This window comes from Enterobacter sp. 148H3 (genome assembly GCF_034107425.1).
Lineage (GTDB): Bacteria > Pseudomonadota > Gammaproteobacteria > Enterobacterales > Enterobacteriaceae > Enterobacter > Enterobacter vonholyi.
This window is the reverse complement of record NZ_JAWNEI010000002.1, coordinates 339926-395574: the sequence shown is the minus strand read 5'-3', so window position 1 is coordinate 395574 and position 55649 is coordinate 339926. Positions and strand designations below refer to the sequence as shown.

Below are 55649 nucleotides of genomic sequence, written 5' to 3'. Positions count from 1 at the left end.
TGATCGGCGGCGACCACGGCAGAAAAATAGTGGCGCAGGCCAAGATGATTGAGCAAAGCTTCTGCAATCGCACTTTCGCTGCCTGTTCCTACCGACATCGGGCGACGCCCGTGCCACTCTTTTACCACATCAATCAGCGGCAGAGGGCGTACGGTATCTAAAAGCATGGCTTTTACTGCATCGGTTTTTTCGCGCGCGAGCAGGTGCGGGTCGAGATCGGCCTGATTCAGTTCAATCACGGCCTGTGCAATACGCCAGGTGGGAGATCCGTTGAGGGCAATCATCGCCTGAAGATCGAAACGCATACCGTAGCGGCCCAGGACGTCTGTCCAGGCTTGACGATGCGTGGGTTCGGTATCCAGGAGAGTGCCATCCATATCGAAGATCAAACCGTCATACTGTGCGTACATCGTGCTCTCGCTAAACGATTAACAAAGCATTACTTTATCGTAAATGGTGGTTTTTGTCGCTGACTGAGAGTGTGATTGCTGACGGAACGTCGAAGGAATAAACAAAGAAGGAGAAGATGGTGCATCCGGGAGGATTCGAACCTCCGACCGCTCGGTTCGTAGCCGAGTACTCTATCCAGCTGAGCTACGGATGCATCGGGAAATGCTTTCAGAAACAGTAAATGGTGCATCCGGGAGGATTACTCGGCTGCGCCTCGCCCTTTGGGCCGTTGCTAAAGCAACGTTATCCTCCCTGGTGCTTGCGATTAACCCGCAGACCTTGAAACAACAGCGTGGCTATTATCTCGGAGAATATGGTGCATCCGGGAGGATTCGAACCTCCGACCGCTCGGTTCGTAGCCGAGTACTCTATCCAGCTGAGCTACGGATGCATCGGGATTTACTACTGTACTGCTCGATATTCATATCACTTCTAAAGCAATATGAAGTAATAGATGGTGCATCCGGGAGGATTCGAACCTCCGACCGCTCGGTTCGTAGCCGAGTACTCTATCCAGCTGAGCTACGGATGCAAAATGGCGGTGAGGCGGGGATTCGAACCCCGGATGCAGCTTTTGACCGCATACTCCCTTAGCAGGGGAGCGCCTTCAGCCTCTCGGCCACCTCACCACACAACGCCTCTTTCGAGTGCTTCGAGCAACTCGTTAAGAGCTTCTCGTCGCTGCGTGGCGCATATATTACTTTCTGGGACTTATAAGTCAAACAATTTTCCAAAAGCTTTTATCGTTTGCACAAATCACACGCAATTCGCATGTAAAAGCCGCAAAGAGGGTGTTTTATAAGCGGATTTTGCAGGCTTCTTCACAGAAAACCTATGCAGAAAAGGCGGAGATAGGACGAGTTAAGGGTTATGGAGCGGTTAAAAAGAGAGCGATTGAAATTAAACGGTAACTTTGAGCAGGAAAAATGACAGGAGGGTTGCGTCTCGCCCGACAGCGAGACGCGACAATATCAGTAACTGGACTGCTGGGATTTTTCAGCCTGGATACGCTGGTAGATCTCTTCACGGTGGACAGATACTTCTTTAGGAGCGTTAACACCAATACGTACCTGGTTACCCTTTACCCCTAAAACTGTCACGGTGACCTCATCCCCAATCATGAGGGTCTCACCAACTCGACGAGTCAGAATCAGCATTCTTTGCTCCTTGAAAGATTAAAAGAGTCGGGTCTCTTGTATCCCGGCATTATCCATCATATAACGCCAAAAAGTAAGCGATGACAAACACGTAAAGTGTAAGCAGTCACGGCATCACATTCTGTTAAACGTAAGTTTAGCCGATATACACAAACTCAACCTGACTTTATCGTTATCGATAGCACAGTGAACAAGACGCCATAACGTTACCGCTATGGCGTCTGCTTGTGCTTTGTAGTTATTACAGTTTCGCGCTTACCCAGCTTTCAACGCTGGCCAATGCTGCAGGGAGTGCCGCCGCATCCGTACCACCGGCTTGCGCCATGTCCGGACGACCGCCACCCTTGCCGCCCACCTGCTGAGCGACCATACCAATCAGTTCCCCTGCTTTTACGCGGTCGGTCACATCCTTAGATACGCCCGCAATCAGAGAAACCTTACCTTCTGCCACTGTCGCCAGCACGATAACGGTAGAACCAAGCTGGTTCTTGAGATCGTCGACCATAGTACGCAGCATCTTAGGCTCAACGCCCGCCAGATCGCTGACCAGCAGTTTGACGCCCTTAATGTCTACAGCCTTGCTGGAGAGGTTTGCACTCTCCTGCGCCGCAGCCTGCTCTTTCAGCTGCTGCAGCTCTTTTTCCAGCTGACGCGTGCGATCCAGCGCAACGCGCACTTTCTCGCCCAGGTTCTGGCTATCGCCTTTCAGCAGCTGCGCGATATCGTGCAGTTGATCGCTCTGCGCATGCAGGCTGGCAATCGCACCTTCACCGGTCACCGCTTCAATACGACGCACGCCTGCCGCCGTACCCGACTCGGAAACAATACGGAACAGGCCGATGTCACCGGTGCGCGAGGCGTGTGTACCGCCGCACAGCTCGGTAGAGAAGTCGCCCATGCTCAGCACGCGAACACGTTCGTCGTATTTCTCGCCAAACAGCGCCATCGCACCTTTTTTCTTCGCGTCCTCGAGATCCATGATATGAGTCTCGATTGGCAGGTTACGACGGATCTGCGCGTTCACCAGATCTTCCACCGCACGGATTTCAGACGGCTTCATCGCTTCAAAATGAGAGAAGTCGAAGCGCAGCACTTTGTCGTTAACCAGAGAACCTTTCTGTGCAACGTGGGTACCGAGTACATCGCGCAGGGCAGCGTGCATCAGGTGGGTTGCCGAGTGGTTCAGACGAATGCGCGCGCGGCGAGCTTCATCAACGTTAGCCTGGACGCCCTCGCCCACTTTCAGAGAACCGGAAACCAGTTTGCCCTGGTGACCAATCGCCTGACCGTATTTTTGGGTGTCGCTGACGCTGAAGCTAAAGCCATTGCCCTTCAGTTCGCCCTTATCGCCAACCTGGCCGCCGGATTCGGCGTAGAACGGCGTTTTGTCCAGAATGACTACGGCTTCCTGGCCCGCGCTGATGCTGTCCACGGCTTTGCCGTCAACAAACAGGGCGGTCACTTTGCCGGTCAGTTCCAGCGCCTCATAACCTTTGAATTCAGACGCGCTATCAACGCGGATCATCGCGTTGTAGTCTGCACCGAAACCGCTGGACTCACGCGCACGACGGCGCTGCTCTTCCATCGCGGCTTCGAAGCCCGCTTCGTCAACTTTGATGTTGCGCTCGCGGCAAACGTCCGCCGTCAGGTCAACCGGGAAGCCATAGGTATCGTACAGGCGGAAAGCTGTTTCGCCATCCAGCGTGTCGCCCTTGAGTTTCGCCAGCTCTTCGTCCAGCAGCGCCAAACCGCGCTCCAGAGTACGGGCAAACTGCTCTTCTTCGGTTTTCAGAACCTGCTCAACCTGCGCCTGCTGGCGTTTCAGCTCGTCACCGGCTGAACCCATCACGCCGATCAGTGGCCCAACGAGTTTGTAGAAGAAGGTGTCCTTCGCGCCCAGCATGTTGCCGTGACGAATAGCACGACGAATGATACGACGCAGCACGTAGCCACGGTTTTCATTCGACGGGATAACGCCGTCTGCAATCAGGAACGCGCAGGAACGAATGTGGTCCGCGATAACGCGCAGCGATTTGTTGTTCAGATCGGTCGCGCCGGTGACTTCGGCAACGGCTTTGATCAGGGTGCTGAACAGGTCAATCTCATAGTTGGAGTTAACGTGCTGCAGAACCGCGGCAATACGCTCCAGCCCCATACCGGTATCAACGGAAGGCTTCGGCAGCGGCTCCATCGTACCGTCGGCCTGACGGTTGAACTGCATGAAGACGATGTTCCAGATCTCAATGTAGCGATCGCCGTCTTCTTCCGGGCTTCCCGGAGGGCCGCCCCAGATGTGGTCGCCGTGATCGTAGAAGATCTCGGTGCACGGACCGCAAGGACCGGTGTCACCCATCTGCCAGAAGTTGTCGGACGCGTAAGGCGCGCCTTTGTTATCGCCGATGCGAATAATACGCTCGCGCGGGATCCCGACTTCTTTTTCCCAGATTTCGTAGGCTTCGTCATCGGTTTCATAGACGGTAACCCACAGACGCTCTTTCGGCAGGTTGAACCAGTTTTCACCGGTCAGCAGTTCCCACGCATATTGAATGGCATCGTGTTTGAAGTAGTCGCCGAAGCTGAAGTTACCCAGCATTTCGAAGAAGGTGTGGTGACGCGCGGTGTAACCGACGTTTTCCAGGTCGTTGTGTTTACCGCCCGCACGCACGCAACGCTGTGAGGTTGTGGCGCGGGAATAATTACGCTTGTCGAGACCAAGGAACACATCCTTGAACTGGTTCATCCCGGCGTTGGTAAACAGCAGAGTCGGATCGTTGTTCGGTACCAGGGAGCTGCTGGCAACAACCTGGTGTCCCTTACTATGGAAAAAATCGAGAAACGCCTGACGGATCTCAGCGGTGCTCTTGCTCATAATTATCCTGAAATCAAGCTAACGAAATGTCGTAGCCAGCCTGTATCGGTAAACCGTTGGACAGACCAGCTACTGGAAAAAGTGGGAATAAGATAAGTTTTCTTTAGTGGGAAGTAAAATCCCGCATGCGTTCAATCGGCAAAATTACGCCAGATATCCTGAATATCTTCCATCAGAAAGCCGCGGTAGAGCAAAAAGCGCTGGATTTTGACTTTTTCTGAAAATTCACGCGGCAGCGGCTCGCCGTACTTGCGAATCGCCTGTTCTCTTGCCAGTTCGCACCAGTCAATATCGCATTCGCGCATCGCTTTTTCGATGGACTCCCTGGCTACCCCTTTCTGGTTTAGCTCCTGCCGGATGCGCGCGGGCCCGTATCCTTTACGGCCACGGCTGGCGAGAAACCGCGAGGCAAAACGCTCGTCATCAAGATAGCGATGCTCATAGCACCAGGCGATGACGCGGTCATAATCTTCCGCGGCGGCATCAATCTCTTCCGGGCCGTTTTTACTCATCACCGGCGCCGACAGTTTTCGCCGCAGCTCTTGTTCACTGTGGTCACGGACGGCCAGGATGCGCACCGCGCGATCCAGTAGGCGTGCATACGCGGGTCGACGTGTTGTCGGTTCACTCATAAAAAAACCTGCTGATTCAGAAATGCAAAAAGGGCCGCATCAGCAGCCCTTCATTGTTAAACGAGAGAATTAAAAGTCTTCGTTAGTTTCTTCAGCATCCGCGCTATCAACCGCGAAATCAGGTGTGGAGTCCTGGTTGTTCAGCAGAAGCTCACGCACTTTCTTCTCGATCTCTTTCGCCGCAGCCGGGTTCTCTTTCAGCCAGGAGATGGCATTCGCTTTACCCTGACCAATCTTGTCACCGTTGTAGCTGTACCAGGCGCCCGCTTTTTCAATCAGCTTCTCTTTCACGCCCAGGTCAACCAGCTCACCGAAGAAGTTAATACCTTCGCCGTAGAGGATCTGGAACTCAGCCTGCTTGAACGGCGCTGCGATTTTGTTCTTCACAACCTTGACGCGGGTTTCGCTACCGACGACGTTCTCCCCCTCTTTCACCGCGCCGATACGGCGGATATCCAGACGGACAGAGGCGTAGAATTTCAGGGCGTTCCCCCCGGTCGTGGTTTCCGGGTTACCGAACATCACGCCAATTTTCATACGGATCTGGTTGATGAAGATCAGCAGCGTGTTGGACTGCTTCAGGTTACCCGCCAGCTTACGCATCGCCTGGCTCATCATACGAGCCGCAAGGCCCATATGAGAGTCGCCGATTTCGCCTTCGATTTCGGCTTTTGGCGTCAGTGCAGCAACGGAGTCGACCACGATAACGTCAACAGCACCAGAACGCGCCAGCGCGTCACAAATTTCCAGTGCCTGCTCACCGGTATCCGGCTGAGAACACAGCAGGTTGTCGATATCGACGCCCAGCTTACGGGCATACACAGGGTCCAGCGCGTGCTCGGCATCGATAAACGCACAGGTTTTACCTTCGCGCTGTGCCGCGGCAATGACCTGCAGCGTCAGGGTGGTTTTACCAGAGGACTCTGGCCCGTAGATTTCTACGATACGGCCCATAGGCAGGCCGCCAGCGCCCAGCGCGATATCCAGAGAAAGCGAACCGGTGGAGATGGTTTCCACATCCATGGAACGGTCTTCACCCAGGCGCATGATGGAGCCTTTACCGAATTGCTTTTCGATCTGGCCCAGTGCTGCCGCCAACGCTTTCTGTTTGTTTTCGTCGATAGCCATTATTACTCCTGTCATGCCGGGAGAAGCGACTGTGCTTCACCGTGGATTTCTGTTCTGTTGGTGCAATTATACTGTATGGTCATACAGTATCAAGTGTTTTGTAGAAATTGTTGCCAGAGCGTTTTTAACGCATATTCCGTTGCCTGACGACGCACGCTTTCGCGATCGCCGCTGAAGCACTCCCGGCGGGTGATGCCTTCGCCTTTAGAAGTAGCAAACCCAAACCAGACTGTGCCGACAGGCTTCACGTCGCTGCCGCCGTCCGGGCCCGCAATGCCGCTAATGGAAATTGCGTAATCTGCGCGCGCCTCTTTGAGCGCACCAATGGCCATCTCGATCACCACCGGTTCGCTGACCGCGCCATGCTGTTCAAGCGTGGATTCGCGCACGCCAATCATCTGTGCTTTAGCTTCGTTACTGTAGGTCACAAATCCGCGTTCAAACCAGGCGGAACTGCCGGCAATATCGGTAATCGCTTTCGCCACCCAGCCGCCGGTGCAGGATTCCGCGGTGGTGATTGTCGCGCCACGCTGCTTCAGCGCAAGGCCAACAATCTCGCTAAGCTGCATCAATTCATGGTCAGTCATTCTCGCTCCAGGCATCAGAAAAACGTGCTGCACAAGATAGCACTTTCTCGTCAGATGTGGGGATGCACTTCAGGTTTTACGAGGGAGCTTCAGAAAAAAGCCGATGCGGGCGCACCGGCCGTGGAAATGTTATTTCATGCTGTCGGCGAGGGTGTTCACATTGTGGCGAAATGCCTTAACGTAGGTGTCTGCCACCCCGCCTTTTGCCGACAGCGCTTCCGGATACAGTTCGCCCCCCGGCTGTGCGCCCGTCGCCGACGCTATCTGCTTCACCAGACGCGGATCGAGCTGATTCTCCATAAACCAGGTTTTGACGCCGTCGGCTTTGATCTGATTGATAATCTCAGCAACCTGCGACGCGCTGGCCTCGCTCTCGGACGACAGTCCCTGAGGCGCCATAAACGTCACGCCGTAGGCGCGGCTGAAATAGCCGAATGCGTCATGGCTGGTCAACACGTTACGCTTCGCCTGCGGGATCTGGCTAAAGCGCGTTTTGGCCCAGCTATCCAGCTGGTTAAGCTGCGCGATATACGGTTTACCGGAGGCTTCCAGCGCGGCTTTGTCCTGCGGATCGGCTTTCACCAGCCCGTTCAGAATATTTTGTGCATACAGCGCCCCGTTCGCCGCGCTGTTCCACGCGTGCGGATCGGTCACGGTCTTTCCATCTTCCTCAAGCGTGTGAGTTTTCACCCCGGCTGAGGCGACGACCAGCTGTCCTTTGAACCCGGAGGCCTTCACCAGCCGATCGAGCCAGCCCTCCAGCCCCAGGCCGTTCACCACCACCACATCGGCCTTGCTCAGCGCCGCGCTGTCTTTCGGCGACGGTTCAAAGGTATGCGGATCGCCGTCCGGCCCCACCAGCGTCGTCACGTTCACATGGTCACCGCCCACCTCCTGCGTGATATCCCCCAGTATCGAAAAGCTGGTGACCACATTCAGCGTTTTCGCCATCACGCCGTGCGACATCATCCCCAGCGCGAGCGCCACTACTAATCCTGTTCGTTTCATCGTTTCCCCTTGCGTTAAAAAAGCGCGCGCAGGCTGCCAGCGAGCCTGCTTCGCGTGCCCAGTAAAATGGAAATAAAGAACAGCGCGCTGGCGGTGAGCACGATGGATGGCCCGGCAGGCAAACTCATTGCCCAGGAGAGGCTCAGCCCCAGCCATGCGCAGAAAATACCGCTGATGCCCGCCATCAGGAGTAACGCAGGCAGCGTGCGCACCCAGCAGCGGGCCGCCACGGCTGGCAGCATCATCAGCCCGACGGCCATCAGCGTGCCGAGCACCTGAAAACCAGCCACCAGGTTAAGAACCAGCAGCGCCAGAAACAGTCCGTGCAGCAGGCCGGGCAGCCAGCGGGCGTTCACCTGTAGCCAGGCGGTATCAAACGCTTCTGTGACCAGCCCGCGATAGAACAGCGCCAGCGTGATAAGGGTGAACATACACACGCCCGTAACAAACAGCGCGGCGTCGTTGTCCACGGCGAGGATGGAGCCAAACAGCAGATGCAGCAGATCGACATTCGACCCGCGCAGCGACACCAGCGTGACGCCCAGCGCCAGTGAGCCAAGGTAAAACCCCGCGAAGCTGGCATCTTCCTTAAGCGGCGTACGTCGGCTGACCAGACCGGCCAGCAGCGCCACGGTAATGCCCGCGATAAAACCGCCAATACTCATCGCCAGCAGCGACATGCCGCTGAGTAAATACCCCACGGCAACGCCCGGCAAAATGGCGTGAGAAAGAGCGTCGCCCATCAGGCTCATCCGACGCAGCTGAAGAAACACGCCGAGCGCGGTAGTGCTGACCGAGAGCGCAAGGCAAACCACCAGCGCGCGACGCATAAAGCCGTACTCAATAAACGGCTGAAAAAAGAGATGCCAGATCATGCCACCCTCACCCGCTCGGTTTTCCACTGGGGCACGTCAGCATCCAGCCGCAGCGTTTGCGGGAAATGGCGCGACACGCGCTCGCTGTCGTGCAGTACCGCGAGCAGCGTTTGCCCCTGCATATACATCTCCAGCATCACGTCCATCAGCACGTTGCAGGTGGCTTCATCGACGCCGGTAAAGGGCTCATCCAGCATCACCAGCGGCGCTTGCTGTACCAGGACGCGGGCAAACAGCATGCGCTGGAACTGCCCGCCGGAGAGCTCATCGATGGTGGATAACGCCATAGTTTCCAGCCCGACGCGCTCAAGAGCGCTGGCAAGGCGCAGCCGCGCTTCGCGACGAAACCCGGAAAACAGCGAAATGCCCGGCCAGCAGCCCATGCTTACCACGTCCTGTACGCTCAGCGGAAACTGCGCCTCCAGCGCGTGGCGCTGTGCCAGCCATCCGATTACCGGACGCTTCCCCTGCCAGCGAAAGCCGCCGCTGACGGGAGGAATAAACCCCGCCAGCGTTTTCAGCAGCGTGGATTTCCCGCAGCCGTTAGCGCCGATAATGGCGATCATGCTTCCGCGCTCAATCGTGCCCGAAAGGGGCCGCGTAATGGGCTGGCGTTCATAACCCGCGACCAGTTCATTCATCACAATCATGGCAATGCCACCGCCCAGCGCACGGCCAGCCCAATAAAGACAACCAGCACCAGCGCCAGCAAAAGCCGAACCGGAGCAGACAGAGAGAAAAGGGACGTTGACATCTCGACACCATATTAAACGTTATAACATAACAATAATCAAAGGTAGTTAAGATGTAAATGGCGGGTTTGCAGAAGGAGTGTGGCGAAATGTTTCTGCGGGAAATAGGTGCGCGCGGGTGCACTCACCCTAACCCTCTCCCAAAGGGAGAGGGGGAATAAGGTGACTTACTGACTAAACGGTGACGCCGCCGGTACGCGGGCCTGAGATACCGCCAGCCCGAGCTGCCATACGGCCATAGCATAGTGGGTGCTGTGGTTATAGCGGGTAATGGTGTAGAAGTTCGGCATGCCGTACCAGTACTGATAGCCCGTCCCGACATCCAGACGCAGCAGACTCACCTGATCGACATTGCCCAGCGGCTGGGTTGGCGTTAAGCCTGCCGCCGTCAGCTGTGCAACGCTGTATTTGGTTTTAAAGCCGTTTTCCAGCCCAAACGCCTCGCCGTTCGCCTGCACCGCAACTTGCCCGCCCGGCACCCAGCCGTGCGCTTTAAAGTAGTTCGCCACGCTGCCGATGGCATCCACCGGATCCCACAGGTTGATATGGCCATCTCCGTTAAAGTCGACGGCATACTGTTTATAGGACGACGGCATAAACTGGCCGTAGCCCATCGCGCCGGCAAACGACCCTTTCAGATCGAGCGGATCGTCCTGCTCGTTGCGCGCCATCAGCAGGAAGGTTTCCAGCTCGGAAGAGAAATACTCCGCGCGGCGCGGATAGTTAAAGGAGAGCGTCGCCAGCGCATCCAGAATGCGGGTTTTCCCCATCACGCGGCCCCAGCGGGTTTCCACGCCGATAATCCCGACGATGATTTCAGGCGGCACGCCGTACACCTGCCACGCGCGGTTAAGCGCATCTTCATACTGATTCCAGAACGCCACGCCGTTTTGCACGTTGTCCGGGGTAATGAACTGTTTGCGATAGCGCAGCCACGCCCCGTTTGGCCCGCTCGGCACCTGGGCCGTCGGCGCCTGTCTGTCCATCAGGCGCAGCACGTAGTCCAGACGCTTGGCCTGAGACAAAATTTCGTGCAGCTGCTGTCTGTCAAAGCCGTGCTTGCTCACCATTTTATCGATGAACTGCTCGGCCGCCGGGTTATTCGCGAAGTCGCCGCCCATCTGCATCATATTGTGCTGCGGCTCCAGCAGGAATCCTCCGGAAGGCGCGCCCGCCGTTTGCTGAACGGCTTCGGTCTTAGGTTTGCTACTACAGGCAGACAGCAGAATAAGCGCAGGCAACAGCGCTGCATAACGACGCTTGAACATGAGACATCCATTTAACGGGTTCGATAAGAACCCAGTATGGTAAAGCATCCGCAACACCTCAAGGAAGCGGTACGCACCTTCCCTACGCAAATCCGCGCTTTTTTCCATCGAAAATCATTAGCTCCACCAATAAACTTTCAAAATAATCCATTTTTCTTTCATTGTGAGATCTAACTAACACTTTAAAACCTTTCAAAGTGATTATTATTAGCCCAGCCAGACAAAAAAAAAAGCCTCACAGGAGAGAAGAATGATAGAAACCATCACCCACGGCGCCGAGTGGTTCATCGGGCTATTTCAAAAAGGCGGAGAAGTGTTCACTGGCATGGTGACCGGGATCCTGCCCCTGCTGATCAGCCTGCTGGTGATCATGAACGCGCTGATCAACTTTATCGGCCAGCAGCGCATTGAACGCTTCGCCCAGCGCTGCGCCGGAAACCCACTGTCCCGCTACCTGATACTACCCTTTATCGGCACCTTCGTGTTCTGCAACCCGATGACCTTAAGCCTCGGCCGCTTCATGCCGGAAAAGTACAAGCCGAGCTACTACGCCGCCGCCTCCTACAGCTGCCATTCGATGAACGGCCTGTTCCCGCACATCAACCCCGGCGAGCTGTTCGTTTATCTCGGGATCGCCAGCGGCCTTACTACGCTTGGCCTGCCGCTCGGCCCGCTGGCGGTGAGCTACCTGCTGGTCGGTCTGGTGACCAACTTCTTCCGCGGCTGGGTGACCGACCTCACCACCGCTATTTTCGAGAAAAAAATGGGCATCCAGCTTGAACAGAAGGTCCATCTTTCAGGAGCCACAGCATGAACCGGATCCGCATTGACAAAGGCACGGGCGGCTGGGGTGGCCCGCTGGAGTTCGACGCCACCGAAGGCAAAAAGATTGTTTACATCACCGCGGGTACCCGCCCGGCGATCGTCGACAGGCTGCGCGAGCTGACCGGCTGGGAAGCGGTCGACGGCTTCAAAGAAGGCGAGCCGCCGGAAGCGGAAATTGGCGTGGCGGTGATCGACTGCGGCGGCACGCTGCGCTGCGGTATCTATCCGAAGCGCCGTATTCCGACGGTAAATATTCACTCCACCGGAAAATCCGGCCCGCTGGCGCAGTACATCCTCGAAGACATTTATGTCTCGGGCGTAAAGGAGGACAACATTACTCTGGTGAATGGCACTGCCGCGCCGCAAAAAGCGGCCCCGCGCGAGTACGACACCAGCAAGAAGATCACCGAGCAGAGCGACGGCCTGCTGGCGAAGGTCGGGATGGGCATGGGTTCCGCCGTGGCGGTGCTTTTCCAGTCCGGGCGCGACACCATCGACACGGTGCTGAAAACCATTCTGCCGTTTATGGCGTTCGTCTCGGCGCTGATCGGCATCATCATGGCCTCCGGCCTGGGCGACTGGATTGCCCACGGCCTCGCCCCGCTCGCCAGCCACCCGCTCGGGCTGGTGACGCTGGCGCTGATCTGCTCCTTCCCGCTGCTGTCGCCGTTCCTCGGCCCGGGCGCGGTGATCGCTCAGGTCATCGGCGTGCTGATTGGCGTGCAGATTGGTCTGGGGAACATTCCCCCGCACCTCGCCCTGCCTGCCCTGTTTGCCATTAACGCCCAGGCGGCGTGCGACTTCATCCCCGTTGGGCTGTCGCTGGCCGAAGCGCGCCAGGACACCGTGCGCGTGGGCGTGCCGTCCGTGCTGGTGAGCCGCTTCCTGACGGGCGCCCCGACGGTGCTGATTGCCTGGTTTGTTTCCGGCTTTATTTATCAATAAGAGGTTCCTGCAATGACCGTGATTTACCAAACCACCATTACCCGCATCGGCCAGAGCGCGGCCGACGCGCTGAGCGACCAGATGCTGATCACCTTTCGCGAAGGGGCGCCTGCGGATATCGAAGAGTTTTGTTTTATCCACTGCCACGGCGAACTGAACGGTGAGCTGAAGGCCGGTAGCCAGCTTGAGCTGGGCGAGGCGCGCTATGCCGTGACCGCCGTCGGCGACGTGGCCGAACAAAACCTGCGCGAGCTGGGCCACATCACCCTGCGTTTCGACGGCCAGCCGCAGGCCGAGTATCCCGGTACGGTTCACGTGGCGGGCCCGGTTCCGCAGGCTGTCACCCCAGGCTGCACGTTAAAATTTGTTGCGTAATTAAGGAGATAGACATGAGTCAGGTTGCCGTTGTCATTGGTGGAGGACAAACCTTAGGCGAGTTCCTCTGCCGTGGGCTTGCCGCAGAGGGCTACCGCGTGGCGGTAGTGGATATTCAGAGTGAAAAAGCCGCCCGCGTGGCGGACACCATTAACACCGGGTTTGGCGAAGGAATGGCGTACGGGTTTGGCGCCGACGCCACCAGCGAGCAGAGCGTGATGGCGCTGGCCCGCGGCGTGGACGAGATTTTTGGGCGTACCGATCTGCTGGTCTACAGTGCGGGAATTGCGAAAGCGGCCTTTATCAGCGATTTCGAACTGGGGGATTTTGACCGCTCGCTGCAGGTCAATCTGGTGGGCTATTTCCTCTGTGCCCGTGAGTTTTCCCGTCTGATGATCCGCGACGGCATTCAGGGACGCATTATTCAGATCAACTCCAAATCAGGAAAAGTGGGCAGCAAGCACAACTCCGGCTACAGCGCGGCAAAGTTTGGCGGCGTGGGGCTAACGCAGTCTCTGGCGCTGGATCTGGCCGAGTACGGCATTACCGTGCACTCGCTGATGCTGGGCAACCTGCTGAAATCGCCGATGTTCCAGTCCCTGCTGCCGCAGTATGCCACCAAGCTCGGCATCAAGGCTGAGGAAGTGGAGCAGTACTACATCGATAAAGTGCCGCTGAAGCGCGGGTGCGATTATCAGGACGTGCTGAACATGCTGCTGTTTTACGCCAGCCCGAAAGCCTCGTACTGCACCGGGCAGTCGATTAACGTCACCGGCGGGCAGGTAATGTTCTGATCGAGCGGCCTGATGCCCTCACCCTAACCCTCTCCCGCCGGGAGAGGGTACACAATAAGGAGCCGATATGGTCACCGCACTCATCACCGTCGCCGCCCTCGCCTGGCTCTGCCAGATGGCGTTCGGCGGCTGGCAAATTTACCAGTTTAACCGCGCGTTTGATGCACTGTGCCAGAAAGGCCGCGTGGGCGTCGGGCGTTCCGGCGGACGCTTTAAACCGCGAGTCGTCGTGGCTATTGCGCTGGATGAAAACAATAACGTCTGCGATTCCCTCATCATGCGCGGCATGACCGTCTTTGCCCGTCCGGTGAAAATCCAGGCAATCAACGGCATTTCGCTGCAGGAATTGCAGCCTGATGTGATCTTTCCCCATGATCCACTCTGTCAGAATGCACTATCATTAGCGCTTAATCTGAAACATGGATAATTTCGTTGTGAAAGATATAGACTTGCGAAATTATCATTTCGCAACCTAAGGAACGAAGCGCCTATGAAACCTCGTCAGCGGCAGGCGGCCATTCTCGAGCATCTGCAAAAGCAGGGAAAATGTTCGGTAGAAGATCTGGCCCACTACTTTGACACCACCGGCACGACGATACGCAAGGATCTTGTATTGCTCGAAAACTCTGGCGCCGTCATTCGAACCTACGGCGGCGTGGTGCTCAATAAAGACGAAGCCGACCCGCCTATCGACCACAAAACGCTGATCAATACCCACCAGAAAGCGCTGATTGCCGAAGCCGCCGTAAAATTTATCCACGATGGCGACTCCATCATTCTGGATGCCGGCAGTACCGTCCTGCAGATGATCCCGCTGCTCAGCCGCTTTAATAACATCACGGTGATGACCAACAGCCTGCACATCGTCAACGCCCTGTCGGAGTTCGACAGCGAGCAGACCATCCTGATGCCCGGCGGCACCTTCCGCAAAAAATCCGCCTCATTTCACGGACAGCTGGCGGAGAACGCCTTCGACCACTTCAGCTTTGATAAACTGTTCATGGGCACCGACGGCATCGACCTGAATGCGGGCGTTACGACGTTCAACGAGGTATTCAGCGTCAGTAAAGCCATGTGCAACGCCGCGCGGGAAGTGATTCTGATGGCGGACTCGTCGAAGTTTGGCCGCAAAAGCCCCAACATTGTCTGTAGCCTTGAAAGCGTCGATAAGCTGATTACCGACGCGGGTATCGACCCGGCGTTCAAAAAAGCGCTGGAAGAGAAAGGAATCGACGTGATCGTAACCGGAGAGAGAGATGAGTGATTTTCTGTTAGAAACGGGCCGCCAGACGCTGATGCTGGAGCTGCAGGAAGCCAGCCGCCTGCCGGAACGTCTGGGCGAGGATTTTGTCCGCGCCGCCAACACCATTATCCACTGCGAAGGCAAAGTGATCGTGGCGGGCATCGGTAAATCCGGCCATATCGGCAAAAAGATTGCCGCGACGCTCGCCAGCACCGGCACCCCGGCCTTCTTCGTGCATCCGGCAGAGGCGCTGCACGGCGATCTGGGGATGATAGAAAGCCGCGACGTGATGCTGTTTATCTCCTACTCCGGTTCGGCCAAAGAGCTGGATCTCATTATTCCGCGCCTGCAGGAAAAATCCGTCGCCCTGCTGGCGATGACCGGGAAATCCCGCTCGCCGCTAGCGCTGGCCGCCAAAGCGACGCTGGATATTTCCGTTGAGCGTGAAGCCTGTCCGATGCACCTCGCTCCGACCTCCAGCACCGTGAATACCCTGATGATGGGCGACGCGCTGGCAATGGCGGTGATGCAGGCGCGCGGCTTTAACGAAGAAGATTTCGCTCGCTCGCATCCGGCAGGTGCGCTCGGGGCACGCCTGCTCAACAAGGTTCACCACCTGATGCGCACCGACGATGCTATTCCGCAGGTCAAACTCAATACCAGCGTCATGGACGCGATGCTGGAGCTCAGCCGCACCGGTCTGGGGCTGGTGGCGGTGTGCGATGACGACGGGTACGTCAAAGGCGTATTCACCGACGGCGACCTGCGCCGCTGGCTGGTGGGCGGCGGCAGGCTGGAAACCCAAGTGTCGGACGCCATGACCAAAGGGGGGCTGACGCTGAACGCCGAGAGCCGCGCCATTGAAGCCAAAGAGGTGCTGATGAAGCGCAAAATCACCGCCGCACCGGTGGTGGATGACACCGGCAGGCTGTGCGGCGCCATCAACCTTCAGGATTTCTATCAGGCCGGCATTATCTAACCCTTCAGTCCCAGACGCTTCGCCAGCCGGTGCAGGTTGGCGACGTCCATCTCCAGCGCCCGCGCGCACGCCGCCCAGCTGCGGTTATTCTGCTCCAGCGCGCGGGTAATCATCCGACGCTGGAATTCTTCCGTAGCCTCGCGCAGATTCTCGTTTGCGCTCTCAGGTGCGGCAGCCTTCACGGTCGGGGCAGTTTCCTCATGCAGTGCAAAATGCCGCGCATGAATTACCACCTCATCTCCCGAACGCGTCGCCCTCGCCAGCACCACCGCGCGGTGAATCGCATGCTCCAGCTCGCGCACGTTGCCCGGCCAGCCGTAGCTTAGCAGATGCGACCTCGCACCCGGGCTCAGCACCACGCGGGAAAGCCCCATCCTGAGACGGCACTGCTCGCAGAAAAAGCCCGCCAGCAGCACCACGTCGTCCCCGCGCTCGCGCAGCGGCGGCACGGTAAGCGGGAACACGCTCAGGCGATGGAACAGGTCGGCGCGGAACTGCCCGGCCAGCACCGCTTCACGCAGGTCACGGTTGGTGGCCGCCAGCACGCGAACGTCCACTCTGTGGCTGCGGTCATCCCCCACGCGCTGGATGTCGCCGTACTGCAGCACGCGCAGCAGCTTGGCCTGCAGCGACAGGGAGAGCTCGCCGATTTCGTCCAGAAACAGCGTGCCGTTATCGGCCATTTCGAACTTGCCGCTGCGGTTGCTGATGGCCCCGGTAAACGCCCCTTTAACGTGACCAAACAGCTCGCTTTCCGCCACGCTTTCCGGCAGCGCGGCGCAGTTGAGGTACACCAGCGGGTTCACCGCGCGCGGCGACGCTTCGTGAATGGACTTCGCCACCAGCTCCTTGCCAGTGCCGGTCTCCCCGAAGATCAGCACGTTCAAATCGGAAGCGGCAACGATCTCAATCTCTTTTTTGAGCTGCGCCATGCCCGGAGAGAGGCCAATCATCTCCGTATGCGTGACCTGCTCAAACGCCGCCGGGCTGCCGGGAAGGATATTCTGGCTCTCAAGCTGTTCAATCAGCAGCGCGTTGTTAAGCGCCCCGGCGGCCAGGGCGGCAATCAGGCGCAGCTCTTCGTCGCTAAAGGCATCGAACTGGTCCGGCGAAAGGCCGTCGAGGGTCAACGCGCCAATCAGATTTTGTCCGGCAAATAAAGGCAGGCCGATACAGGCGTGCACCTTCAGGCTCTCCTGGCCGGGAATAAGCCCATCGTACGGGTCGGGCAGATCGCTGTCCGCCGGAAAGCGCACCACGTCACCCGCGCGGGCGATAGTTTCCAGACGCGGATGGCCCTCAAGGGTAAAACGCCGTCCGAGCACGTCCTTCGCCAGCCCGTCGATAGCCAGCGGAATAAACTGCCGCCCCTCGTAGCGCAGCAGTGCGGACGCATCGCACTCAAGCACGTGGCGCAGCGTGGAGATCAGCCGCTGAAAGCGGTCCTGATGGCCGATACCGGTCTGCAGCTCAATGGCGATCTTCGCCAGCACGTCTACGGAAAAGCTCATAGTGACCTCGCTGTCATTTTGACAATGCATGTTGTCATATTGACACTTCTTTTGATAGTCATAATGACTACCCACTACGAGGCACGGCAACATTAATTCATTAAAATCAAATAATTAAAAACTGGCACGCAACTTGATATAAGCAAATCATCTTATTTGAATATGCTGTATTACGTAGAGGTTGCTATGTCTATTCTGGTTAAAAATAACATTCATTGGGTGGGTCAACGTGACTGGGAAGTGCGCGATTTCCACGGGACGGAATACAAAACGCTGCGCGGCAGCAGCTACAATAGCTATCTCATCCGCGAAGAAAAAAACGTGCTGATCGATACCGTCGATCACAAGTTCAGCCGCGAGTTCGTGCAGAACCTGCGCAGCGAAATCGACCTGGACGCCATCGACTACATCATCATCAACCACGCGGAAGAAGATCACGCCGGCGCGCTGACCGAGCTGATGTCTTACATCCCGAACACGCCGATCTACTGCACCACCAACGCCATCGACTCGATCAACGGCCACCACCACCATCCGGAGTGGAATTTCCACACCGTGAAAACCGGCGACGCGCTGGATATCGGCAACGGCAAGCAGCTGATCTTCGTGGAAACGCCGATGCTGCACTGGCCGGACAGCATGATGACCTACATGACCGGCGACGCGGTGCTGTTCAGCAACGATGCCTTCGGCCAGCACTACTGCGACGAACGCCTGTTTAATGACGAAGTGGATCAGACCGAACTGTTCGAACAGTGCCAGCGGTACTACGCCAACATCCTTACCCCGTTCAGCCGCCTGGTGACGCCTAAAATCACCGAGATCCTCGGCTTTAATCTGCCGGTGGAGATGATTGCTACCTCTCACGGCGTGGTGTGGCGTGAAAATCCCACCCAGATTGTGGAGCTGTACCTGAAATGGGCGGCGGACTATCAGGAAGACCGCATTACGATTTTCTACGACACCATGTCCAACAACACCCGCATGATGGCGGACGCCATTGCCCAGGGCATCAACGAAGTGGACCCGAACGTGGCGGTGAAAATCTTCAACGTGGCGCGCAGCGATAAGAACGAGGTATTGACCAACGTGTTCCGCTCTAAGGGCGTGCTGGTGGGCACCTCCACCATGAACAACGTAATGATGCCGAAAATTGCCGGTCTGGTGGAAGAGATGACCGGCCTGCGCTTCCGTAACAAGCGCGCCAGCGCCTTTGGCTCCCACGGCTGGAGCGGCGGCGCGGTAGACCGCCTTTCCACCCGTTTACAGGATGCCGGTTTTGAGATGTCCCTCAGCCTTAAAGCCAAATGGCGACCGGATATCGACGCCCTGGAGATCTGCCGCCAGCACGGCCGCGACATTGCGCGGCAGTGGGCGCTTGCACCGCTTCCGCAAGCAGCGAAACCGGTCGAACAGCAGGGCACCTGTGCCTGCGCCGCTGCGGCTGCCGCCGACCTCGGCCCGCGCATGCAGTGCAGCGTCTGCCAGTGGATCTACGACCCTGAGCTGGGCGAGCCGCTGCAGGACGTTGCGCCGGGTACGCCGTGGAGTGACGTGCCGGACAACTTCCTCTGCCCGGAATGTTCCCTCGGGAAAGACGTTTTTGATGAACTGGCAACGGAGGCAAAATGAGCCACGGCATCGTCATCATCGGCTCGGGCTTTGCCGCCCGTCAGCTGGTGAAAAACATCCGCAAACAGGACGCCAGCGTGCCGCTGACGTTGATTGCCGCCGACAGCATGGACGAGTACAACAAGCCTGACTTAAGCCACGTGATTAGTCAGAATCAGCGCGCCGAAGATCTCACCCGCCAGACGGCGGGGGAGTTCGCCGAGCTGTTTAACCTGCGCCTGTTCCCGTACACCTGGGTCACCGACATCGACGCCGCCGCTCACGTTGTGAAAGCGACAGAGAAAACCTGGCAGTACGACAGGCTGGTGCTTGCCACGGGTGCCTCTGCGTTTGTGCCGCCGATTGAGGGCCGCGAGCTGATAATCACCCTCAACAGCCAGCAGGAGTATCAGGCCAGCGAAACGGGGCTTCGCGACGCGCAGCGCGTGATGATTGTCGGCGGCGGGCTGATAGGCACCGAGCTGGCGATGGATTTCTGCCGGGCGGGAAAATCCGTGACTCTGGTCGACCATGCGGCGAGCATTCTGTCGTCGCTGATGCCCGCAGAAGTAAGCAGTCGCTTACAGCATCGCCTGACCGACATGGGGGTACATCTGCTGTTGAAATCGCAGCTGCAAAGCCTGAGTAAAACCGAAGGCGGCATTCGTGCCATGCTCGACCGCAACCGCAGCGTTGAGGTCGATGCGGTTATCGCGGCGACGGGCCTGCGCCCGGAAACCGCGCTGGCGCATCGCGCAGGCGCCGAAATACAGCGTGGCGTGAAGGTAAATAGCTATCTGCAAACCACGCAACCTGATATTTACGCGTTAGGAGACTGCGCTGAAATTAATGGTCAGGCACTTCCCTTTTTACAGCCAATCCAATTAAGCGCGATGTATCTTGCTAAAAACCTGCTCGGCGGCAGCGCGCCGCTGAAATTACCCGCCATGCTAATTAAAGTAAAAACGCCGGAATTACCGCTGCATCTCGCAGGTGAAACGCAGCGTCAGGATCTGAGCTGGAAAATAACCCTCGAACAGCAGGGAATGGTCGCGCATGGCGTAGACAACGAGGATCAACTACGCGCTTTTGTGGTCAGTGAAGATCGGATGAAGGAGGCTTTCGCTCTGCTGAAATTGCTACCTGCTTAACCCTCTTTTTGCCGGGTGGCGCTTCGCCTACCCGGCCTGCAAAAGGGTCATGCTTACTTAACCTTTGGATATTATTATTCACCGCCCCGATATCCCGGAGCTTTTTTTTACGAATCCTATTCATAAAATAAATGCAAAGCAGATATATCATCGCTATCAATCCCTTATTTATTATTTTCGTAAATACTTTAATATGGAAAAGCTTAAAAACATCATCTCGATTTATTATTGACGCCCGCCCCAGCCTGAAAAGATATGAGCAGCCGGAGGTAAATCATGGCGAATTTTTATAAATAACTCAATTATCTTTCTCGCTATTTCACACAAGCGAAGAATGCGGAATATATTTTATTCCGCAAAAGTCCTATATTTTCAGCATTTTTTATCGGTATGCCGCTTTGCGCCAGCCATTGAGGAAGTCGCGGAGGTTACGCTGTGCAGGAGCCGGATCAGGAACGCACCACCAGCGCGTCGTAGCCGCGCCAGCGGTAGTTGACCATGGAGATCAGCCAGCAGGAAACGAACAGCCCGACCACCACAAATCCGGCGTTGCCCAGGTTGTCGTTTACCGTGCCAATCAGATCCCACACGCCGCCGCTGAGGGCAAATTTGTCCATCAGCAGACCCAGCGCTTCCAGCCCGCCGATAAACAGCGCCACCACCACGGAGGTGCTGGTGATAGTCATGTTGTAGTAGAGCTTGCGCTGCGGCTTGTTAAAGGCCCAGCCGTAGGCGCCGACCATCAGCAGATTATCGAGGGTATCCACCAGCGCCATGCCGCTGGCGAAGAGTGCCGGGAAGATCATGATTGACCACACCGACATCCCGCTGGAGGCGCTGGCGGCAGAGATCCCCAGCACGCCAACCTCGGTGGCCGTGTCAAAGCCGAGACCGAACAGGAAACCCACCAGATACATCTGCCAGCTTTTATTGACGAGGCGGAAGGTTTTGCCAAACAGCCAGTTCATGACGCCGCCCTGGGCAGGCAGCGTGATGTAGCCCTGCACCGGCTGGCCTTTTTTCAGCGCCTGAAAACTGCGCCAGACTCCGCGCAGGATCACCATGTTCACCAGCGCCATCGCCAGCAGGAAGGAGGCGGAAACGGCGGTGCCAATCAGGCTGCCGGTTTCGTGGAACCATTCCATGTTTTTCTGAAACGCCGTCGCGGTGGCGACAATAGCAATGGAGGCCAGCACCACGATGGTGGAGTGCCCCAGCGAGAACCACGCCCCCACGCCGGACGGACGTTTGCCCTGCTGCATCATCTTACGCGTCACGGTATCAATGGCGGCAATGTGGTCGGCGTCCACCGCGTGACGCAGCCCGTAGCACCACGCCAGCAGGCTAGCGGCCATCAGCGCCGTGCTGCCGCTAAAGGTCTGCCATGCCCATCCCCAGGCCAGCAGGTTTGCCATTACCAGAGCCAGCAGCAGAAGCGCGGCGCGAGGTTCATTGCGTAACAGTCGTAACATTTTTAGTCCTTTGTAAACATGACCGGGCAGCGGCGATCGCCGCCTGCCCGAAGGAGATCGCTCCGTCACCTGCGGGCAGGTGCGAAGGAAAAAGAAGCGTAAAGTCAGAAAGATAATGACGCAGGCGCGCGCGCAGCAGACGGTTGTGCAGCACGCCGCCGCTGAGACAGATTGTCGACAGCGACAGGCGCCTGGCATGGAACGCGGCAAGATGCGCCAGCCCTTTTGCCAGCGCGTCGTGAAATGCCCACGCGCGCTCGCAGGGCTCCGCCTGCCAGCTCAGCCACCGCAGCCAGAATTGCGCGAGGTTATCCACTTCCAGCGTCACCGGATGGTCAACACCCGTGCACTGCGATGCCAGGGCTTCCAGCCGGCAGGCCGCTTCCCCTTCGTAACGCTGCGTGTCGATGCCGAGCGCACAGGCAACCGCGTCAAACAGGCGACCACAGGAAGAAGCTCGCGGCGCGTTGATGCCACGCCGGATCGCCGTCGCCAGCAGCGGCCAGTTCTGGCGCTGTACCGCACGCGTTTCAGGGTACTGCTGCCAGTCAGGCACAAACGCCAGGCAGTGGGCGAGTAAATTGCGCCACGGCTGCCGCGCCGCCAGATCGCCCCCCGGAAGCGCAACGGCAGGCAGCCCGCCCAGACGCTCGCACGCGAGATAGTTCACCCGCAGGCACTCCCCGCCCCACAGCGCGCCGTTCTCGCCCATGCCGATCCCGTCCAGCGTCAGGGCAATTGCGTCTTCGCCGTCGAGTGGCCAGCCGTTCTCCGCCAGGCACGCCGCCGCGTGGGCGTGATGATGCAGGACAGTTTCAACGGGCAGCCCCTGTACCTGCGCCCACTGACGCGCGCGGTACCCCGGATGGGCATCGCATACAATGCGCTCCGGCTGAAAGCCGTAAATTTCCTGCATCGTCGAGAGCGCGCTGCGCCACTGCGCTTCGACACCCTCGTCACCGAGATCGCCAAAATGCTGGCTCAACACCGCCTGGTTCCCACGCGCCAGGCAGAAGGTGTTTTTCATCTCCGCGCCGGTGCATAGCATGGCGGGAATATTCTCGAAACCCGCAGGCAACGTGATGGCATCGGGCACAAAACCGCGCGCCCGGCGCAGCATCGCCCCGTCTCGATCCATCACCGAGTCGTCCATCCGCTGCAGGATATCGCGGTTATGCAGCAGGAAACCGTCCGCGATGCCGCTGAGCTCCTCCAGCGCCTGCCGGCTGGTGATGGCTGGCGGTCTGCCGCTGAGGTTACCTGAAGTCATCACCAGCGGGCGCTGGCAGTCCATCATCAAAAGATGCTGCAGCGGGTTCGCAGGAAGCATGATGCCCACGGAATCCAGACCGGGCGCGATACCTTCCGGGAACGCGGGCAGCCAGGCTTTTGGCGTGAGCACAATGGGTGCGGCGGGTGTGCGCAGCAGCGTCTGAACCGTCTCCGGCAGGTCATCCGCATGCGGGATCATCACCGCCAGCGGCTTCGACGGGCGCTGTTTGCGTGACCGCAATTTCACTATCGCCTGTGGGTTTTGCGCATCGCAGACGAGGTGAAAGCCGCCCAGCCCTTTGACGGAGACAATACCGCCGCTTTTCAGCATCGCCACCGCCGCGCGCAGCGCAGCTTCACGGTCAGCAGTTATGTCGCCCGCACGCCACATAAGCGCGGGCCCGCAGTCCGGGCAGGCGACCGGCTGAGCGTGAAAACGGCGGTCGGCAGGATTGCGGTACTCTGCTTCACACGGCACACAGAGCGGGAACGGTGCCATTGCCGTGGCCGGGCGGTCGTAGGGCATCGCGCGGATAATGGTAAACCGCGGCCCGCAGTGCGTGCAGTTGATGAACGGATAGCGATAGCGGCGCTCGCCGGGGTCGCGCATTTCAGCCAGGCACGCCGGACAGGTCGCGGCGTCGGGGACGATCTGCGTGTCCATCGCCCCGCCCGCGCTGTGGCGGATGGTAAAGTCCTCCGGCACGTGCGCCCAGGTAAACGGCTGCGTTTCCACGTGGTCAATGCGTGCCAGCGGCGGGCAGTCCTGATGCAGCCTCGCGGTAAAGGCCCCCCCATTACCCGCGAGGCGCACCAGCACGCCCTCTCCGTCATTGCAGACGTCACCGGTCAACTGAAGCGCCTGCGCCAGCTGCCAGACGAAGGGACGAAACCCTACGCCCTGCACTTTGCCGCGCACGCGCAGCTGAACGCCGTTGCTGCTCATACGGTTCAGAACAGCAGTGATGACGAGGTGTCGAACGCCGCGCGACGGCGCTTTTCGGCGCTCATCTGCTCAAGCTTGTCGCGATCCACGCAGACCAGCGCGTGCGTCGGGCAGGCTTCCATGCAGGCCGGACCGGCGTCGCGGTGGTAGCACAGGTCGCACTTGTTGGCTTCGGCTTTCTCCGCCCGCACGCTCAGCCCCATACCGCTGTTGCGCACCACCGGACGGACCACCACCTCCATCGCGCCATACGGGCAGGCGACCACGCAGGTTTTGCAGCCAATGCAGCGCTCCTGCATCACGTGCACAAAGCCTTTCTCGCGTTTAATCGCCCCGTTCGGGCAGACGTTCGCGCACGGTGCGTCTTCGCACTGGCGACAGATGGCGGCGGTGGAAATATTCACGCCTTTGATGACGTGGATGCGCGGCAGGAAGGTGTCAGGGGTAAGCGACGCGCAGTCCTGCTCCGCCTGATGGGAAACCACGCACGCCACTTCACAGGTACGGCAACCAATACACTTACTGGCATCGGCCATAATAAAACGGTTCATCTGCTTCTCCAGCATTACAGTTATGCGCGGAGATATTCATAAACCGTGCCAATAATTAACTTATTGATTTTATTTGATTTTAAAAATTAAAGCGGTGCTGTCATCGTCACTTATGACGATGACAGCTGTCGACATCAGCGGTGTGGGCCGTCAATTACAGAGTCACGCAGGACAAGCTCGCCGGAGAAGGTTTGTTGATACTTAAACTCGCCGCCGTCGAGCATGAAGATCAGGCGGCTGATGGTTTCTTTAATCATCTCCGTCACCGGAATACGCACGCTGGAAAGCGACGGCACGATGTAGGGCGCGATGGCCACGTCGTCGAAACCGATCACCGACACCGCGTCCGGTGCGGCCACGCCGCTGTCGTGCAGCAGCTTCATGGCGCCGATCGCCATGTCGTCATTACTCGCCACCAGCGCCGTAAAGCGTTCACCGCGAGCAAGCAGTTCGGCAACCGCCGCCGCGCCGCTGGCGGGGTTCCACTTCCCCTGCGCAATCAGACCCTCGCGCAGCGGAATACCGTGCTGCGCCAGCGCGTCCTTGTAGCCGGAGAGACGCTCAACCCCGGTGGGAGAATCCAGCGAGCCGGTGATAAACGCGATCTCCCGGTGCCCTTTCGCAATCAGCTTCGACACCGCGTCCTGGCTGGAGGCTTTATGATCTGACCAGACGCTGTGGCTGCTGTTTTTCCGCAGGCGACGGTTGAGCACCATAATGGGCTGCTCGCACTTCTCGACGATCTCATCCATTTCATCCACGCTCAGAAAACGCGGATAGATGATCACCGCGTCGCAGCGCATATCGAGCAGGTACTGGATCGCCTCGCGCTCTTCATCCGCGCTATGCTTGCCGTCCGCGAGGATCAGCTGCCGCCCCTTTTCTTCCGTCATGCGCGCGGCGTGAAACAGCAGTTCGCTAAAATAGACGCCGTGATAAAGGGTGTTCGTCACCACCAGGCCCAGCGTCTGGGTGCGTTTGGTCGCCAGGTTTCGCGCCAGCAAATTCGGGCGATAGCCGCTTTCTTCAATGGCCTGAAACACCCGATCTTTGGTTTCCTGGCTAACGTAGCCATTGCCCGACAGCACCCGGGATACCGTGGCTTTCGAAACGCCTGCCCGCTTCGCCACTTCCAGCATCGTGGTCATGTTGTTATTCCGTCTGAATCTGATGGAGCGCAGTGTACTGCACTGCAAAAAAATTGTCGCAGCGATGAAATCACGCTTTCGATACTCCATTGCGATCTGCATCACGAAACGAAAAAATGGTCAAAAACCGATCTTGTTTCATTCATAGAAACTCATGATGATTATGTGGAACCGGTTTCCTACATTTCTCACAACAATAATAGGATCACATCCGATGGCCAAAAATTACGCTGCGCTGGCGAACGACGTCATCAGCGCGCTGGGCGGTAAAGAGAACATCGTCGCCGTCACCCACTGCATGACGCGACTGCGTTTCGTTCTGAAAGATGAAACCCTCACCGATGCCGCACGCCTGAAAAGCATCAGCGGCGTCCTTGGCGTAGTGCGCAACGACAACCAGTGCCAGGTGATTATTGGCAACACGGTGTCACAGGCGTACCGCGAAGTAGTAAGCCTGCTGCCCACGGAACTGCAGCCCGCAGTGCCGGAAGGACCGCAGAAACTGACGCTGCGCCGCATTGGCGCCGGGATCCTCGACGCGCTGATCGGCACCATGTCCCCGCTGATCCCGGCGATCATCGGCGGCTCGATGGTCAAGCTGCTGGCGATGATCCTTGAGATGACCGGCGTGCTGCCAAAAGGCGCGCCGACGCTGACTATTCTGACCGTCATCGGCGACGGCGCGTTCTTCTTCCTGCCGCTGATGGTGGCAGCCTCGGCGGCGGTGAAATTCAAAACCAACATGTCGCTGGCCATCGCCATCGCGGGCGTGCTGGTGCACCCGAGCTTTATCGAGCTGATGGCAAAAGCCGCGCAGGGTGAGCACGTTGAGTTCGCCTTTATCCCGGTGACGGCGGTGAAATACACCTACACCGTCATCCCGGCGCTGGTCATGACCTGGTGCCTGTCATACATCGAACGCTGGGTGGATCGTATTACCCCGGCGGTGACGAAAAACTTCCTCAAGCCGATGCTGATCGTGCTGATTGCCGCCCCGCTCGCCATCGTGCTGATTGGCCCGCTGGGGATCTGGATCGGTAGCGCCATCTCCGCGCTGGTCTACACCATTCACGGCTACCTGGGCTGGCTCTCCGTCGCCATTATGGGCGCGCTCTGGCCGCTGCTGGTGATGACCGGGATGCATCGCGTGTTTACGCCGACCATCATTCAGACCATTGCCGAGACGGGCAAGGAAGGGATGGTGATGCCGTCGGAAATTGGCGCCAACCTGTCGCTCGGCGGCTCTTCGCTGGCGGTGGCGTGGAAAACCAAAAACCCGGAGCTGCGCCAGACGGCGCTGGCGGCGGCAGCCTCCGCCATTATGGCGGGGATTTCTGAACCGGCCCTGTACGGCGTGGCGGTGCGTCTGAAACGTCCGCTGATTGCGAGCCTGATCAGCGGCTTTATCTGCGGCGCGGTGGCCGGTATCGCGGGTCTTGCCAGCCACTCGATGGCGGCTCCGGGGCTGTTTACCAGCGTGCAGTTCTTCGATCCGGCCAACCCGATGACCATCGTCTGGGTGTTTGGCGTGATGGGTCTGGCAGTGGTGCTGTCGTTTGTTCTGACCCTGATACTGGGCTTTGAGGATATTCCTGTCGAAGACGACGCCGAAAAAGCGCGCGCCCTGCAGACCGCACCGGTACAGAACAACGCAGCAAAAGCATAAATTGAAAGCGAGGTAAGAATGTCTGTTTTTCCACAAGGATTTTTATGGGGCGGCGCGCTTGCCGCCAACCAGAGTGAAGGTGCTTACCGTGAGGGCGGCAAAGGGCTGACGACGGTCGATATGATCCCCCACGGCGCGAACCGCCTGGCGGTGAAGCTCGGTAAGGAAAAGCGTTTTTCGCTGCGTGACGACGAATTCTACCCGAGCCACGAGGCGATTGATTTTTACCATCGCTATAAAGAGGACATCGCCCTGATGGCGGAGATGGGCTTTACGGTGTTCCGCACCTCGATCGCCTGGAGCCGCCTCTATCCGAACGGCGACGAACCGCTGCCGAACAAAGAGGGCATTGCCTTCTACCGGGCGGTATTTGAAGAATGCAAAAAGTACAACATCGAACCGCTGGTGACGCTCTGTCACTTCGACGTGCCGATGCACCTGGTGACGGAATACGGATCCTGGCGCAACCGCAAGATGGTGGATTTCTTCGCCCGCTACGCCCGCACCTGCTTTGAGGAATTTAACGGGCTGGTGAAATACTGGCTGACCTTCAACGAAATCAACATCATGCTGCACAGCCCGTTCTCCGGGGCGGGACTGGTGTTTGAGGAAGGCGAAAACGAAGACCAGGTGAAATACCAGGCCGCGCACCACGAGCTGGTGGCGAGCGCGCTGGCGACCAAAATTGCCCACGAGGTGAACCCGGAAAACCAGGTCGGCTGCATGCTGGCGGGCGGGAATTTCTATCCGTACTCCTGCAAGCCGGAAGACGTGTGGATGGCGCTGGAGAAAGACCGCGAGAATCTGTTCTTTATCGACGTGCAGGCGCGCGGCAGCTATCCGGCTTACTCCGCCCGCGTGTTCCGCGAGAAAGGCGTGGTGATTGTGAAAGATCCCGGCGACGACGAACTGCTTAAAAACACCGTCGACTTTGTCTCGTTCAGCTATTACGCCTCGCGCTGCGCGTCGGCGGACATGAACGCGAACAATACCAATGCGGCGAACATCGTCAAATCCCTGCGCAACCCGCACATTCAGGTGAGCGAATGGGGCTGGGGCATCGACCCGCTCGGCCTGCGCATCACCATGAACATGATGTACGACCGCTACCAGAAGCCGCTGTTCCTGGTAGAAAACGGCCTCGGGGCGAAAGATGTCGTTGATGAAAACGGCGAGATTAACGACGACTACCGCATCAGCTATCTGCGCGAGCACATCCGCGCGATGGGCGACGCGATTGAGGACGGCGTGCCGCTGATGGGCTACACCACCTGGGGCTGCATTGACCTGGTTTCGGCCTCAACAGGCGAGATGAGCAAGCGCTACGGGTTTGTGTACGTCGACCGCGACGACGCCGGGAACGGCACGCTGGAGCGGAAACGCAAGAAATCGTTCGGATGGTATAAGAAGGTGATTGCAAGTAACGGGGCGGATCTCGAGTAGCCTGTTTTGCCGGGTGGCGGCTTCGCCTTACCCGGCCTACAAAACCGTAGGCCCGGTAAGCGTAGCGCCGCCGGGCGCTGCTCAGAGCTGAGAAAAACCTCCATCCCCAACCCACCCGGCAAGCCGTGAATACACCACGTCCACCGCCTCTTTCACCGGCGGCGTCATCGGGTAATAAAACCCGACAATATCCGGCTGAATGCCCAAAAACAGCACCTCGCCCACGTCACCTTTGATCTGATCCACAAGGTAGTTCAGCGGCATATTGTGGGTGGTCATCATAAACATCTCGGCGATGTCGTCCGGGTCAATCAGGCGGATCTCGCCGGGGTTGAGCCCCATATCGGTGGCATCGACGATTAACAGCCTGTCCGGACGCAGTTCGCGAATGGCGACCACGTCGTTTTCCGGCGCGCTGCCGCCGTCAATCACCAGCCAACTGCCCTGCGGGTTGGCGGCACACATCTCTGCGAGCAGCGGACCCGCGCCGTCGTCGCCCATCATGCTGTTGCCGACACACAGTAAAACGTCAGTCACGTAATCTCCTCACCATCAGGTAGATGGCGCTCTCCTGATGAATATCATGCAGCATGCCGAGCAGCGTTTTGCTCCACGCCTGCTGCGCCGGGGTTTGCCTGCCGAGCGCCGCGTCAAAGGCGTTGGCGAGCATCGCAATGTGGTTCACATCGATCACGATCTCGCCGTACTTCGGCACGCCTTCCATCTTGCGCCGCGCCGTGCTGCCCTCCTCCAGCGTGGCGATCCACGCCAGATATTCCGGCCACGGGCAGCTCAGCGCCGCCTCCAGGCAGTCAATCACCCCGAGGTGATGCCCAATCGCCAGGCTGTAATAGACCACCTGCTGCGCCGCATCCGGCGTGGCATCGTTCTCATCAATAAACTTACGGCTCAGCTGGCTGAACACCACCGTTTCACTCATAGGATTCGCGCCTCATCGACGATGCTGTTCAGGTTCGCCACGATCTCATTGAGGCGCGGATCGTTTTCCGCCTCCAGCCAGCGCGCCACCTGATGGTCGCCCTGGCTCAGCAGGCGCAGATAGTCATCGGCAATCTGACGCCCGTAGCGATAGCCCGCCAGCCTGCGCGCCGTGCGGTCGACCTTCACCCGCAGCGGTTGCACCATGTCCGGGTGCAGAATGGCGGCAGGCTGGTTGTCCAGCTCGCCCGGTTCGCGGGCGTGGATTTTCTGCTCCAGCAGGCCGAGCGCCATGGCAAAGCCGTAAAGCGTGGCGGCGGGCGTCGGCGGACAGCCCGGAATGTAGACGTCCACCGGCACGATTTTGTCGGTGCCGCCCCAGACGCAGTAAAGGTCATGGAAGATGCCGCCGCTGTTGCCGCAGGCGCCGTACGAGATGCAGATTTTCGGGTCCGGCGCGGACTGCCAGGCGCGCAGCGCGGGCGAGCGCATGGCGCGGGTGACGGCCCCGGTGAACAGCAGGATGTCCGCATGACGCGGGGACGGTACCACCTTGATGCCGAAGCGCTCGGCGTCAAACAGCGGCGACAGCGTAGCGAAGATCTCGATCTCGCAGCCGTTGCAGCCGCCGCAGTCCACGCGGTAGACGTAGGCCGAGCGTTTGATTTTTTTCAGCAGCGACGCCTTCATGCTGGCGATGGATTCGTCCACCGTCATCGGCACCGGAATGCCGTTAGCGTCGCGCGGGCCCAGTAGGTTTTCCATCAGCTGGCCTCTCTCATGTGGCGGGTGATATCAATGCGGTCGGACGGCAGCAGGCACTTCTGACGCTTGCACGCCGGGCAGGTTTCAAAGCTTTCGCGGTGATGCTCCGCGCGGGCGTCGCCATTGTGCTGCAGCAGCGCGATGGCGTAGTCGATCTCTTTCTGCACGGCGAACGGACGTCTGCAGACGCGGCAGTTGCACAGCTCAAAGCGCGACTGCTGCAGAAAATCCTCTTTCTTCCACACCGCCAGCTCGTATTCCTGCGACAGGCGAATGGCGACCGTCGGGCAGACCTCCTCGCAGCGGCCGCAGAAGATGCAGCGCCCGAGGTTAAACTGCCAGGCCAGCTCGCCGGTTTTGAGATCCGTTTCCACCGTCAGGGCATTCGACGGACAGGCGTTGACGCAGGCCGCGCAGCCGATGCACTGCTGCGGGTTGTGTTCCGGCTTGCCGCGAAAGTTTTTATCCACCGGCATCGGCTCCAGCGGATAGCTGCTGGTTTGCGTGCCGGTTTTGATCGCTTTTTTGATAAAGGTAAACATGACTAATCCTTATTTCAGCGGCGAGTTCTTACGCTCGATGCTGTAGCGCTCAAGCTCTTTGTACGGCACCACCTGGCTTTTCTTCTTGCGCACGTCGACCACGGTCATGCGGTCGGTGCAGGAGTAGCACGGGTCGAGGCTGCCGATGATCAGCGGCGCATCGGAAACCGTGTTGCCGCGCAGCATGTAGCGCAGGGTTGGCCAGTTGGCGTAGGTGGCCGCACGGCAGCGCCAGCGGTAAAGCTTCTGGTTGTCGCCGGTCATGCTCCAGTGAATGTCGTCCCCGCGCGGCGCTTCGGCAAAGCCGAGGGCAAAGCGGTTCGGAATGTAGGTGAAGCCCTCCACCATCAGCGGGCCGCCAGGCAGGTTATCAAGGCCGTAGTCGATCATGTTCAGTGCCGTGAACACCTCGTTGATGCGCACCTTGAGGCGAGAGATGACGTCGCAGCCCTGCTCGCTGTGCACGGTCATCGGCAGCAGGCCGTAGCCGACGAACGGGTGATCGGCACGGGTGTCGCGGGCGTGGCCGCTGGCGCGCACCATCGGGCCGACGTTGCTGAAGTCGCGGGCAATTTCCGGGTCAAGACGGCCGACGCCGACGGTGCGCTGCTCGATGTTTGGCGTGCTGAGCAGCATATCCACCAGCTCCTGCACGTCGCGGCGCATCTGCTGCGCCAGCTGGCGGGTCTGGATCATGTCGTTTTTCAGCAGGTCGCGACGGATCCCGCCGATCAGGTTCAGACCGTACGTTTTGCGCGCCCCGGTGAGGATCTCCGCCATCTTCATCGACGCTTCGCGCACGCGGAAGAACTGCATAAACCCGGAATCAAACCCGACGAAGTGACAGGCCAGGCCGAGGTTCAGCAGGTGCGAGTGCAGGCGCTCCACCTCAAGCAGAATGGCGCGGATCATCTGCGCGCGTTCCGGCACCACGATCCCCATGCCGTTCTCCACCGAGGTAGTGTAGGCGGTGCTGTGGGCGAAGCCGCAGATGCCGCACACGCGGTCAGAGAGGAAGGTCACTTCGTTGTAGCCCATGCGGGTTTCCGCCAGCTTTTCCATCCCGCGGTGGACGTAGAACAGACGGTAGTCGGCGTCGATAATGTTTTCGCCGTCGACGAACAGGCGGAAGTGGCCCGGTTCGTCGGAGGTGACGTGCAGCGGGCCGATCGGCACCACGTTGTTCTTCTTGCTGCCCAGCTCGTTGATGAACTCGTAAGTTTCGCTGTCGGTAGTTGGGGCCGGACGCTGGCGGTAGTCCATGCTGTCTTTACGCAGCGGATAGAGTTCGTCCGGCCAGTCGTCAGGCAGCACCAGGCGGCGCTCGTCCGGCAGGCCGACCGGCACCAGACCGTACATGTCGCGCACTTCGCGCTCGCCCCAGACGGCCGCGGGCACGCGGGGCGTGACGGACGGGTATTCTGGCTTAGCCGGGTCGACTTCGACGCGCACGGTGATCCAGCACTTCTCGCCCTGCTCCATCGACATCACGTAGTACACCGCGTAACTGCCGCACAGCTGGCGCTCGTCGTTACCGAACAGCACCGACAGCCAGCCGCCCTGCTGGTAGTAGAGAAACTCCACCACTTCCGGCAGATAGTTCACCTTAATGGTGACGGTTATCTGGTCTTTGGTTTGCCAGGACTCCTCCAGCACCACGCCGGGGAAAGCCTGATGCAATGCGGCGAGATACTGCTGACCTTTCTTTTCTTCAGACATAAATACTCTCTTTAATCACGCCACCAGCAAGGAGACGAACGCTAAAAATGCAAAACCAAACCCGGCCCAGGTGATGCGGGACGTTTCCAAAAAACGCAGACGCGCCATGCTGTTTTCGAACAGGGCAATCACCAGCACGCCGACCAGCAGCTTGAGGGCGGCAACCACGACGGCCAGCAGCAGACCGCCCGCGGAGAAGTGCGTCATCTGCCCCCACGGGAAGAAGACGCCGACAAACATTTGCAGCACCACCAGCTGTTTGAGGCTAATGCCCCACTTCAGCACCGCAAAGCCGTAGCCGCTGTACTCGGTGAGCGGCCCTTCCTGCAGTTCCTGCTCGGCTTCCGCCAGATCGAACGGCAGTTTGCCCATCTCGATAAAGGTGGCGAACGCGCAGGCGCACAGCGCCAGCACCAGCGGAATGGAGCGGGCAACCGGCCAGTGGTAGACGGCGTGGGTGATAAAGCTGATGTGGGTGGAGCCCGCAACCTGCGCGGCAACCCACAGCCCCAGCAGCAGGATCGGCTCAACCAGCACGCCGAGCATCGCCTCGCGGCTGGCACCGATGCCGGTAAACGGGCTCCCGGTGTCCAGGCCCGCGATGGCAAAGAAGAAGCGGGCGATAGCGAAGAGGTAGATAAGCGTGATCAGATCGCCGAGCGCCGGCAGCGGCGATCCCACCGTGACCACCGGCAGCGCGGTGGCGATGGTCAGCATCACGCCCACCATCACAAACGGCGTCAGACGGAAGACCCAGCCTGCGGCATCCGGCGCCACGCTCTGGCGAGAAAACAGCTTGAAGAGATCGCGATACTCCTGGAGCACACCAGGGCCGCGACGGTTGTGCATCCGGGCGCGCGCCACGCGCGTGATGCCCGACAGCAGCGGCGCCACGGCGAACAACACCAGCGCCTGAAGAATTGCCAGTAATAGACTCATGTCAGGCTCCTCGTGAAATCACAATGACCACCAGCACCGCCAGTTCGATCAGCGCCAGACGGCGGAACAGCGCGGGTGCGGCAGCGCTCTGCCAGCCGGGTACCCAGCCGACCGGGTTCAGCCAGTGGCGCAGCTTCAGCACGGCGGCAAAGTTTTCTTTTACCGGCATGGCGAAGCCGTGGGCGGTAATGACCATCGACTGTTCGTGTTCGTAGCCGCAGGCCCACGCCGCACCGCGCGAGCGGGAGGCGAGCCGGTCGCGTTTGAAGAACATCATCAGGATGAGCGGTAGCAGCGGTGCGCCAATCAGCAGCAGCGCAATCATTGGCTGAGAGACGGTGGTATTCGCCACGGTCAGCGGCAGCGGAATGGCGTTGCCCAGCAGCGGTAGCAGCCACGGCGCAGCGACGCCGCCCGCAATGCAGCACAGCGCCAGCGCGACCACGCTCACGCCCATCAACAACGGTGCGCAGCAGGCGTTTCCCGCTTCGCGGGTGCGCGGCGCACCGAGGAAGGTCACGCCGTAGACTTTCGCCATGCACATCACCGCCAGCGCCCCGGTAATCGCCAGCCCGACCGCCAGCAGCGGCCCCAGCAGACGAGCGATAAACGCATCGCTCTGACCGAGGGCGAAGAAGGACTGATAGATCACCCACTCCCCGGCAAAGCCGTTCAGCGGCGGCAGCGCGGCCATCGCCATCAGCCCGACCAGCATCGCCAGTGAAATCACCGGCATCTTTTTGCCAATCCCACCGAGCTTTTCGATATCCCGATGGCCGGTGCGGAACCAGACGCTTCCTGCGCCGAGAAACAGCGTACTTTTAAACAGACTGTGGTTGACGAGGTGATAAAGACCGCCGATAAAACCGGCCGCAATCAGCGCCGGCTGGTTGAGCGCCAGCCCGGTCACGCCCGCGCCAATGCCGAGCAGGATGATGCCGATATTCTCCAGCGTGTGGTACGCCAGAAGACGCTGGATATTGTGCTCCATCAGCGCGTACAGGCCGCCGACGAACGCCGTAATCATGCCGGCGACCAGCAGCACAACGCCCCACCACAGCGGCGGCTGGCCGCCGGTCAGCGTAATCGCCAGGATCCCGAACAGACCGACCTTCATCACCACCACAGAAAACAGCGCGGCGGCGGGCGCGGAGGCATTCGCATGCGCCTGCGGCACCCAGCCGTGCAGCGGAATGATGCCGGCGAGCAGGCCAAAGCCGAGCACGCCCAGCAGCCAGACGTCATTGCCCAGCGGATGCCCGTTGAGCACAGCGAAATCCAGCGTGCCGAAGCGCTGCCACACCAGCCAGCAGGCCAGCGCCAGCAGCAGCGTTCCGAGGCGTCCCAGCACAAACCACAGCTTGCCGGAGGCGCTGCAGCCTGTCAGGAACACGCCGCACAGCGCCATGATCTCCGCCATCACCACCAGCGCGCCGAGATTGCTGGCGGTCACGGTGCAGATCGCCGTCGCCATCAGCAGGTTAACCAGCAGGCCGTTGGCTTTAGCGTGCGGGTGGCAGTGCCAGTCGATATTGAACAGGCTGATAAACACCCCGCACAGGCCAAACGTCACCAGCCAGATGGCGTTCAGGGGAGTGATCTCAACCGTGTGGCGAATCAGCGGCATCACGGTCTCTGCCGACTGGCCGCCGAGCAGAACAACGCCGCCTGCCGCCAGCGTCATCAGGCTAGCGACCGCCCCGCCGAGCCCGGCGATCGCGCCGCTCAGGGTTTTATGGAATGAGAAGATCGGCGCCAGAACGGCGGCGGCCGCAAAACAGGCTACCGCGCTGGTAATCATCATCACCGCGTTCATTTCACCCCCTCGTTAAGCGCCTGTAGCAGAGAAAGGTCGCCAAAATCACTGTTGATGGTCAGCTCGCGTTTGCGCTTGCTGGTACGGGCGATGTCGCGAATGTTAACCAGAATCAACGCTTTAGTCGGGCAGGTGCGCACGCAGGCCGGGCCCTGCTCATCGAAGCTGCACAGGTCGCATTTCACCGCAACGGCACGGATGCCGGGCACCCAGTCCAAAAGCGAGCTTACGCGCGCAGGCGCCGGCGGCGCGGGCGGGGCTTTTGGCGAGTTGGCATTCGCCGGGATATGCAGCGGTCGGCTGCCGGAAAACTCAATCGCGCCGAACGGGCAGGCAATGCCGCACAGCTTGCAGCTTACGCACAGGCTTTCGTTCAGCTGGACAGCGCCATCCACGCGGGTGATGGCATTTACAGGACAGACACCCGCGCACGGGGCATCCTCACAGTGATGGCAGAGCTGCGGGGCAGACTCTTTTTCATTGCGCATGACGTGCAGGCGCGGCATGGACTGCAGCCCATGCAGGCGATGCGTTTCCGAACACGCCGCCTCACAGGTTCGACAGCCAATGCAGACCGTCGAGTCAGCAATTACAAAACGGTTCACCGGGTTATCCTCTGGTGATAGTCATTTTTGTCGAAAAGCTGTCTTGTCGACACTTCTCGACACGCATGGGTCAGGCCACGTTCGCTGAGGCATTTCCGTCCATCAGCTGCTTCAGGTTGACAGGAAGATCGTGCTCAACGGCGGCGTACAGGCCGTTATAAACCGGCGCGATTTTTTCCAGATAGTGTTCCAGCACCTGCTGGCGATCGCGGTTGCTGACGTGGCCGTCCACCATGCCATCCGCCATCAGCTGCGCCTTCGCAATACACTGTTTTTCGCCGTCTTTTGTCTCGAGGTAGTACTCAATGGTGTGGCTGTTGAAGTTGTCCGCCAGGGTAACGTTGATGGTGAAATGGCCGAACAGGACGAAGCGCATGTCGCCCTGCGCCGCGCAGCTCATCGCGTGGTGAAGACGCGCTTTCGACAAGGTAATGCCCTGAACCAGAGAGTTGCAGTAAAGGTGCCACTGGTCCTGTAACTGTTGATGACGCTGCGCGATGTAATCCGCTTTTTCGCTGATTTCCCAAATAGTCATAGAAGGTATCCGGTTAATGGAGATAGCGGCTGTTAAGCAGATTCCATGCCAGTTTTTATCTTTATGATTTTCAATACGTTTATCTTACGAATCGCTGTCAACATCGCGGTGTCGACGTGTCATTTCGACAGCGTTGACATCGTCACGCCCTGACAAAAATCGAGCTGGCACCGTTATTGCATTACCGGGGCAATTCATTGAGGAGGCGTCATGCACGAAATCACCCTCTGCCAGCGGGCTCTTGAACTTATCGAACAGCAGGCAGTGCAAAACCACGCGAAACGCGTCACCGGCGTCTGGCTGAAGGTCGGAGCATTTTCCTGCGTCGAGACCAGCGCCCTGACCTTCTGTTTTGAGCTGGTCTGCCGCGGCACGCTGGCGGAAGGCTGCGAACTGCATATTGAAGAACAGCAGGCGGAGTGCTGGTGCGAGCAGTGCCAGCAGTACGTCACCCTGGTGTCATCAAAGGTACAGCGCTGCCCGCAGTGTCAGAGCACCGGTCTGCGCATCGTGGCGGATGACGGCATGCAGATCCAACGCCTCGAAATCGAGAAGGAGTAAAGTATGTGTAGTACCTGCGGTTGCGCCGAAGGCAACCTGTATATAGAAGGGGATGAACACCGCCCCCACTCCGCGTTTCGCTCCGCGCCCTTTTCCCCCGCACCGCGCCCTGCGGCAGCCCTGACCGGCATTACCTTTGCGCCGCAACGCTCCGATGCGGGCGACCTGCATTACGGCCACGGCGAAGCGGGCACTCACGCGCCGGGCATGAGCCAGCGCCAGATGCTGGAGGTGGAAATCAACGTGCTGGACAAGAATAACCAGATCGCCACCCGCAACCGCGCCCGCTTTGCCACCCGCAAACAGCTGGCGCTGAACCTTGTCTCCAGCCCCGGCTCCGGCAAAACCACGCTACTAACCGAAACGCTCAAGCGCCTGAACGGGCTTGTCTCCTGCGCGGTGATCGAAGGCGACCAGCAAACCGTTAACGATGCGGCGCGCATTCGCGAAACCGGCACCCCGGCGATTCAGGTCAACACCGGTAAAGGCTGCCACCTCGATGCGCAGATGATTGCCGACGCTGCCCCGCGCCTGCCGCTGGCGGATAACGGCATCCTGTTTATTGAAAACGTCGGCAACCTGGTCTGCCCGGCGAGCTTCGACCTCGGTGAACGACACAAGGTGGCGGTGCTTTCAGTGACCGAAGGCGAAGACAAACCGCTGAAGTACCCGCACATGTTTGCCGCCGCGTCCATCATGCTGCTGAACAAAGTCGACCTGCTGCCGTACCTGAATTTCGACGTGGATAAGTGCCTGGCGTATGCCCGCGAGGTGAACCCGGAGATTGAGATCCTGCTGGTCTCCGCCACGCGCGGCGACGGCATGGACGGCTGGCTACACTGGCTGGAGAGCGAACGATGTGCATAGGCGTACCGGGACAAATTCACGCCATCGACGGTAATCAGGCCAAAGTCGAGGTCTGCGGCATCCTGCGCGATGTCGACCTGACGCTGGTGGGCACCACCGATGAGAGCGGCGCATCGCGTCTCGGCCAGTGGGTGCTGGTCCACGTGGGGTTTGCCATGAGCGTGATTAACGAAGCGGAAGCCCGCGACACGCTCGACGCCCTGCAAAATATGTTCGACGTGGAGCCTGACGTGGGCGCGCTGCTGTACGGCGAGGAGCGATAATCATGCGTTACGTTGATGAATACCGCGCGCCGGAGCAGGTGCTGCAGCTTATCGGCCACCTGAAAACGCGCGCAGCGCGGCTGGACTACACGGCGGAAAAACCGCTGCGGATCATGGAGGTATGCGGCGGGCACACGCACGCCATCTTCAAATTTGGCCTCGACCAGCTGTTGCCGGAAAACATTGAGTTTATCCACGGCCCCGGCTGCCCGGTCTGCGTGCTGCCGATGGGGCGCATCGACAGCTGTATTGAAATTGCCAGCCAGCCCGACGTCATTTTCTGCACCTTTGGCGACGCGATGCGCGTGCCGGGGAAAAATGGTTCGCTGCTGCAGGCGAAAGCGCGCGGCGCAGACATCCGGATCGTCTATTCGCCGATGGATGCCCTGACGCTGGCAGCGGATAACCCCGCGCGCAAGGTGGTGTTTTTTGGCCTGGGGTTTGAAACCACCATGCCCGCCACCGCCATCACGCTGCAGCAGGCGAAAGCGCGCGGCGTCGAGAATTTTTTCTTCTTCTGCCAGCACATTACGCTCATCCCCACCCTGCGCAGCCTGCTGGAAGAGCCAGGCAACGGCATTGACGCCTTTCTGGCACCGGGCCACGTCAGCATGGTGATTGGCACAGACGCCTACGGTTTTATCGCTGAACAGTACAATCGTCCGTTAGTGGTCGCTGGTTTCGAACCACTTGATCTACTGCAAGGTGTCATCATGCTGGTTGAGCAGAAAATAGCGGCCCTGAGCGCGGTCGAAAACCAGTACCGCCGCGTGGTGCCGGATGCGGGAAATGAACGGGCGCAGCAGGCGATAGCCGACGTATTTAGCGTTGAGGGCGACAGCGAGTGGCGTGGTCTGGGGCTGATTGCCGAATCCGGCGTGCACCTGACGCCAGCCTATCGCGCGTTCGACGCCGAAGCGCATTTCCGCCCGCAGCCGCAGCAGGTTTGCGACGATCCCCGTGCCCGCTGCGGCGAGGTGCTCACCGGCAAATGCAAACCGCATCAGTGCCCGTTATTTGGCAATACCTGTAACCCGCAAACGGCCTTTGGCGCGCTGATGGTCTCCTCCGAAGGGGCGTGTGCCGCGTGGTATCAGTATCGCAACCAGGAGAGCGAAGCATGAATACGGTTGAAATGGCGCACGGCAGCGGCGGACAGGCGATGCAGCAGCTGATTAACCGGCTGTTTATGGAGGCCTTTAACAACCCCTGGCTCGCCGAACAGGAAGACCAGGCGCGCATTGACCTCGCCACCCTCACCGCCCAGGGCGACCGGCTGGCCTTCTCCACCGACAGCTACGTCATTGACCCGCTGTTCTTCCCGGGCGGCGATATCGGCAAGCTCGCCGTCTGCGGCACGGCGAACGACGTCGCCGTCAGCGGCGCCGTTCCGCGCTACCTCTCCTGCGGGTTTATCCTTGAAGAGGGATTACCGATGGAGACGCTCGCGGCCGTGGTCAACAGCATGGCGCAGACCGCGCGCGAGGCGGGAATAGCTATCGTCACCGGCGACACCAAAGTGGTGCAGCGCGGCGCGGCCGACAAGCTGTTTATCAACACCGCCGGAATGGGCGCGATCCCCCCCGATATTCACTGGGGCGCGCAGCGCCTCAGCGTGGGCGACGTGCTGATCGTGACCGGCACGCTGGGCTGCCACGGGGCGACCATCCTGAACCTGCGCGAAGGCCTGGGGCTGGACGGCGAACTGCGCAGCGACTGCGCGGTACTCACCCCGCTGATTCAGACGCTGCGCGGTATTCCCGGCGTGAAGGCCCTGCGGGATGCCACGCGAGGCGGTGTCAACGCCGTGGTTCACGAGTTTGCGGCAAGCTGCGGGTACGGGATTGAACTCACCGAGCGCAGCCTGCCCGTTAAGCCCGCCGTTCGCGGGCTTTGCGAACTGCTGGGTCTGGACCCGCTCAACTTTGCAAACGAAGGCAAGCTGGTGATTGGCGTTGAACGGGCCGCGGCACAAGCTGTTCTTGAACAGCTGCAGGCTCATCCGTCAGGAAAAGAGGCGGCGATGATTGGTGAAGTGGTTGAGCGCAAAGGGGTGCGCCTGACCGGACTTTATGGCGTGAAGCGCACGCTGGATCTGCCGCACGCTGAACCCTTACCCCGTATTTGCTAGGCCGCGCCACAAGCGGCCAGCATGGATTTTTTTGCTCGTTTCTACTGGAAAGCACTATGCCGTATACACCGATGAGCGATCTTGGACAGCAGGGTCTGTTTGACATTACGCGCACACTTTTACAGCAACCCGATCTCGGCGCGCTGAGCGATGCCCTGACGCGGCTGGTCAGGCAATCGGCGCTGGCGGACAGCGCCGCGATTGTGCTCTGGCATAGCGGAACGCAGCGCGCGAGCTACTTCTCAACGCGTGATAATGGCAAAACGTTTGAATACGAGGACGAAACGTACCTCGCGCATGGCCCGGTGCGCCGCATTCTCTCCAGACCTGAAGTGCTGCACTGCAACTTTGAGGAATTTCAACAGGCGTGGCCGCGGCTCGCGGAGAGCAACCTCTATCAGCCGTTCGGGCATTACTGCATGCTGCCGCTGGCTGCAGAGGGCCAGATTTTTGGCGGATGCGAGTTTATCCGCACGACCGACCAGCCCTGGAGCGAGGCGGAATACGAGCGCCTGCACACCTTTACCCAGATAGTGGCCGTCGTCGCGGAGCAGATCCAAAGCCGAGTGACGAATAACGTGGATTACGACCTGCTCAGCCGCGAACGCGACAACTTCCGCATTCTGGTCGCCATCACCAACGCCGTACTCTCCCGCCTGGACATGGATGAGCTGGTCAGCGAAGTCTCGAAAGAGATCCACCACTATTTCAAAATCGACGCCATAAGCATTGCGCTTCGCGGGCATCGCAAGGGCAAGCTGAACATATACTCCACGCATTATCTCGATGAAGCCAACCCGGCGCACGAGCAGAGCGAGGTGGATGAAGCGGGCACTCTTTCTGAACGGGTCTTCAAAAGCAAAGAGATCCTCCTGATCAACCTCAACGAGCAGGATCCGGTCGCGCCGTACGAGCGGATGCTGTTCAACACCTGGGGCAACAAAATCCAGACCCTGTGCCTGCTGCCCCTGATGTCCGGCAACACCATGCTGGGCGTGCTGAAGCTGGCACAGTGCGAGGAAGGCGTGTTCACCACCGCCAACCTGAAGCTGCTGCGTCAGATCGCCGAGCGTATCTCCATCGCGCTCGATAACGCGCTTGCCTATCAGGAGATCCACCGTCTGAAAGAGCGGCTGGTGGATGAAAACCTGGCCCTGACCGAACAGCTCAACAACGTGGACAGCGAGTTTGGTGAAATCATCGGACGCAGCGACGCCATGTACAGCGTGCTCAAGCAGGTTGAGATGGTGGCGCAAAGCGACAGCACGGTGCTGATACTGGGCGAAACCGGTACGGGTAAAGAGCTGATTGCCCGCGCCATCCACAACCTGAGCAACCGCAACAGCCGTCGGATGGTGAAGATGAACTGCGCCGCGATGCCCGCAGGGCTGCTGGAAAGCGATCTGTTCGGCCACGAACGGGGTGCCTTCACCGGGGCCAGCAGCCAGCGGCTGGGCCGTTTTGAGCTGGCAGACAAAAGCTCGCTGTTCCTTGACGAAGTGGGCGATATGCCGCTGGAGCTACAGCCGAAACTGCTGCGCGTCCTGCAGGAGCAGGAGTTTGAGCGCCTGGGCAGCAACAAGCTTATCCAGACCGACGTGCGGCTGATTGCCGCCACCAACCGCGACCTGAAAAAAATGGTCGCCGACCGAGAGTTCCGCAGCGATCTCTACTATCGCCTGAACGTCTTCCCGATCTTCCTGCCGCCGCTGCGCGAGCGCCCGGAAGATATCCCCCTGCTGGTCAAAGCCTTTACCGCCAAGATCGCGCGTCGGATGGGGCGAAACATCGACAGCATTCCTGCCGAGACGTTGCGTACCCTTTCATCGATGGAATGGCCCGGCAACGTGCGCGAGCTGGAAAACGTCATTGAACGCGCGGTGCTGCTGACGCGCGGCAATGTGCTGCAGCTCTCCCTGCCTGAAGTGACGCTGCCTGACGTGAGCGTGCCCGCCGCCGAGACGGCGAAAGAGGGAGAAGATGAATATCAGCTCATTATGCGCGTACTCAAAGAGACCAACGGCGTGGTCGCCGGGCCGAAAGGTGCCGCCCAGCGCCTGGGGTTAAAACGCACCACCCTGCTGTCGCGCATGAAGCGTCTCGGTATTGATAAAGAGAGCCTCATTTAAGGCCTTATTCCGGCGGTGTTTTTCTGACACCGCCTTTTGTTACCCTGCGCGATTGTCCCTCATTGACACAAAATCGTTTCCTCTGTATAAAATTCCGCCTTAATAATGAGTTTCATTTGCATCAAAAATAATTTTAATGAAGGGTAGCGTTTCATGAAGAAGGTCATCTGCGCGTTAGGCCTGGCGGTTGCGTCGGTCAGTTCTGCTCTGGCAACCACATATCCTCTGACGATTGAAAACTGTGGCTATAAAGAGACATTCACCAAAGCGCCGGAACGCGTGGTGGCCCTGGGCCAGAATACCGTCGAAATCTTGCTCCTGCTGGGGCTGGAAGATAAGGTGAAGGCCAGCGCCTTCTGGCCGACGAAAGTGTTGCCGCAGCTCGCTGAACAGAACGCAAAAATCAAAACCCTGACGGTCGAAATCCCTACCCTTGAATCCGTGCTTGCGCAAAATCCCGACTTTGTCCCCGCCCAGACGCCACTGTTGCTGGGACCGGAAAGCAAGGTCGCAAAACGCGAAGACCTGATGACCCTGGGCGTGAACAGCTACGTATCGCCGGGCATGTGCGCGACCAAAAAAGCCACCGGCGATATGTACGGCAGCCGCCAGAAGCTGTGGGATATGACGTATCTCTATCAGGAGATTGAGGACTTCGCCAAAATCTTTAACGTTGAAGACCGCGGTCAGGCCGTGATTGCCGATTTCAAAAAACGAGAGGCCGACCTGCGTAAGGAATTCGGCAAGAGCAAAAAAGACCTCTCGTTTGTCTTCTGGTTCTCCAGCTCCTCCCCCTCTGCGGACGCCTACGTCGGCGGTAAAAATAGCCCCTCCGGGTTTATCGCGAGCCTGATGGGCGGGCATAACGCCATCACCTCCGAGACCGAATGGCCAACCGTGGGCTGGGAGAGCATTATTGCCGCCAATCCGGATGTGATTGTAGTCTCCAGCCTCGATCGCAACCGCTGGGCGCTGGATAACGCGGAAGAGAAAATCAAATTCCTGAAAAACGATCCGGCCGTCAGCCAGCTGGACGCGGTGAAAAAAGGTCATATCGTGGTGATGGACGGTCAGGCCATGAACCCGACGATTCGCACGATTTACGGGGCTGAGCAGGTAGGCGAACAGCTCAGAAAGCTGGGGCTGAACTGATGACCACCGCCGTTCTTCAGGCCCGGCAGAGCCTGGTTCTGACGACCTCGTGTTTGCTCGCCTTTGTCCTGCTATTTCTGGTTATCGCGCTGAGCGTCAGCGTCGGCGAACTGTCCATCCCGCTGGATAACGTGTTTTACGCTATCAGCAATAAAATGGGGCTCACCGATATTCCGCTCACTCGTATCTATGAGAGCGTCATCTGGGACTTTCGCCTGAGCCGCGCGCTGGTTGCGGCCTGCTGCGGCGCGGGGCTGGCCATCTGCGGTGCCGTATTGCAGAGCCTGCTGAAGAACGCGCTGGCGGAACCCTACGTGCTCGGCGTGTCCGCGGGCGCGTCGACCGGGGCGGTTTCTGTCGTCGTATTGGGGATCGGCACCGGTGCGGTGTCGCTCTCTGCCGGGGCCTTTGCCGGGGCGTTCGCCGCGTTTGCGTTTGTCGCATTTCTGACGAACGGCGCGCGCGGCGGGAATGAACGTACTATTCTGGCAGGCGTTGCCGCCTCGCAGCTTTTCAACGCCATTACCGCCTATACCATCAGCACCTCCGCCAGCGCCCAGCAGGCGCGCGACGTGATGTTCTGGCTGCTGGGCAGCTTCAGCGGCGTACGCTGGCCCGAGTTCCAGCTGGCACTTGTCGTGGTGCTGATTGGATTAGCCATTTGCCTCTACTACTCCCGTGCTCTGGATGCCTTTACGTTCGGTGACGACGCCGCGGCGTCGCTTGGCATTGCTGTTCCCTGGGTGCGCCTGGCGCTCTTTACCACTACCGCACTTATCACCGCGACCATCGTCAGCATGGCGGGGTCAATCGGCTTTGTCGGGCTGGTGGTGCCGCACGTCATGCGCTTCCTGTTCGGGCCGCTGCACCGCACGCTGCTGATTGCCAGCGCGCTGGCAGGCGCGATCCTGATGGTGCTGGCAGACATTGCCTCACGCATGCTGATTGCGCCGCAAAGCCTGCCCGTCGGCGTGGTCACCGCGCTGGTTGGCGTACCCTTCTTTGCCGTGATTATCTACCGTTCAAGGAATAAGTGATGAGCATCTGCGCGGAAAATATTACCTGGAAGGTCGGCAAAAAAGTCATCGTTAATGACGTCTCGCTGAAGGTGTCACGGGGCGAAACGGTAGGGCTGCTTGGCCCTAACGGCTGCGGTAAATCGTCTCTTTTACGTATCCTCGCGGGTCTGCGTCGCCCGGATGCTGGCCGCGTTACCCTGGACGGTCAGGACATCTGCAGCATCGCCAAAAAGCAGCTGGCGCGACGGGTGGCCTTTGTCGAGCAGCACGGTATGACGGACGCCAACATGCGCGTGCGCGACGTGGTGAAACTTGGGCGGATTCCGCACCACTCCGCCTTTTCCAACTGGAGCACGCACGATGACGAGACCGTCACCGCCGCTCTGCAGCGCGTGGATATGCTGGATAAAAGCGACCAGGGGTGGCTGAGCCTCTCCGGCGGCGAGCGCCAGCGCGTCCACATTGCCCGCGCGCTGGCCCAGACCCCGACGGAAATCCTGCTGGATGAACCGACCAACCACCTGGACATTCATCATCAGATGCAGCTGATGCAGTTGATCAGCGAATTACCGGTCACCAGCATTGTCGCTATACACGATCTCAACCACGCCTCGATGTTCTGCGACTCGCTGATAGTCATGCAGAAAGGGCAAATTGTGGCGACGGGGACACCGCAGGATATCTTATCCGAGTCATTGCTCTGGGACGTCTTCCGGGTCAAAACCAAAATCGAGATCTCACCGTTCCATGGCAAAAAGCACATTCACTTTATCGTTTAGGGACGAGTGAGCAACGATGCCCCTTCGCCCTGCCACCACGCTCTGGCCCCCCGTTTTACTGGGTAGCCAGTTTGTTTTTAACATCGGCTTTTATGCCGTTGTCCCCTTCCTGGCGATATTCCTGCGCGACGATATGCTGCTCTCCGGCGGGCTGATCGGGCTGATCCTCGGCCTGCGCACATTCTCTCAGCAGGGGATGTTTATCGTCGGTGGTGCCCTCTCGGACCGGTTTGGCGCGAAAGTGATTATCCTGAGCGGCTGTATTGTCCGTGTTTCAGGCTATCTGCTGCTGGCCTTCGGGGAATCGCTGTGGCCGATTATACTGGGCGCGTGTCTGACAGGCGTGGGCGGCGCGCTGTTTTCTCCGTCTATTGAGGCATTGCTGGCGAAAGCGGGCACGCACAGCGAGGCGAAAGGTAAACGAAGCCGGGCGGAGTGGTTCGCGCTGTTTGCGGTCTGCGGGGAACTCGGTGCGGTACTGGGCCCGGTCGCCGGCGCCCTGCTAACCGGCCTGGGTTTTCGTCAGGTGGCTCTCGCGGGAGCAGGCGTCTTTGTCATTGCATTAGTGGTGCTCTACTTCTGCCTGCCTGCTTCTGGCCGCCGTTCACAGACGCTAAAAATTGTGCCCTGGTGGACGACGTTTCATCAACCCCGCTTTGTCGCCTTTATCATTGCCTACAGTTCGTGGCTTTTAAGCTATAACCAGCTCTATCTGGCGCTGCCGGTAGAGATCCAGCGCTCTGGCGGTAACGAGAAAGATCTCGGCCCGCTTTTTATGCTTGCCTCCGTTCTGATCATCACCTTACAGCTGCCGCTGGCGCGATTCGCCCGGCGCGTGGGTGCGGTGAGGATCCTGCCGGTGGGCTTTTTATTCCTCTCCGCCGCCTTTGCAAGCGTGGCAATGTTTGCGCCGACGGCACCGCCTGAGGGCTGGCTGCGCCTGCTGCCGTCGGTCTGTTTCGTGACGCTGCTGACGCTGGGGCAGATGCTGCTGGTACCCTCGGCAAAGGATCTGATCCCGAGGTTTGCCGAGGAGTCCACGCTGGGGGCGCACTATGGCGCACTCGCCACCGCTGGCGGCATCGCGGTACTGGCAGGAAACTTGTTGTTTGGTAGCCTGCTGGATCGCGCGCTGGTGCCCTCAACGCAGGCGATTTATCCCTGGCTGCTGCTGGCCCTTTTCCCACTCTGTAGCGCGCTGGCCCTGAACGTTATTTGCCGCCCGCTCAGAAGCTGAACCGGTCACTTTTTCGGACGATACTTTTCCGGCAGCTCCGGCACGGGGCGACGGTCATCAATCAGATGGCGGACGGTCAGAATGGGGTGACGCCATAACATACGCGGGCCTGCCCAGCGCATAATCAGCTTCATCTCTTCGCGTTTTGCAGGCTGATAGCAGTGGACCGGACACTGCTTACAGGCAGGCTTTTCCTCACCAAAAACGCACTTATCCAGGCGCTTATCGGCATAGGCATTCAGCGCCTGGTAGTGCCCGTCTTCCACAGAGGCCTGAGGACACTGCTTCTGATACAGCGCGATCATTTTCGCGATGGTCTCTTTTTCGCGAGAAATTCGTTTACCGGACATAGCGACTTACCAAACAATAAAGTGCAAAAATAATACACCTTTCAATGCGGGATTTCAGTTGTTGCATGCGGCTTTCTGAAGCCTGATTCCAGTTTTATCCCTGCACCGTCCGACAATTACTGGTATTTTATACAGTCATTAGTGATGACTTTTATCCGTGTTGTCGGGAGACCCTATGCAAGAACTCGCTATCAACAAACCCTATCGCCATTTAACAGTGGGATATTTCAGAAAGCGCCATGAAGACCGCAATACCAAGATACCGAAGCGCTACAGCGTGCATGCGGCGCTGAGCTTAAAAGGTGACTGGCTTGAAAAGGCGGGATTTACGACCCATTCCCGAGTCAGGGTGGGCGTGGAGCATGGAAAAATAGTCATTGAGTTAATGTCGGAAGATGCCTCGTAAAGCGACGACATTTTTCTGCGCCGTACCTTTTTTTCATGCGACAATAGAAGGAACAAACGGCCTCTGAGCCGCTCAAAACGGTTTATTTTCAAAGAAATGGACATCATAACTCCATGAGCACACTCGACAATTTCGACGCACATACGCCGATGATGCAGCAGTATCTGAAGCTGAAGGCACAGCATCCGGAAATCCTGCTGTTTTACCGTATGGGCGATTTTTACGAGCTGTTTTATGACGATGCTAAGCGTGCATCGCAGCTGCTCGACATCTCGCTGACCAAACGTGGTGCATCGGCAGGTGAACCCATCCCGATGGCAGGTATTCCGCACCACGCGGTAGAAAATTACCTGGCGAAACTGGTGAATCAGGGTGAGTCTGTCGCCATCTGCGAACAGATCGGCGACCCCGCGACCTCAAAAGGCCCGGTGGAACGCAAGGTCGTGCGCATCGTCACGCCTGGCACCATCAGTGATGAAGCCCTGCTTCAGGAGCGCCAGGACAACCTGCTGGCCGCGCTGTGGCAGGACGGCAAAGGGTTTGGCTACGCGACGCTGGACATCAGCTCCGGGCGTTTTCGTCTGAGTGAACCGGCCGATCGTGAAACGATGGCTGCCGAACTGCAGCGCACCAACCCGGCAGAATTGCTCTACGCCGAAGATTTCGCCGAAATGGCGCTGATTGAAGGTCGTCGCGGGTTGCGCCGCCGTCCGCTGTGGGAATTCGAAATTGATACCGCGCGCCAGCAGCTGAATCTGCAGTTTGGCACCCGCGATCTGATTGGCTTTGGCGTTGAAAATGCCCCGCGCGGGCTGTGTGCGGCAGGTTGCCTCCTGCAGTACGTAAAAGATACCCAGCGCACCGCCCTGCCGCATATCCGCTCTATCACCATGGAGCGCCAGCAGGACAGCATCATCATGGATGCCGCCACTCGCCGTAACCTGGAGATCACGCAGAACCTCGCGGGCGGCGTAGAAAATACGCTGGCGTCGGTCCTCGACAATACGGTAACGCCAATGGGCAGCCGTATGCTGAAACGCTGGCTGCATATGCCGATTCGCGATACCGCTACGCTGGTTTGTCGTCAGCAGACGATTGCCGCGCTGCAGGATCGCTATACCGAGCTGCAGCCTGTCCTGCGCCAGGTGGGGGATCTGGAACGTATCCTGGCCCGTCTGGCGCTGCGCACGGCACGACCGCGCGATCTCGCACGGATGCGTCATGCTTTCCAGCAGCTGCCGGAACTTCGTGCGCAGCTGAGCGACGTTGACAGCGCGCCGGTACAGAAACTCCGCGAAACCATGGGTGAATTTACCGAACTCCGCGAGCTGCTTGAACGCGCCATTATTGATGCGCCTCCGGTTCTCGTGCGTGATGGCGGCGTGATTGCTCCGGGCTACAACGAGGAGCTGGACGAATGGCGCGCGCTGGCCGACGGCGCGACGGACTACCTCGATAAGCTGGAGATCCGCGAGCGCGAGCGTCTTGGGCTCGACACTCTGAAGGTGGGTTATAACGCGGTTCACGGTTATTACATTCAAATCAGCCGCGGGCAGAGCCACCTGGCGCCGATTCACTACGTGCGCCGCCAGACGTTGAAAAACGCTGAACGCTATATCATTCCCGAGCTGAAAGAGTACGAAGACAAAGTCCTCACCTCGAAAGGGAAAGCCCTGGCGCTGGAAAAACAGCTGTATGAAGAGCTGTTTGATATGCTGATGCCGCACCTGGCCGACCTGCAGCTGAGCGCCAGCGCGCTGGCGGAACTGGACGTGCTGGTGAACCTCGCAGAGCGTGCGGAAACGCTGAACTACACCTGCCCGACCTTTACCGATAAGCCAGGCATTCGTATCACTGAAGGCCGTCACCCGGTGGTCGAGCGGGTGCTGAACGAACCGTTCATCGCCAACCCGCTGAGCCTGTCGCCGCAGCGAAGAATGCTGATCATTACCGGTCCGAACATGGGCGGTAAGAGTACCTATATGCGTCAGACGGCGCTGATTGCCCTGCTTGCCTATATCGGCAGCTACGTTCCAGCGCAAAACGTGGAGATTGGCCCCATCGACCGTATCTTCACCCGTGTTGGAGCTGCGGACGATCTGGCGAGCGGTCGCTCAACCTTCATGGTCGAAATGACTGAAACGGCAAACATTCTGCATAACGCGACGGAGCATAGCCTGGTGCTGATGGACGAAGTCGGACGCGGAACGTCAACCTACGATGGTCTGTCGCTGGCCTGGGCCTGTGCGGAAAGCCTCGCGAATAAAATCAAGGCCATGACGCTCTTCGCCACCCACTACTTCGAACTGACGCAGTTGCCGGAGAAAATGGAAGGCGTGGCTAACGTCCACCTTGATGCGCTGGAGCACGGCGACACCATCGCCTTTATGCACACGGTGCAGGATGGCGCGGCAAGCAAGAGCTATGGTCTGGCCGTTGCGGCGCTGGCCGGTGTACCGAAAGAGGTGATCAAGCGCGCGCGTCAGAAACTGCGTGAGCTGGAAAGCCTGTCACCGAATGCGGCGGCGACGCAGATTGATGGTACGCAGATGTCGCTGCTGGTACCGGCGGAAGAGACATCGCCTGCTGTGGAAGCGCTGGAAAACCTCGATCCGGATTCACTGACGCCGCGTCAGGCGCTGGAGTGGATTTATCGCCTGAAGAGTCTGGTTTAGTTTTCTGCGGTCTTTACCCGGTGGCGCAGCGCCACCGGGCTGTCTTTACAGCAGCGGCGGGATCGTTGGCACCTGCGGCGCCTCGTCAATATCCTTCTGCGTCATGCGGAACGCTTCAGGGTAATGCTCGCGGCTGGTACGACGCAACGGTTCGGTATCTCGCCAGGTATACAGACAATGCTGGCACTGGTAAACGGTCCAGACCCCTTTCACCGGCGACGTCGCCATCACTTCAATATGCTCATCGGCACAACGTGGACAAATCATCTTTTCCTCCTTATTGACGTGAAGCCAGCATCGCGGTCAGTTTTTCAGCCCAGGCTTTGGTTTCAGGCAGATCCTGTACCGGCTGGCTATAGTGGCCACGGGTGTCCGGTGCGACAGGCGTGGTCGCATCGATAATCAGTTTGTCGGTAATGCCCGCCGGACTGGATCCAGGATCGAGTTCCAGCACCGACATGTTCGGCAGCTGCACCAGATCGCCTGCCGGGTTGACCTTCGATGACAGCGCCCACATCACCTGCGGGAGGTTGAACGGGTCGACATCCTCATCCACCATGATCACCATCTTCACGTAGCCCAGGCCGTGCGGCGTGGTCATGGCGCGCAAGCCGACCGCTCGGGCAAAACCGCCGTAGCGTTTTTTGGTGGAGATAATCGCCAGCAGACCGTGGGTATACATCGCATTCACCGCCTGCACTTCCGGGAATTCCGCTTTCAGCTGCTGGTAGAGCGGCACGCAGGTGGCTGGCCCCATCAGATAATCAATCTCGGTCCACGGCATACCGAGATAAAGGGATTCGAAAATCGGTTTGGTGCGGTAAGAAACTTTGTCGATACGCACAACCGTCATGTTACGACCACCGGAGTAGTGCCCAGTAAACTCGCCGAACGGCCCTTCAATTTCGCGCTTACGGCCTTCAATCACCCCTTCCAGGATCACTTCAGAACCCCACGGTACATCGAAGCCGGTCAGCGGCGCGGTGGCAATCGGATACGGGCTTTCACGCAGCGCGCCGGCCATTTCATACTCTGACTGATCGTATTTCAGCGGCGTCGCGCCCATCAGCGTAATGATCGGATCGTTACCGAGGGTAATGGCAATCGGCAGGTCTTCGCCGCGCTCTTCGGCTTTGTGCAGATGCAGAGCAATATCGTGCATCGGTACCGGCTGCAGGCCGAGCTTGCGCTTGCCCTTCACTTCCATGCGGTAGATGCCAACGTTCTGCTTGCCGAAGTTATCCGGGTCAAGCGGATCGCGCGAGACGACGCACGCTTTATCGAGATAAAAACCCCCGTCGCCGTCGTTCAGACGGAACAGAGGTAGAATATCGAACAGGTTAATGTCTTCACCGTCCACCGTATTCTGCGCCCAGGCCGGGTTGGGGCGGCGCTCTGGCGCAATAGGAAATTTATCCCAGCGACGGATAAACTCGTCGATCTGCTTTTTCACCGGCGTGTTCGCCGGCAGCCCCATCGAAATGGCATGGTTCTGCCAGGAGCCGATGGTGTTCATCACCACGCGGGCATCGGTAAACCCGCGAATATTGTCGAACCACAGCGCGGGGGCGCCGTCACCGATGCGGCCGGTCGCGTTGGCTGCCGCCGCCAGATCGGGCTCGGCGTTAACCTCTTCCTCAATTTTCAGCAGTTGCCCTTGCTCATCGAGCGCCTGCAGGAAGCTTCTCAAATCATCAAATGCCATCTTTATTCTCCTGTGAAAAATGTTTCGCCTCCCGCAACCCGTTCCAGCGGCGCGCCTTTTTATGCTCCAGGCCAAACTGGTCAAGCACGCGGGTCACAATATGCTGGGTGATGTCATCGGCGGTTTGCGGATGGTTGTAATACGCAGGCATAGGCGGCACCATCGCCACGCCCATGCGGGAGAGCGCAAGCATATTCTCCAGATGAATGGTGCTGAGCGGCGTTTCACGGGGCACCAGCACCAGCTTACGCCCCTCTTTCAGCACCACATCCGCCGCACGGCCCACCATCCCTTCGGCATAGCCCGCTCGGATCCCGGCCAGCGTTTTCATGCTGCAGGGAATGACGACCATGCCGTCGGTACGAAACGAACCGGAGGAGATGGTGGCGGCCTGGTCAGCCGGGCTATGGATAACGTCAGCCAGCGCAGCAACGTCCTGGGCGGTGTAAGGCGTTTCCAGCTCAATGGTGGTTTTTGCCCACTTCGACATCACCAGATGGGTCTCCACCTCCGGCATTTCCCGTAGCGCCTGCAGCAGCGCCACGCCAAGCGGAGCACCCGTTGCCCCCGTCATTCCCACGATCAATCTCATTCATCACCTCAATCATTTTGTTCGTGCACGAACGTTATAGGTAAACTACTCCCGAATTCTTTTTCTGACAATATCGTTCGCATACGATCACACTAAATGCTAAAAAATGCCGCATTATCATCCCGGGCTTTAGCAGCTATCATAGGGGGTGATTTTTTCTGTCGGAGTGTTCATGGAACTAAGACAAGAGGCGTTCCACCTGTTACGTCAGCTTTTTCAACAGCATACTGCACGGTGGCAACATGCATTGCCGGAGCTGACCAAGCCGCAGTATGCGGTGATGCGCTCCATTGCCGAGCATCCGGGCATTGAACAGGTGGCATTGACCGAGGTCGCGGTCAGCACCAAAGCGACCCTGGCGGAAATGCTCAGCCGCATGGAGGCGCGCGGGCTGGTCAAACGCGAGCACGACCCTGCAGATAAGCGCCGTCGCTTTGTCTTCCTCACGCCAGAAGGTGAGGCCCTGCTTGCAGACTGTAAGCCGGTAGGCAATGAGGTTGATGAGGCCTTTTTAGGCCGTCTTAACAAGGTCGAGCGGGAGCAGTTCTCGGCTCTCATCAAAAAGATGATGCACGATTAATTCACGCTGGTGCGCATAAAATCGATAAAGGTGCGCACTTTCGCTGGCACATGCCGGGCATCAGGATAGACCGCATAGATGCCTTGCCGCGCAAAGGTATACTCCGGTAAAACCGTCACCAGCGTTCCCGCACTAAGCGCATCGCGTACCAGCCATTCCGGCAGTAACGCCACCCCACCTCCTGCGAGCGCAAAAGCCATAAGGGCCTGAGCGCTGTCGGCAAACAGGCGCGGCGCTTTTTTTATCTCGAGCGTTTCAGGCGCGCCGCTGGCATTTTTCACCTGCCAGCGCAGCGGTGAGGCCAGGCGCTCATGAATAATCCAGTCGGCCTGCGCCAGCTGCGCAATCGATTCGATAGGGTTTCTCGCAAGCCACTCGGGCGTCGCGACGGGGAGAATAGAAAAGTGAGAAATCAGTGCGGCGTGGTTGCGCGAATCGGCAAGCGTCCCCAGCCGGATGGCCACGTCAAAGCGCTCCGAGATAAGGTCAGCATGCAGTGACGACGAAACGTGTCGGACGCGAAGATCGGGGTGCTGCTGGCTAAACCTGGCCAGCAGCGGCACCACGACCCGGGAGCCATATTCAGGCGTGGTCGTGATCCGCAGTTCACCGGTAAGTCCCGCATGATTCGCGCGGACATCATCCTGCAGCCGTTCGGCTTCCTTCAGAAGCGCCACGCTGCGCTGATGAAAAAGCGCGCCCGCCTCGGTTAGCGTCAAGCGGCGGGTGGAGCGCAGCAGCAGCGTAACGCCCAGCTCATCTTCAAGCTGGCGGATATTGAAGCTAACCACCGCTTTTGTCAGCCCCATCGCCTCTGCGGCCGCCGTAAAACTGCCGGTGTCGGCCACTGCGATAAACATCTGCGTTCGCTGTAGGTTAATCATCATTACGCCTTATATTGTCAAAATAATTTTGACAGTATATCGCGCTTTGTCAGGTTTATCCGTGATTCCCGAGCCGATACGATACGCCACCTCACCGGAGGATCCACCATGACGTATCGCAGCAAAGTTGCCGTTGTCTATCTGCTGGGCTTTTTTCTTGATTTGATCAACATGTTCATTGCCAGCGTCGCCTTTCCGGCAATGGCTCACGCCTTTACTGCCACGCCATCAGCGCTTGCCTGGGTCAGTAACGGGTATATTGCCGGTCTGACGCTGGCGATCCCGTTCAGCAGCGTGCTCACTCGCCGCATCGGGCCAAAGCGCGTCATCCTGCTTTCGCTTTTTCTGTTCAGCGCAGCCTCAGCTGCAGCGGGCCTGTCTGCAACGCTGGAAACTCTGATTGCCTGGCGAGTGCTTCAGGGCATGGGAGGGGGCTTACTGATCCCCGTCGGACAGGCGCTGACCTGGCAACAGTTCAGGCCTCACGAGCGGGCCCGACTCTCCTCGGTAGTGATGCTGGTTGCGTTGCTTGCCCCGGCCTGCTCCCCGGCTATCGGCGGCGTGCTGGTGCAGACGCTGGGCTGGCGATGGATCTTTTTCGCCACGCTCCCGGTGGCTATCGTGACCTTTGTTCTGGCCTGTCTGTGGCTTAAACATGAAAAACCCACAATGAACGCGGCCAGATTGCTAAACCTGCCCTTGCTCGCGGACCCGCTTTTGCGTTTTTCCATGCTTGTCTATTTTTGCGTCCCCGGCATATTTATTGGGGTGAACGTCACGGGCATGTTTTATCTTCAGCACGAGGTGAACATGAGCCCAGCCGCAACGGGAATACTCATGCTGCCGTGGTCTGTAGCATCGTTTATCGCCATCACGACGACGGGACGTTATTTTAACCGTATCGGCCCCCGACCGCTGATAGTCATCGGCTGCCTTTTGCAGGCGGCGGGTATTCTGCTTTTGATTGACGTCAGCTCGTCAATGCTGTTGCCTGCCGTCGCGTTTACCCTGATGGGCGCGGGAGGAAGCCTGTGCAGCAGTACAGCTCAGAGCAGCGCGTTTCTGGCAACGCGCCGGGACGAGATGCCGGATGCCAGCGCGCTGTGGAATCTCAATCGTCAGCTGAGTTTTTTTGCCGGTGCCCTGCTGCTTGCGCAGGTGCTGAACCTGGCGCAGGCGTGGCTGACACCACTCGCCGCCTGGCACGGGATGTTTATTTTTGCTGCAGGCATGACCTTGCTGCCTGTACCGTACGTTTTTCGTCTTAACAATACGCAGGTGCTAAATCAGCTGCGACAGGAGAATTCATGACGCCTTTCGAACACGACATTATCGACCTCCACATTGCGCTTGAAGACTGGTTAGGCAAAGGTGAAGGCGATCCCGACGCCCTGCTCGCTCGTTTCCGTCGCGATTTTCTGATGATCCCGCCGGGTGGTGTACAGATCGACTATAACGGCCTGGCCAGTTTTCTGGAAAAACAGCGCGGAAGCCGTCCCGGACTGAAAATCGTCATTGACGAATTAACCACGATCCAGAGCGGCGATCGGGGTGCAGTGCTTCACTACCGGGAGACGCAAACCCGGCCAGACCTGCCCGTCAACGTGCGCTGGTCGACCGCGGTGCTCAGTCAGGAAGGCGACAAAATAACGTGGCGTCTGCTGCACGAAACGGCGGCACAGCCGTGACACAAAAGAAAAAGGCCCGTCTCACGACGGGCCTTTTTTGACGAAAGGTTGCTTATTCGCGGAACAGCGCTTCGATATTCAGACCTTGCCCCTGCAGGATTTCACGCAGGCGG

56 protein-coding genes and 4 tRNA genes (2 of these 60 running past the window's edge) are annotated in these 55649 nt (G+C 58.8%); 26 read left to right on the top strand and 34 right to left on the bottom strand.

Annotated elements, in window-relative coordinates:
* The 14 genes from yqaB to mltB form a co-directional block, all read right to left on the bottom strand.
* Positions 1–410, bottom strand: partial view of a fructose-1-phosphate/6-phosphogluconate phosphatase gene (yqaB, locus tag USH94_RS04115; protein ID WP_032648006.1) — the 5' portion only. The gene continues 157 nt to the left of window position 1, outside the view; the window shows 410 of its 567 coding nt (coding positions 1–410); the start codon lies at positions 408–410; its stop codon lies beyond the left edge, outside the window.
* A 117-nt stretch (positions 411–527) separates the two neighbouring features.
* A tRNA-Arg gene (locus USH94_RS04110) sits at positions 528–604 on the bottom strand.
* Between the two features lie 160 nt (positions 605–764).
* A tRNA-Arg gene (locus USH94_RS04105) sits at positions 765–841 on the bottom strand.
* 64 nt (positions 842–905) lie between these two features.
* Positions 906–982, bottom strand: a tRNA-Arg gene (locus USH94_RS04100).
* A gap of 4 nt (positions 983–986) precedes the next feature.
* Positions 987–1079, bottom strand: a tRNA-Ser gene (locus USH94_RS04095).
* Between the two features lie 342 nt (positions 1080–1421).
* Complete coding sequence (gene csrA, locus USH94_RS04090; protein WP_000906486.1) at positions 1422–1607, bottom strand: carbon storage regulator CsrA; 186 nt, start codon at positions 1605–1607, stop codon at positions 1422–1424.
* Positions 1608–1848: 241 nt separating this feature from the next.
* Positions 1849–4476, bottom strand: a complete 2628-nt coding sequence (gene alaS / locus USH94_RS04085) for an alanine--tRNA ligase (protein ID WP_111965499.1) — start codon at positions 4474–4476, stop codon at positions 1849–1851.
* A 131-nt stretch (positions 4477–4607) separates the two neighbouring features.
* Positions 4608–5108: a recombination regulator RecX gene (gene recX / locus USH94_RS04080; protein WP_111965498.1), complete on the bottom strand. Its 501-nt coding sequence runs from the start codon at positions 5106–5108 to the stop codon at positions 4608–4610.
* Between the two features lie 69 nt (positions 5109–5177).
* The gene (recA, locus tag USH94_RS04075) at positions 5178–6236 is read right to left on the bottom strand and encodes a recombinase RecA (RefSeq protein WP_024907698.1); all 1059 of its coding nucleotides are present in this window, start codon (positions 6234–6236) and stop codon (positions 5178–5180) included.
* Between the two features lie 89 nt (positions 6237–6325).
* On the bottom strand, positions 6326–6823 hold the full coding sequence (gene pncC, locus USH94_RS04070; protein WP_032643004.1) for a nicotinamide-nucleotide amidase: 498 nt from the start codon (positions 6821–6823) through the stop codon (positions 6326–6328).
* 129 nt (positions 6824–6952) lie between these two features.
* Entirely contained in the window at positions 6953–7831 is an 879-nt protein-coding gene (locus USH94_RS04065; protein ID WP_111965497.1) for a metal ABC transporter substrate-binding protein, read from the bottom strand.
* 14 nt (positions 7832–7845) lie between these two features.
* Positions 7846–8706 carry a metal ABC transporter permease gene (locus USH94_RS04060; RefSeq protein ID WP_032660373.1) on the bottom strand — a complete coding sequence of 287 codons (861 nt, stop codon included), beginning with the start codon at positions 8704–8706 and terminating at the stop codon, positions 7846–7848.
* Complete coding sequence (locus tag USH94_RS04055; protein ID WP_111965496.1) at positions 8703–9356, bottom strand: metal ABC transporter ATP-binding protein; 654 nt, start codon at positions 9354–9356, stop codon at positions 8703–8705. Before USH94_RS04055 ends, USH94_RS04060 begins: the two co-directional genes overlap by 4 nt.
* A gap of 269 nt (positions 9357–9625) precedes the next feature.
* Positions 9626–10726 (bottom strand): lytic murein transglycosylase B, encoded by a 1101-nt coding sequence (gene mltB / locus USH94_RS04050; protein WP_181574043.1) that lies wholly within the window; start codon positions 10724–10726, stop codon positions 9626–9628.
* Between the two features lie 250 nt (positions 10727–10976).
* On the opposite strand from mltB, the gene srlA reads away from it, so the two are divergent.
* The 7 genes from srlA to gutQ all read left to right on the top strand — a co-directional run bounded on the left by srlA (position 10977) and on the right by gutQ (position 15887).
* The gene (gene srlA / locus USH94_RS04045) at positions 10977–11540 is read left to right on the top strand and encodes a PTS glucitol/sorbitol transporter subunit IIC (protein ID WP_003862164.1); all 564 of its coding nucleotides are present in this window, start codon (positions 10977–10979) and stop codon (positions 11538–11540) included.
* A complete protein-coding gene (locus USH94_RS04040) occupies positions 11537–12496 on the top strand; it encodes a PTS glucitol/sorbitol transporter subunit IIB (protein ID WP_111965494.1) in 960 nt (319 codons plus the stop codon). Before srlA ends, USH94_RS04040 begins: the two co-directional genes overlap by 4 nt.
* Positions 12497–12508: 12 nt before the next feature.
* The gene (gene srlB / locus USH94_RS04035) at positions 12509–12871 is read left to right on the top strand and encodes a PTS glucitol/sorbitol transporter subunit IIA (RefSeq protein WP_008499554.1); all 363 of its coding nucleotides are present in this window, start codon (positions 12509–12511) and stop codon (positions 12869–12871) included.
* A gap of 14 nt (positions 12872–12885) precedes the next feature.
* Positions 12886–13665 (top strand): sorbitol-6-phosphate dehydrogenase, encoded by a 780-nt coding sequence (srlD, locus tag USH94_RS04030; protein ID WP_111965493.1) that lies wholly within the window; start codon positions 12886–12888, stop codon positions 13663–13665.
* A gap of 67 nt (positions 13666–13732) precedes the next feature.
* A complete protein-coding gene (gutM, locus tag USH94_RS04025; protein WP_111965492.1) occupies positions 13733–14092 on the top strand; it encodes a transcriptional regulator GutM in 360 nt (119 codons plus the stop codon).
* 63 nt (positions 14093–14155) lie between these two features.
* On the top strand, positions 14156–14929 hold the full coding sequence (srlR, locus tag USH94_RS04020; protein WP_032640855.1) for a glucitol operon DNA-binding transcriptional repressor SrlR: 774 nt from the start codon (positions 14156–14158) through the stop codon (positions 14927–14929).
* Positions 14922–15887: an arabinose-5-phosphate isomerase GutQ gene (gene gutQ, locus USH94_RS04015; RefSeq protein WP_111965491.1), complete on the top strand. Its 966-nt coding sequence runs from the start codon at positions 14922–14924 to the stop codon at positions 15885–15887. The genes srlR and gutQ overlap by 8 nt, the downstream gene beginning before the upstream one ends.
* Here the strand turns inward: gutQ and norR are convergent.
* A complete protein-coding gene (norR, locus tag USH94_RS04010) occupies positions 15884–17398 on the bottom strand; it encodes a nitric oxide reductase transcriptional regulator NorR (protein WP_111965490.1) in 1515 nt (504 codons plus the stop codon). The genes gutQ and norR overlap by 4 nt on opposite strands.
* Positions 17399–17584: 186 nt before the next feature.
* Here norR and norV point away from each other — a divergent pair, with 186 nt between their 5' ends.
* Positions 17585–19030 carry an anaerobic nitric oxide reductase flavorubredoxin gene (gene norV, locus USH94_RS04005; protein ID WP_111965502.1) on the top strand — a complete coding sequence of 482 codons (1446 nt, stop codon included), beginning with the start codon at positions 17585–17587 and terminating at the stop codon, positions 19028–19030.
* On the top strand, positions 19027–20160 hold the full coding sequence (gene norW / locus USH94_RS04000) for an NADH:flavorubredoxin reductase NorW (RefSeq protein WP_111965489.1): 1134 nt from the start codon (positions 19027–19029) through the stop codon (positions 20158–20160). Before norV ends, norW begins: the two co-directional genes overlap by 4 nt.
* Before the next feature lie 449 nt (positions 20161–20609).
* Here the strand turns inward: norW and USH94_RS03995 are convergent, their stop codons facing one another.
* The 4 genes from USH94_RS03995 to USH94_RS03980 all read right to left on the bottom strand — a co-directional run bounded on the left by USH94_RS03995 (position 20610) and on the right by USH94_RS03980 (position 25549).
* Positions 20610–21632 carry a HoxN/HupN/NixA family nickel/cobalt transporter gene (locus USH94_RS03995; protein WP_111965488.1) on the bottom strand — a complete coding sequence of 341 codons (1023 nt, stop codon included), beginning with the start codon at positions 21630–21632 and terminating at the stop codon, positions 20610–20612.
* On the bottom strand, positions 21610–23850 hold the full coding sequence (gene hypF / locus USH94_RS03990) for a carbamoyltransferase HypF (protein ID WP_111965487.1): 2241 nt from the start codon (positions 23848–23850) through the stop codon (positions 21610–21612). The genes USH94_RS03995 and hypF overlap by 23 nt, the downstream gene beginning before the upstream one ends.
* Before the next feature lie 5 nt (positions 23851–23855).
* Entirely contained in the window at positions 23856–24401 is a 546-nt protein-coding gene (gene hydN / locus USH94_RS03985) for an electron transport protein HydN (protein WP_023308960.1), read from the bottom strand.
* 134 nt (positions 24402–24535) lie between these two features.
* On the bottom strand, positions 24536–25549 hold the full coding sequence (locus USH94_RS03980) for a LacI family DNA-binding transcriptional regulator (RefSeq protein ID WP_111965486.1): 1014 nt from the start codon (positions 25547–25549) through the stop codon (positions 24536–24538).
* A gap of 214 nt (positions 25550–25763) precedes the next feature.
* On the opposite strand from USH94_RS03980, the gene ascF reads away from it, so the two are divergent.
* On the top strand, positions 25764–27215 hold the full coding sequence (ascF, locus tag USH94_RS03975; RefSeq protein WP_111965485.1) for a PTS cellobiose/arbutin/salicin transporter subunit IIBC: 1452 nt from the start codon (positions 25764–25766) through the stop codon (positions 27213–27215).
* A gap of 18 nt (positions 27216–27233) precedes the next feature.
* The gene (locus tag USH94_RS03970) at positions 27234–28658 is read left to right on the top strand and encodes a 6-phospho-beta-glucosidase (RefSeq protein ID WP_023618131.1); all 1425 of its coding nucleotides are present in this window, start codon (positions 27234–27236) and stop codon (positions 28656–28658) included.
* An 81-nt stretch (positions 28659–28739) separates the two neighbouring features.
* Here the strand turns inward: USH94_RS03970 and hycI are convergent, their stop codons facing one another.
* The 9 genes from hycI to hycA form a co-directional block, all read right to left on the bottom strand.
* A complete protein-coding gene (gene hycI / locus USH94_RS03965; RefSeq protein WP_111965484.1) occupies positions 28740–29195 on the bottom strand; it encodes a hydrogenase maturation peptidase HycI in 456 nt (151 codons plus the stop codon).
* Complete coding sequence (locus USH94_RS03960) at positions 29188–29598, bottom strand: formate hydrogenlyase maturation HycH family protein (RefSeq protein ID WP_111965483.1); 411 nt, start codon at positions 29596–29598, stop codon at positions 29188–29190. The genes hycI and USH94_RS03960 overlap by 8 nt, the downstream gene beginning before the upstream one ends.
* Positions 29595–30362 carry an NADH-quinone oxidoreductase subunit B family protein gene (locus USH94_RS03955; RefSeq protein WP_111965482.1) on the bottom strand — a complete coding sequence of 256 codons (768 nt, stop codon included), beginning with the start codon at positions 30360–30362 and terminating at the stop codon, positions 29595–29597. The genes USH94_RS03960 and USH94_RS03955 overlap by 4 nt, the downstream gene beginning before the upstream one ends.
* Positions 30362–30904, bottom strand: a complete 543-nt coding sequence (locus USH94_RS03950; RefSeq protein ID WP_111965481.1) for a formate hydrogenlyase complex iron-sulfur subunit — start codon at positions 30902–30904, stop codon at positions 30362–30364. The genes USH94_RS03955 and USH94_RS03950 overlap by 1 nt, the downstream gene beginning before the upstream one ends.
* 9 nt (positions 30905–30913) lie before the next feature.
* Entirely contained in the window at positions 30914–32623 is a 1710-nt protein-coding gene (hycE, locus tag USH94_RS03945) for a formate hydrogenlyase subunit HycE (protein WP_111965480.1), read from the bottom strand.
* Between the two features lie 15 nt (positions 32624–32638).
* Positions 32639–33562 carry a respiratory chain complex I subunit 1 family protein gene (locus USH94_RS03940; protein WP_111965479.1) on the bottom strand — a complete coding sequence of 308 codons (924 nt, stop codon included), beginning with the start codon at positions 33560–33562 and terminating at the stop codon, positions 32639–32641.
* Between the two features lies 1 nt (position 33563).
* Complete coding sequence (gene hycC / locus USH94_RS03935; protein ID WP_111965478.1) at positions 33564–35378, bottom strand: formate hydrogenlyase subunit 3; 1815 nt, start codon at positions 35376–35378, stop codon at positions 33564–33566.
* Positions 35375–35983, bottom strand: coding sequence for a 4Fe-4S dicluster domain-containing protein (locus tag USH94_RS03930; protein ID WP_111965477.1), 609 nt, complete (start codon positions 35981–35983; stop codon positions 35375–35377). Before USH94_RS03930 ends, hycC begins: the two co-directional genes overlap by 4 nt.
* A gap of 70 nt (positions 35984–36053) precedes the next feature.
* Positions 36054–36518: a formate hydrogenlyase regulator HycA gene (gene hycA, locus USH94_RS03925; protein WP_032653166.1), complete on the bottom strand. Its 465-nt coding sequence runs from the start codon at positions 36516–36518 to the stop codon at positions 36054–36056.
* Between the two features lie 210 nt (positions 36519–36728).
* Between hycA and hypA the strand changes: the two genes are divergently transcribed.
* From hypA to USH94_RS03875, 10 genes are all read left to right on the top strand, one after another.
* Complete coding sequence (gene hypA, locus USH94_RS03920; RefSeq protein WP_047173498.1) at positions 36729–37079, top strand: hydrogenase maturation nickel metallochaperone HypA; 351 nt, start codon at positions 36729–36731, stop codon at positions 37077–37079.
* 3 nt (positions 37080–37082) lie between these two features.
* Positions 37083–37946 (top strand): hydrogenase nickel incorporation protein HypB, encoded by an 864-nt coding sequence (hypB, locus tag USH94_RS03915; protein ID WP_111965476.1) that lies wholly within the window; start codon positions 37083–37085, stop codon positions 37944–37946.
* The gene (locus USH94_RS03910; RefSeq protein ID WP_111965475.1) at positions 37937–38209 is read left to right on the top strand and encodes a HypC/HybG/HupF family hydrogenase formation chaperone; all 273 of its coding nucleotides are present in this window, start codon (positions 37937–37939) and stop codon (positions 38207–38209) included. Before hypB ends, USH94_RS03910 begins: the two co-directional genes overlap by 10 nt.
* A gap of 2 nt (positions 38210–38211) precedes the next feature.
* On the top strand, positions 38212–39333 hold the full coding sequence (gene hypD / locus USH94_RS03905; RefSeq protein WP_111965474.1) for a hydrogenase formation protein HypD: 1122 nt from the start codon (positions 38212–38214) through the stop codon (positions 39331–39333).
* Positions 39330–40340, top strand: coding sequence for a hydrogenase expression/formation protein HypE (hypE, locus tag USH94_RS03900; RefSeq protein WP_111965473.1), 1011 nt, complete (start codon positions 39330–39332; stop codon positions 40338–40340). Before hypD ends, hypE begins: the two co-directional genes overlap by 4 nt.
* A 56-nt stretch (positions 40341–40396) precedes the next feature.
* Positions 40397–42469: a formate hydrogenlyase transcriptional activator FlhA gene (gene flhA / locus USH94_RS03895; protein WP_111965472.1), complete on the top strand. Its 2073-nt coding sequence runs from the start codon at positions 40397–40399 to the stop codon at positions 42467–42469.
* Positions 42470–42622: 153 nt separating this feature from the next.
* A complete protein-coding gene (locus USH94_RS03890; RefSeq protein WP_111965471.1) occupies positions 42623–43621 on the top strand; it encodes an ABC transporter substrate-binding protein in 999 nt (332 codons plus the stop codon).
* Complete coding sequence (locus tag USH94_RS03885; RefSeq protein ID WP_111965470.1) at positions 43621–44658, top strand: FecCD family ABC transporter permease; 1038 nt, start codon at positions 43621–43623, stop codon at positions 44656–44658. The genes USH94_RS03890 and USH94_RS03885 overlap by 1 nt, the downstream gene beginning before the upstream one ends.
* Positions 44658–45419, top strand: coding sequence for an ABC transporter ATP-binding protein (locus tag USH94_RS03880; protein ID WP_111965469.1), 762 nt, complete (start codon positions 44658–44660; stop codon positions 45417–45419). The genes USH94_RS03885 and USH94_RS03880 overlap by 1 nt, the downstream gene beginning before the upstream one ends.
* 16 nt (positions 45420–45435) lie before the next feature.
* Positions 45436–46656, top strand: coding sequence for an MDR family MFS transporter (locus USH94_RS03875; RefSeq protein WP_111965468.1), 1221 nt, complete (start codon positions 45436–45438; stop codon positions 46654–46656).
* A gap of 5 nt (positions 46657–46661) precedes the next feature.
* Here USH94_RS03875 and USH94_RS03870 read toward each other — a convergent pair whose 3' ends face one another.
* Positions 46662–47006: a nitrous oxide-stimulated promoter family protein gene (locus tag USH94_RS03870; RefSeq protein WP_111965467.1), complete on the bottom strand. Its 345-nt coding sequence runs from the start codon at positions 47004–47006 to the stop codon at positions 46662–46664.
* A gap of 175 nt (positions 47007–47181) precedes the next feature.
* Here USH94_RS03870 and USH94_RS03865 point away from each other — a divergent pair, with 175 nt between their 5' ends.
* Together USH94_RS03865 and mutS are read left to right on the top strand one after the other, a co-directional pair.
* Positions 47182–47412: a SymE family type I addiction module toxin gene (locus USH94_RS03865; protein WP_008499591.1), complete on the top strand. Its 231-nt coding sequence runs from the start codon at positions 47182–47184 to the stop codon at positions 47410–47412.
* Between the two features lie 113 nt (positions 47413–47525).
* Entirely contained in the window at positions 47526–50087 is a 2562-nt protein-coding gene (gene mutS, locus USH94_RS03860; protein WP_047748599.1) for a DNA mismatch repair protein MutS, read from the top strand.
* Between the two features lie 45 nt (positions 50088–50132).
* Here mutS and USH94_RS03855 read toward each other — a convergent pair whose 3' ends face one another.
* From USH94_RS03855 to USH94_RS03845, 3 genes are read right to left on the bottom strand one after another with little or no spacing between them, the layout of a single operon-like run.
* Positions 50133–50354 (bottom strand): non-oxidative hydroxyarylic acid decarboxylases subunit D, encoded by a 222-nt coding sequence (locus tag USH94_RS03855; protein ID WP_003862116.1) that lies wholly within the window; start codon positions 50352–50354, stop codon positions 50133–50135.
* A 10-nt stretch (positions 50355–50364) separates the two neighbouring features.
* Positions 50365–51792, bottom strand: a complete 1428-nt coding sequence (locus USH94_RS03850) for a non-oxidative hydroxyarylic acid decarboxylases subunit C (RefSeq protein ID WP_111965466.1) — start codon at positions 51790–51792, stop codon at positions 50365–50367.
* Positions 51782–52384: a non-oxidative hydroxyarylic acid decarboxylases subunit B gene (locus USH94_RS03845; RefSeq protein ID WP_111965465.1), complete on the bottom strand. Its 603-nt coding sequence runs from the start codon at positions 52382–52384 to the stop codon at positions 51782–51784. The genes USH94_RS03850 and USH94_RS03845 overlap by 11 nt, the downstream gene beginning before the upstream one ends.
* Positions 52385–52556: 172 nt before the next feature.
* Here USH94_RS03845 and USH94_RS03840 point away from each other — a divergent pair, with 172 nt between their 5' ends.
* Complete coding sequence (locus USH94_RS03840; RefSeq protein ID WP_111965464.1) at positions 52557–52964, top strand: MarR family winged helix-turn-helix transcriptional regulator; 408 nt, start codon at positions 52557–52559, stop codon at positions 52962–52964.
* Here USH94_RS03840 and USH94_RS03835 read toward each other — a convergent pair.
* On the bottom strand, positions 52961–53848 hold the full coding sequence (locus USH94_RS03835) for a LysR family transcriptional regulator (RefSeq protein ID WP_111965463.1): 888 nt from the start codon (positions 53846–53848) through the stop codon (positions 52961–52963). The genes USH94_RS03840 and USH94_RS03835 overlap by 4 nt on opposite strands.
* Positions 53849–53956: 108 nt before the next feature.
* Here USH94_RS03835 and USH94_RS03830 point away from each other — a divergent pair, with 108 nt between their 5' ends.
* Positions 53957–55159 (top strand): MFS transporter, encoded by a 1203-nt coding sequence (locus tag USH94_RS03830; RefSeq protein WP_111965462.1) that lies wholly within the window; start codon positions 53957–53959, stop codon positions 55157–55159.
* Positions 55156–55536, top strand: coding sequence for a DUF4440 domain-containing protein (locus USH94_RS03825; protein ID WP_111965461.1), 381 nt, complete (start codon positions 55156–55158; stop codon positions 55534–55536). Before USH94_RS03830 ends, USH94_RS03825 begins: the two co-directional genes overlap by 4 nt.
* Before the next feature lie 52 nt (positions 55537–55588).
* On the opposite strand, the gene rpoS is transcribed toward USH94_RS03825, so the two are convergent.
* Positions 55589–55649 carry the 3' end of an RNA polymerase sigma factor RpoS gene (rpoS, locus tag USH94_RS03820; RefSeq protein WP_008499600.1) on the bottom strand. 932 nt of this gene lie beyond the right edge of the window, so only the last 61 of its 993 coding nucleotides appear in the window; its start codon lies beyond the right edge, outside the window — the gene reads right to left on this strand; the stop codon is at positions 55589–55591.

Excerpts from the sequence above, each read along its gene's own strand:
- USH94_RS03830 (WP_111965462.1), top strand. The coding sequence starts at position 53,957 with ATGACGTATCGCAGCAAAGTTGCCGTTGTCTATCTGCTGGGCTTTTTT.
- USH94_RS03890 (WP_111965471.1), top strand. The coding sequence starts at position 42,623 with ATGAAGAAGGTCATCTGCGCGTTAGGCCTGGCGGTTGCGTCGGTCAGT.
- hycE (WP_111965480.1), bottom strand. The coding sequence starts at position 32,623 with ATGTCTGAAGAAAAGAAAGGTCAGCAGTATCTCGCCGCATTGCATCAG.
- USH94_RS04055 (WP_111965496.1), bottom strand. The coding sequence starts at position 9,356 with ATGATTGTGATGAATGAACTGGTCGCGGGTTATGAACGCCAGCCCATT.
- srlB (WP_008499554.1), top strand. The coding sequence starts at position 12,509 with ATGACCGTGATTTACCAAACCACCATTACCCGCATCGGCCAGAGCGCG.
- USH94_RS03980 (WP_111965486.1), bottom strand. The coding sequence starts at position 25,549 with ATGACCACGATGCTGGAAGTGGCGAAGCGGGCAGGCGTTTCGAAAGCC.
- USH94_RS03840 (WP_111965464.1), top strand. The coding sequence starts at position 52,557 with ATGGAACTAAGACAAGAGGCGTTCCACCTGTTACGTCAGCTTTTTCAA.
- hypF (WP_111965487.1), bottom strand. The coding sequence starts at position 23,850 with ATGAGCAGCAACGGCGTTCAGCTGCGCGTGCGCGGCAAAGTGCAGGGC.
- USH94_RS04040 (WP_111965494.1), top strand. The coding sequence starts at position 11,537 with ATGAACCGGATCCGCATTGACAAAGGCACGGGCGGCTGGGGTGGCCCG.
- norW (WP_111965489.1), top strand. The coding sequence starts at position 19,027 with ATGAGCCACGGCATCGTCATCATCGGCTCGGGCTTTGCCGCCCGTCAG.
- USH94_RS03855 (WP_003862116.1), bottom strand. The coding sequence starts at position 50,354 with ATGATTTGTCCACGTTGTGCCGATGAGCATATTGAAGTGATGGCGACG.
- pncC (WP_032643004.1), bottom strand. The coding sequence starts at position 6,823 with ATGACTGACCATGAATTGATGCAGCTTAGCGAGATTGTTGGCCTTGCG.
- norV (WP_111965502.1), top strand. The coding sequence starts at position 17,585 with ATGTCTATTCTGGTTAAAAATAACATTCATTGGGTGGGTCAACGTGAC.
- hypB (WP_111965476.1), top strand. The coding sequence starts at position 37,083 with ATGTGTAGTACCTGCGGTTGCGCCGAAGGCAACCTGTATATAGAAGGG.
- USH94_RS03970 (WP_023618131.1), top strand. The coding sequence starts at position 27,234 with ATGTCTGTTTTTCCACAAGGATTTTTATGGGGCGGCGCGCTTGCCGCC.
- USH94_RS03865 (WP_008499591.1), top strand. The coding sequence starts at position 47,182 with ATGCAAGAACTCGCTATCAACAAACCCTATCGCCATTTAACAGTGGGA.
- hycA (WP_032653166.1), bottom strand. The coding sequence starts at position 36,518 with ATGACTATTTGGGAAATCAGCGAAAAAGCGGATTACATCGCGCAGCGT.
- mltB (WP_181574043.1), bottom strand. The coding sequence starts at position 10,726 with ATGTTCAAGCGTCGTTATGCAGCGCTGTTGCCTGCGCTTATTCTGCTG.
- USH94_RS03955 (WP_111965482.1), bottom strand. The coding sequence starts at position 30,362 with ATGGAAAACCTACTGGGCCCGCGCGACGCTAACGGCATTCCGGTGCCG.
- csrA (WP_000906486.1), bottom strand. The coding sequence starts at position 1,607 with ATGCTGATTCTGACTCGTCGAGTTGGTGAGACCCTCATGATTGGGGAT.
- flhA (WP_111965472.1), top strand. The coding sequence starts at position 40,397 with ATGCCGTATACACCGATGAGCGATCTTGGACAGCAGGGTCTGTTTGAC.
- USH94_RS03880 (WP_111965469.1), top strand. The coding sequence starts at position 44,658 with ATGAGCATCTGCGCGGAAAATATTACCTGGAAGGTCGGCAAAAAAGTC.
- hydN (WP_023308960.1), bottom strand. The coding sequence starts at position 24,401 with ATGAACCGTTTTATTATGGCCGATGCCAGTAAGTGTATTGGTTGCCGT.
- USH94_RS03825 (WP_111965461.1), top strand. The coding sequence starts at position 55,156 with ATGACGCCTTTCGAACACGACATTATCGACCTCCACATTGCGCTTGAA.
- USH94_RS03910 (WP_111965475.1), top strand. The coding sequence starts at position 37,937 with ATGTGCATAGGCGTACCGGGACAAATTCACGCCATCGACGGTAATCAG.
- mutS (WP_047748599.1), top strand. The coding sequence starts at position 47,526 with ATGAGCACACTCGACAATTTCGACGCACATACGCCGATGATGCAGCAG.
- USH94_RS03960 (WP_111965483.1), bottom strand. The coding sequence starts at position 29,598 with ATGAGTGAAACGGTGGTGTTCAGCCAGCTGAGCCGTAAGTTTATTGAT.
- srlD (WP_111965493.1), top strand. The coding sequence starts at position 12,886 with ATGAGTCAGGTTGCCGTTGTCATTGGTGGAGGACAAACCTTAGGCGAG.
- norR (WP_111965490.1), bottom strand. The coding sequence starts at position 17,398 with ATGAGCTTTTCCGTAGACGTGCTGGCGAAGATCGCCATTGAGCTGCAG.
- alaS (WP_111965499.1), bottom strand. The coding sequence starts at position 4,476 with ATGAGCAAGAGCACCGCTGAGATCCGTCAGGCGTTTCTCGATTTTTTC.
- USH94_RS03950 (WP_111965481.1), bottom strand. The coding sequence starts at position 30,904 with ATGTTTACCTTTATCAAAAAAGCGATCAAAACCGGCACGCAAACCAGC.
- recA (WP_024907698.1), bottom strand. The coding sequence starts at position 6,236 with ATGGCTATCGACGAAAACAAACAGAAAGCGTTGGCGGCAGCACTGGGC.
- USH94_RS04060 (WP_032660373.1), bottom strand. The coding sequence starts at position 8,706 with ATGATCTGGCATCTCTTTTTTCAGCCGTTTATTGAGTACGGCTTTATG.
- USH94_RS03835 (WP_111965463.1), bottom strand. The coding sequence starts at position 53,848 with ATGATTAACCTACAGCGAACGCAGATGTTTATCGCAGTGGCCGACACC.
- recX (WP_111965498.1), bottom strand. The coding sequence starts at position 5,108 with ATGAGTGAACCGACAACACGTCGACCCGCGTATGCACGCCTACTGGAT.
- hypA (WP_047173498.1), top strand. The coding sequence starts at position 36,729 with ATGCACGAAATCACCCTCTGCCAGCGGGCTCTTGAACTTATCGAACAG.
- srlA (WP_003862164.1), top strand. The coding sequence starts at position 10,977 with ATGATAGAAACCATCACCCACGGCGCCGAGTGGTTCATCGGGCTATTT.
- USH94_RS03940 (WP_111965479.1), bottom strand. The coding sequence starts at position 33,562 with ATGAGTCTATTACTGGCAATTCTTCAGGCGCTGGTGTTGTTCGCCGTG.
- hypE (WP_111965473.1), top strand. The coding sequence starts at position 39,330 with ATGAATACGGTTGAAATGGCGCACGGCAGCGGCGGACAGGCGATGCAG.
- gutM (WP_111965492.1), top strand. The coding sequence starts at position 13,733 with ATGGTCACCGCACTCATCACCGTCGCCGCCCTCGCCTGGCTCTGCCAG.
- USH94_RS04065 (WP_111965497.1), bottom strand. The coding sequence starts at position 7,831 with ATGAAACGAACAGGATTAGTAGTGGCGCTCGCGCTGGGGATGATGTCG.
- USH94_RS03870 (WP_111965467.1), bottom strand. The coding sequence starts at position 47,006 with ATGTCCGGTAAACGAATTTCTCGCGAAAAAGAGACCATCGCGAAAATG.
- USH94_RS03885 (WP_111965470.1), top strand. The coding sequence starts at position 43,621 with ATGACCACCGCCGTTCTTCAGGCCCGGCAGAGCCTGGTTCTGACGACC.
- USH94_RS03995 (WP_111965488.1), bottom strand. The coding sequence starts at position 21,632 with ATGTTACGACTGTTACGCAATGAACCTCGCGCCGCGCTTCTGCTGCTG.
- ascF (WP_111965485.1), top strand. The coding sequence starts at position 25,764 with ATGGCCAAAAATTACGCTGCGCTGGCGAACGACGTCATCAGCGCGCTG.
- hypD (WP_111965474.1), top strand. The coding sequence starts at position 38,212 with ATGCGTTACGTTGATGAATACCGCGCGCCGGAGCAGGTGCTGCAGCTT.
- USH94_RS03850 (WP_111965466.1), bottom strand. The coding sequence starts at position 51,792 with ATGGCATTTGATGATTTGAGAAGCTTCCTGCAGGCGCTCGATGAGCAA.
- USH94_RS03875 (WP_111965468.1), top strand. The coding sequence starts at position 45,436 with ATGCCCCTTCGCCCTGCCACCACGCTCTGGCCCCCCGTTTTACTGGGT.
- srlR (WP_032640855.1), top strand. The coding sequence starts at position 14,156 with ATGAAACCTCGTCAGCGGCAGGCGGCCATTCTCGAGCATCTGCAAAAG.
- gutQ (WP_111965491.1), top strand. The coding sequence starts at position 14,922 with ATGAGTGATTTTCTGTTAGAAACGGGCCGCCAGACGCTGATGCTGGAG.
- USH94_RS03845 (WP_111965465.1), bottom strand. The coding sequence starts at position 52,384 with ATGAGATTGATCGTGGGAATGACGGGGGCAACGGGTGCTCCGCTTGGC.
- hycC (WP_111965478.1), bottom strand. The coding sequence starts at position 35,378 with ATGAACGCGGTGATGATGATTACCAGCGCGGTAGCCTGTTTTGCGGCC.